This is a genomic window from Aliivibrio wodanis, from assembly GCF_052920805.1.
The window spans coordinates 1,672,468-1,730,138 of the sequence record NZ_JBREXA010000002.1; the positions used below are offsets into that span (position 1 = coordinate 1,672,468).

Genomic DNA, 57,671 nt, shown 5'->3' on the forward strand with positions numbered 1-57,671 from the left:
CCACTAGTACACCTGAAAGAATAAGTGCGATTCCTGCTACAGCTGGTAAATCCAGTTTTTGCCCATAAGCAAAATATCCGATACCCGCAACCAAGACAATTCCTGCCCCACTCCATATCGCATACACAATTCCCACTGGCATCGTTTTTACTGTTATTGAAAGTAAAAAGAACGCGATAGCATAACCCACACCAACAATAAGGCTTGGTGTTAATTTCGTAAACTGCTCTGTTTTTGGTATATAAGAGGTCGCTATTACTTCAGAAATAATGGCGATAATAAGAGCCATTGCTGGCGGCATTGAAACAAGTAATTTAAACATATAACGGAACAGCCATATTAATACCAACTCTATTAATCATCTAATTAATGATATTGGTAGAAAAAAGATCCGGTATTCCTTCCGAATTTTAGAGGCGCAATTATAAGCATTTATTTCATATTTACTAGAGGTGGAGAAGAAAATGACTATTACATATATGAAATAATACAGCGGCTAATATTTTCTTTATTAACCACTGTATTTATTTAGCTCATCAATGATGCTAATCCACTGTTTCTCTGAGTTTTAATCATGACTCCTCGCGCCACCACTTTCTCTGTTGCGAACAGATCGAGTTTTTTCTTCGCTCGAGTAACACCCGTATAAATCAACTCTCGCGTTAAGATTGGGCTGAACTCAGCAGGTAAAGCTAAAACTGTATGTTCAAACTCAGACCCTTGAGATTTATGAATCGTCATTGCATACACGGTTTCATGCTCTGGTAATTGGCTTGGTAATACTCCACGAATCGAACCATCCGGCATATCAAAATAAACACGTAAGCGTTGATCAACAGGATCTGGCATCGCAATACCAATATCACCATTATAAAGACCTACGCCATAATCATTTTGAGTCACCATGACAGGACGACCTGAATACCACACTTCATCACCATGAGGAATTAAATCAGATTTTCTTAATCCTTTTTCAATGCGTTGATTAAGCCCTACAACCCCAAAGTCGCCTTCGCGCATTGCACACAATAATTGAATCTGGCTAAAGGCTTTTAATGCCACTTCTGGTTTATCGCCCGCATGGATATGGCCTAAATAACTGCGATAGCCATTTACCATCATGGTGATCATTGCGTTATAACTATCATTGCTTAAATCATGAAAACGAATATCTGAGAACCCTTTAGCCCATACCGCTTCTACTTTAAATTTGCTGCCTTCATTAATGGCTTTGGCAAGCTGCCCTATACCTGATCGAGCATCAAAACGGTAACTCTTTTGCAGCATACACAAGCTATCAGCTACCGCGTTATTGTGCGATTGCACAGGCAAAGCATAGCCTGTTAATTGAGATAATTGTTGTGCTTGATTCTGGCTGTAACCCATTTTGGTAAACTGACAGATATCACCTAACACCGCTCCCGCTTCAACTGAGGCTAACTGATCTTTATCGCCCAATAAAATAACACGCGCGTGTTCTGGTACCGCATCGAGCAGTCGGGCCATCATAGCTAAATCGACCATCGAGGCTTCATCCACCACCAATACATCAAGGTGCAATGGATTGCTTTTGTTATGACGAAAATCTACTTGGTTTGGAATATAACCAAGCAAGCGATGCAGCGTACTTGCGTCTGTCGGGATCGCTTCTTTTACTTCTGGTGCTAAACCAATAGATTGCACCGCTTGACCAATAGATTCAGTCAAACGCGCTGCGGCTTTACCAGTAGGAGCCACTAACTTAATTGCGATGCTTTTATTGTCTTGCTGAGCTTGAGTCACTAGGGAAGCCAAAAGCTTGGTAACCGTGGTTGTTTTACCCGTTCCTGGGCCACCAGAGATCACCGAGAATCGACGAGTTAACGCCACAGCTGCCGCGACTTTTTGCCAATTCACACAATGGTTATTTGGAATTAATTGATCTAACGTTTCTAATTCTGAAGATTTAGTCGCGGCTAATAAAACCGCATCAATTGCCTGCCAATCCAGATCATCAGACTGAACAACATCAAGCATATCGCACACCAATTGTTGGCGAGAAACTTGGTTATTATTCTCTAACTTTTTCAATGCTGAAAATACAAAATGATACTGACGGGCAAACAACTCATCCAATGTATTCGATAGCTGAGGATTTACCGCCACACTTTGCGCCGCTTTAGTTATACGGTTAGACACTCGTTGCTCAAACGCCCAATAGCGTTGTAAATACAAGCGAGTACCATCAAAAGCTAAAGGTTTGGCTTCTGTACCATTCGATACCGTAGAGGCATTGGTTAACTCAGAAATCCAGCTACTTTTTTCTGGAACTAATTCCAATAGCGCATCACGATACTTTGCAGGCAACGTAAACAAATCACCTTGTTCTATTTGCTCAATATCAATACAGACGTGACCTTTTCCTAACTCATGACTGGTAATAGCAGACAGCAACATAATGAGATTTTTATCGCTGTATTTTTCTTGCTGAGCTATAAATTTGGCAAATTGAAGATCCAATGGGCGAAGTACACCATGAGCCATTAAGTATTGTAATTGCTTAAGCATCGACTGTTTCTCCATCTACCAATAACTCTAATTCTTCTAATAACACTTCACTTGGTTTTGAATAAAAGACCCCATTTGAATTGCTATCATGCCCCTCATGACTATTTTCAATACCACGCAAGAAAATATAATACGCACCACCAAAATGGGTATCGTAATCATAATCGGCAATACGGCTTTTCAAGAATCGATGCAACGCTAAAGCATACAACTGATATTGGAAGTCATAACGATGATCTCGCATTGCTTCAATTAAAGCGTCACCGCCGTAGCATTCTGGGGAATCTCCCAAATGATTTGATTTCCAATCGAGAACGTAATATTTTCCTTCATGCTCAAACACTAAATCGATAAAGCCTTTTAGCATGCCGCTAACGGTCGAGAAGCCAAGTTCTCCTGCACGAGCAGATACTTCATCGTGTTTGGCGATGGTTTTATTAACTAAACTCGAATTCAATAACGTTATCGGTAGTAAAAATTCCATTTCAACCAAACGTTGAGCTGGATCTTTGGTTGCCAAGCGTAAATCGTGACCATCCAACGGACAATCGAGCACGCGTTGCATCATGCTTTGAACGACGTCTAACCACTCTACATCGTAGTTTTCTTTTTCTAATAGCTTGATGATTATTTGTGTATTTTCTTCGCTATTAATTGGTTGAGTAAATTCAACCTCTTCAAACAATGAGTGTAAAAACGTACCCGCTCTCGCACCGCGAGGGAAAGTAAAAATAGTGCGTTCAGGCTCTAAATCTAACTCTTTTTCATCTTTATCTTCAGCTGAATCTAAATCCAAATTAATTAATTCTAACGAGGTGTCATTATGATGATTACCTTGTTTCACCAAACCGGAATAACTGGTCATCCACCAATTACTTTTTACAGGCTGATTCAATTTGTTGGCCGTTAATGCTAACGAGTTATCGTCTGCTTCTTGATAAAGCACATCACTCAAGGTTTGGGGTGATTGGATCACCATAGGCGAATTGCCTGCTATTAATTTTTCAAGACACGCTTGAAGCTCAGCAATATCACATTCATCCGCTTGTTGGATCAAATACCCTAAACCAGAAAGATGTACACCCGTTGGTGGTTTTTTCGACGTGCCTTTACCTATAGGTGCCATGCCAATATAACAAGCATAAACAGCACGAGTCAGCGCAACATAAATCAAACGTAAGTCTTCGGCTAAGCGTTCTTTTTCTGCCTTCTCAACGGAATCATCTTCTTTTAATAAATCCAACACCGAGTAACGATTGTCTTCATCATAAAAGCTAACTTCGCCTTTTTTATCCACGGCTCGATAGGAGCAAACAAAAGGCAAAAAGACGAGATCGTATTCCAACCCTTTTGATTTATGAATTGTCACGATCTGCACCAAGTTACGCTCAGATTCTAAACGTACCGTTTGCTCTTCAGCATCGCCATTAGGTTCAGAAATCGCATCAGATAACCAACGCAACAATCCATAGTCACTGTCGAGGGTTTGGCTTGTTTGTTGTAATAATTCACCAATATGCAATAAATCGGTTAAGTGACGTTCACCGCCATTTTCAGCCAGTAAACGCTCTGAAATACCTTGTTGAGTAATAATTTGATGCAACATAGGCATGATGCCACGTTGTAACCAATGCTTACGGTAGGCGCGGAACTCATTAACGGCTAATTCCCACTGCATTTCATCGACATTAAATTGATGTAGTTGATCGGCCGTATAAGCAAACAAAGACGAGGCTAATGCAGAACGAACCGCTCGTGCATCCGTTGGCGTCATTGCAGCCTGCAATAAACGCAAAATGTCTTTAGCTAAAGGAGAAGAAAATACACTGTCTCGGTTCGACAAATAAACACTGGCAATACCTTGTTTTGATAAGGCTTCACGAACCAATTTACCTTCTTTACCAGTACGAACCAGGACCGCAATATCACCCGCTTTGATGGCTTGTTTTTTCTCGCCATTTTGTAAATACGCCGAGCCCTGTTGCGCTCCAGTCAAAATAGTTTGAATTTGTGCAGCGGTTGATTCTGCCATCACACGCTGATAGGTGGTTTTATTTACCGGATTGCCATCTTTACTCTCTTGCAACCAAAAGGTCATTGCTGGCTGAGTTTGATTATCTAGTGCCCATGATTTTTGCTCGGCACTAACAGGGTTATATTTAACTGGATAAAACGGAATATCGTCATCGTATAAAAAGGGCTGCTTGCCATGTTCAAAAATACGATTCACTGACGACACCATATCTGCGGTTGAACGCCAGTTAGTATCCAAGGTGTAATGATCCGCAACTTGGCGGCGCGCTTGAATATAAGTAAAAATATCCGCGCCACGGAAAGCATAAATCGCTTGTTTTGGATCGCCGATCATAAACAAACCACACTGTGGCTGATCTTGATAAAGCGAACTAAAAATCGAATATTGCAGCGGATCGGTATCTTGGAATTCGTCGATCAAAGCGACTGGATATTGCTCGCGGATTTTATCTAGCAATAAGGCGTTTTCTTTATTTTCTGTGGCTTGAGATAACTGACTTAACAAATCATCAAACGATAACCAGTTCTTCTGCTCTTTTGCTTGCTGTAAGGTGTCTCGACAGCGATGAATGGCTAAAGATAACAATGGCTGTTTTATTTCTAATGGCTGCGCTAAAAAGTCATCAATTAATTTAAATACCGCGTGTTCTGGTGCTTCGCCTTTTTTGGTCTTATCAATTAATAACGATTGAGAAAACTTTTCAAGCTTATCGTGTACTTGCAATGAGGTTGTTGGGTTATTGGCCCACAATGACACTTGCTCTAACCAGTTTGGTAAATTCTTTTTAGTGTAGCTGCGTTTATCAACACCTGAGCCTGAAATTAAGGCTTCAAAATCAGCACAATGTGACGACCATTGCTGCTTTAATTCATCTATTCGTGCAATGCCCTGCTGACAAAACTCTTCCAATGAACTTTCTAGTGGTTCAACCGTTAAATGCTTTGGGACACCAGTAAGACTATTGCCCATATCACCTAATAATGCAGAAGGGCTTGGCCAACAATCATAAACACTTTCAGCCACCATTTTAGGAAGATGATAAAAACTACGGCGCCAAAAATCTGCGGCCACTTGATGCATTAATTTGGCTTGGTCGGTAACAAATTCACTTTCAAACTGAGCGCCAGATTCAAATGCATTTTGCGTTAGCATACGCTGACAAAAGCCATGAATAGTAAAGATTGAGGCTTCATCCATACTGCGCTCAGCATTCAATAATATGTGAGCTGCTGACTTATGATCAGAAATAGCAGCTAATAACGGATCAATAACGGGATCGCCACTCTTATAATCACTTTTATGCACAGCACGAGCAAACGCTAAGCGAGCATCATGGATCTTAGCTCGAATTCGCTCTCTTAATTCTGCGGTTGCCGCTTCCGTAAAAGTCACTACCAGTATTTTATCTACGGTTAATTCTTCACTATGGCGACTGTTCTCATCACCATGCCCTAATAGTAAACGTAGGTATAAACTGGCAATGGTAAAGGTTTTACCTGTACCTGCGGAAGCTTCAATTAAACGTGTCCCATGTAAAGGAAACGTCATTGCATTCAATTGATTTGGAGCTGCGATTGTCGTCATCGAACATCACCATTTTTATTTATCATCAACACTCTGTTTTTACAGACTATTTGTGTGACCCATATCGTAGTTCATTAGGAACAACGATAATAAAATTAATAAAGCGACCAATGTGAGATCTTTCTCACGGTTCACTTTTTATGCTTTGTTACACTCTGCGCACTTACAAAGAGCTCATTAAATGTGCATTTGTATTAAAGGATTCGGTCAACCTCTGACCTGTGGCCGTACAGCGAACGCCCTACACTAAAAATGATTTACTGGCGGCCACCCTACTCTTTTCTTCCGTGCTTTTTCTTCAATACCTTTTTCTTAAGCATTACTTTGTTTTAAACTACAGCTTTTCTTTCTCACTGTGTAACAAGGCATCATGTAATACGTTTTTCGCGTTATCAAAAATAGTCTGACCTAATTCGTCATTCCACTCGGGCCACATACGCATAACATAATCATTGCTGTTTTCACCCGCGTAACGAGTTCCATTGTATTCATCTGCCATTTTTTTTAGTGCTTTTTCATGAGTTTCTTCATCGTCATTCCACACACCTTTTTTATCTATGTGTGCTTCTAGCCCAGCTAATGCCGCTTTTGGTAAATAAGGCAATGGTGCACAGTTACCAGAAATATAAAGACTTAATATAACTTCTAAATGTTGATACGCTTTTTCTGTTTCGATTGGCTCAAAATGATAAATCGCATCGGTGCCAAAGAGATGAGTAAATTGCTGTTGCTTCATCGCACACAAACAAAGATGATCAATCCACGTTGCTAAGATTTCATGTGAACGAATTTTACCCCCACGATAACGCAGCATTCCCGCTTGATAACGCTGTTTTAGCCAGCCTTGTAATTCCATTTCACCATGAGGAAAAGTAAAGTGTAAACGCACTTCTTGATCCTCTAATAGTGATGTCGTTAATGGCTGAATATGAGCCACTAACTCTTTTACCGTGTTCACTTCTTTGTCTGCCGCGATCTCACCAAAGCTACCAATAGGTAATTTTCCTTGCGCTTTTTGTTGCTGATAAAACTCACGACTTAGTTGAGATACTTGGTTAGGATCATCATAGGCCAATAACTCTTCTAGCAATTCTGATTTCATTCCATAACCAGTACGACCATCAATAGAAAACGGTTCATCATCTTCAACTCGACTCTCTACCGTTTCAAAAAATACTTTTAAACCACGGTTAAAGAAATAGGCGACAGGTAAGCGCCAAAAGCGTTGTAGTTCGGTTAATTCAAGCTCTTTTGATTCTGGTGCAAATACTAAAGGTTCAGTTTGGAATTCTGGCGCGGCTTGGCCTTCGAGTTTTGCGGTTGGCAGCCATTCACTGGCATAACTGGTGTTATCACCCACAAAACTCTGTTGGCTATAAGGAACCAAAGGATGTTCTATTGTTAATTTTTTAACTAAGCGTTTAGCTGACTCTTCAGGGTTCAGCTCACTATCGCCATCTAGACAATAACTTTGCTGACAATACTCAAGCAGTTCACTCACCAAAACAGAAGGGGCTTTTTCTGTATTATCTCGAATAGAGCGACCTATATAGCTGAGATAAAACGCTTTATTCGCCGATTGCAGTGCTTCTAAAAACAGATATCTATCATCATCTCGACGTGAACGGTCACCCGGCTTCATGCGTTTCTGCATTAAATCGAAACCTTCAACTGGCATGGTTCTCGGATAAGACCCATCTGTCATCCCAAGTAAACACACCACATCAAATGGAATTGAACGCATCGGCATCAAGGTACAGAAATTTACTTGTCCTGCTAAGAAACGCTGACTTGCTTTGCCACCTGATAAGTTGTTTTTCAGGTAATTATTAATGATCGCTGCTGAAATTGGCGCTTCAAAGCCCGCATCTTCTAAATTTTCTTCCAGTTTTTGCAATTGATCTCGAATGCTTTTAACGACCAGCTCACCTTCTAATTCGACATCTAAAAAATCGTCCATTAGTTGGTTAATAATGGTGCGCCATGCATTAATGGTTTGCGCTTGGCCTAGGGTGATCTGATAAGTCAAAAGCTGATCAATAAAGTGCGCTAAGTTACCTGCTATTTCGGCATTCATGCCTTGCACTTGTTCGTAGCTCGCCATGCCTTCAAATAAACCCGCGTCTTGCTCCATCGCATAACCAAGCAACATTCTCTGAATACCAAATAACCATGAATTTTGATTATGTTCAGGAAGATCAAAATGCGCAGAGGTGCTGTTATCCAATCCCCAGCGAATACCGGTTTCTTCTGCCCATCGTTTTACTATTTCAAACTGCTCGGCATTAAATTTAAAACGTGACATGACCGCAGGAACTTCCAACAAACTTAATAGCTCTGATAAACCACAACGATTCTCAGGTAACGCCATTAAGTTCATGAAGGCCAATAACACTGGATTTTCTTGCTCAGCACTTTGATCGGAAATAGCAAAAGGAATGTAGCGATCGAATGCTGCGTTACCAAAGACGGCTTGGATCGCCGCACTGTACACATTGATATCTGCCACCATCACAATAATATCGCGAGGTTTTAATTCTGGATCATTTGCGAACATATCCAATAATTGATCGTGTAAAACTTCTACTTCACGCATTGGGCTATGACATGAATGTAAAAGAATCGAACGATCATCAGCGCTGATTGGTTGCTTGTGTTCACTGTTATCAAGCACATCATCACGACTGCGTTCTTCTAAATTTAAAATATCAGATTGGATAGAATGTAAGAGGTTGTCATTATTTACACCAACAAAAGCATCAATTTCTTGTGCTTCCATTTCTGATAATAGACAAAGATTATCTCGACCTAATTTCCCCCATGATGCAAGCAGTGAATTACCTACTTCTGAAGTGTGCAGCTCATCTTCAAAATTTGCATCAAGCGATCCTTTTAATTGCTCCGTATCACCGATTTGCTCACTGTGATCATCTAACCATTTTACTTGCAGACGATTACGCGCCTCTAAACGAGCGAGGTACTTTCTGTCTCGAATTTCACCCCAGTAATAACGACAAGGATTGGTAAACATTAAATGCACATCAATGTGTTGCCCAAGAGCCGCTAGCGCATCTAAATAACGAGGAGGTAATGAAGTAATACCCACCACAAATAAACGCTTAGGCATGCCTTTTGGCAAGGTTCCCGTTTGCAAATAATTTTCTAAGGTTTCAATAAAGTGCTCGAACATATTGGCACGATGATAAGGAGAATGACCCAGCGCTAGGGTTTGATCATACAGCGCTTGCCATAAAATAGGCTGCCAAGGATGTTCGCCTTCTAATTCAGTAACCTCTTCACCGGCTTCCCATTTTTGGACCCATTCTGGGCGGAATACTAAATATTGGTCAAAGATATCGGCAATTTTTGCAGCGAGTTGGTAGCACTTCAGTTGTTTGTCATCATTTTCTAAATAGCGTTGCAGTGGCGCAAATTCATCTTGTTTTAATAACTCTGGTAATAATGTCACGATCTTCCACGTCATGGCTTCTTTATTAAAAGCACTGCGCTTTGGCACGTCATCCAGAACCTGAGTAAACAAGTCCCAAATAAAAGTAGCAGGAAGTGGAAAAGTAAGGTTAGCGGCAATGCCTAACTCTTTGGCGAGTTCGATTTTAAGCCATTGCGACATACCCGGGCTTTGAACCAGAATTTGCTCTTGCTCAAATGGGTTATCTAGAGGGTTTAGACGAATTAATTCAACGACAAGAGATTTAAGAACATCAAGTTGATTTGAATGATAAACAGTAAACACACCCAGCTCGCTTATAAAGAAATGAAAGTCTCTATAGCTTAACGTAACTGGATGTGTTTTAAGAGAAAAAGATTACGAATTTAGTGTGCGTGTTTAGGGTTTGCTAAACGATTAGCCATACGTGTTATTGGGCGATAGTGTGCTAGATAATGCGCTGCGACATAACTCACCACACAAGTAGCAACAACTAATTCAACAACCGCTAATGTTCTTACTTGGTAAACATAATCTGCGACTACACCTTGAGATAACATCCAGTTCGCCGTTTTAAATAATGCTGTCGCACCAATCACCATTGGGAAAGTAAATGCTGCATAGCCTGGACTAAATGGAAGTCTCATTAATTTAAAGAAAGCCATATAAATTACGCTTGTCATTAATACGGCAATACCAAACAAAAGTGCAATAATCACTGGTGATGGAGATGCTGTTACAGTTAAATAGCCTGCTAAAGATAAGCTTGCTGGTGCAGCCATAATTGCAATCGTTGGTTTTGCAGCGTCTGGTACTTCATTACAAAACATTAAACGATAAATCATAATTGGTAGCATGATGGCATAAATGATTAATCCAAACATTAATATCCAATGCGCTACTGGTGCTAATGCAGGGTTACCCGAAAAAGACACATCAGCGACCACTAAACCTACTGGTGGGACAAACCAACTAGGTACCATGTGGTGTAGTTCAAAATCTTTTGCTCGATGATAAATAAAAGAGATTAAGAAAATAAGATGAAGTGCAATTGCAGCAAGCCATAAAGCATCACCAGCCGCTGGATAAAAATGCCCAAGACTGCTTGATACAACCATTGTGCCCATCGCAAATGTTGGAGCTACACTGCCGACAACAGGGTGAGCAAGTTCACTCCATAATACCGATGGATGAAATAAAAATTTAATCGCTAATACAAATAATAGTACAGAAGCTATTGCTGCTGAGATCCATTGCGCATAACCATTAAGCGGCAATGCGTTCTCCCAGCACCAACCTAAACTGGCAATCCCAAGAGCTAACCCTGCCATTGGCGTTGGTGCACCTGCTACTTTTTGTTTTGTGTAATTAAGCATGACATTGTTCTCTTTACTATTTAACGATGAAGCTATTTTACCGCTTACTTTTCATTAATAAAATTTGAATAAAATAAATACTACGTTAAAATAAACTTAACGATTGTAATTTAGGACTTCCTGTCATGAGAATTTCACTAAAACAGCTCAATGTATTTACGGCAATCGCTCAAGAAAAAACAATGACAAAAGCGGCTGAAAGACTTTTTATTACAAAGCCAGCGGTTAGTCTTTCATTATCTGAACTTGAAAAAAATTTGGGTTACAAAATATTTGATCGCGTAAATAATCGTTTAGTGCTAAATAGTGAAGGCCGTCAACTTCTTCCTTTAGCTGACGAATTACTAGAACGAGCAGAAGCTATTGAACATCAATTTACTGTAGACAGCCAACTAACTGGTTCATTAAATATTGGTGCCAGTGATACGATAGGCAATCATATAGCACCGGTATTACTTAATAAATTTCAACAACAGCACCCTTGCGATATCCAACAACTGTTTATTTCTAATACTGCACAAATTATAAATAGATTATTGGAATTTCAATTAGATATAGGCTTAGTTGAAGGTAAAGCACATCACCCAAAATTAAATATGATTGAATGGCAATCTGACGATATGTATTTAGTGTGCGCCCCTTCTCATCCGTTGGCAACTAAGAATCAGGTTAGTCTAGATGATTTAGAGCATTCCACTTGGTTATTACGAGAAGAAGGCTCTGGTAGTCGAGAATATTTTATTAATCATATCGCATCTAATTTGAGCGATTGGCATGAATCATTACAACTTCATACCACTGAGGCGATAATTAATTGTTGTTCACAAAATATGGGGTTAGCGTGTTTATCTCAACTTGCTGCTCAAAATGCGATAAATGATGGTCGATTAATAAAACTATCTTATGAGGAATCATTAACTCGCCAATATTGGTTACTACTTCATAAAGAAAAGTACCAAACGCCATTACTAAAACAGTTTCTCACCTATTGTGAAGAGAGTTAACTAGCTCCAATTTTACTGGCTCTAAGTGGACAAAAAACCTCATTTACTGTATAAAACACCAGTTAATTTAATAGGAGAGACGACCATGGCTGTTATCGTCAAATATGTAGTTGAGCGCAACGGAGAAGAGAAGATGACTTTTACCTCTAAGACTGAAGCCGATGCTTATGACAAAATGCTGGATGTTGCAGATGAGCTTTTTACTCTGCTAAATGAAAGTAATTTAATTGAAGATGAAGGGAAACAAGAAGAGTTGTCTCTTTATCTAGCTAAGCACAAAGAAGATGTCTTAGTTGCTTTAGGTGCGAAACGTAAACCAGCACCTAAAAAAGCAAAGATTGAAGCAGTAAAAGACGAAGAATCTGACGCCGCTTAATTCTGATGATAAATATACTTTAAAGACTAATAGCAGCCTAATACGCTGCTATTTTACTTTTTAACTCCTAATCAATGTTTCCTTTTTCTTACACTTTTTCTCTCTTCTTACTAAATATTTCTTACTTTCGCCCTTCTATATCACAGCAACTCTCTTTATGATGTGAAGTAAGATTTATTTTTAAATACTAATATTTATATGGAAATGGAGAATTATTACATGGCTCATTTTGCTCTTGCCTTTGGTACAGCGACAAAAAACCGCGACAATAAAATCATTGAAGCATTTTTCCCACACCCAGTATTGAACCCTTCGGAGTCTTTAGTTGCTGCTATTGCTCAAGCAAGTGGTTATGCTGAAGGCAACCAAGCTATCGAAATTTCTTCTGAAGTTTGCACTGAACTTGCTAACGCATTTGCAGCAAACGGTGATGTTGCTAACGCTGCGTTTGCAGAAAAAGCAGTTCAATCTAAGCAACCTCTTGTTCTTGTTGTTCTAGCAACTGATGAGCAATCTCAATCTGTTGCAGAAGGTTTCTTAAAGCTTCAACTTATCTCTAACCGTTTAGTTAAGCCACACGGCACAGTACTAGACGGCATCTTTGGCCTTCTTCACAATATTGCTTGGACGAACCAAGGTCCTATCGACCTTCCTGAGCTTGCAGAACGTCAAATCGAAGCTCGTCTAGCAGGCGAAACTCTGACTGTAGATTGTGTTGATAAATTCCCTAAAATGGTGGATTACGTTGTTCCTACTGGTATCCGTATTGCTGATACCTCACGTGTTCGTTTAGGCGCACATGTAGGTGAAGGCACTACAGTTATGCATGAAGGCTTCATCAACTTTAACGCTGGTACTACTGGCGTGAGCATGGTTGAAGGTCGTATCTCTGCGGGTGTTGTTGTTGGGAATGGCTCTGATATCGGCGGTGGTGCTTCTATCATGGGTACACTTTCTGGTGGCGGCAAAATGGTTATCTCTATTGGTGAGAACTGTCTACTTGGCGCTAATGCTGGTCTTGGTTTCCCTATGGGTGATCGCTGTACGATTGAATCTGGCTTATACGTTACTGCTGGCACAAAAGTAAGCATGCTAGATAACCAAGGTAAAGAAGTTGAAGTCGCGAAAGCTCGTGATCTTGCTGGCAAAACAGATCTTCTGTTCCGTCGCAACTCTATCACTGGTCAAATCGAATGTTTAACTAATAAATCAGCAGTTGAACTAAACAGCGAATTACACAGCAATAACTAATTTTTCGTTGCATGATTTGAGTATATTCATGCTCCATTCATGAAGACCAAGATAATATTATGGCCAGTAACTAAATAGTTGCTGGCCATTTTTTATTTATATAGGAAACTCAATGAGACTATTACTTGCTTTATTACTGCCTTGGTTACAGTTTTTTACTATAGGTCGTCCATTTAGCGGCATTATTTGTCTTATCTTACAAATAACATTAATCGGTTGGATCCCTGCTGCTATTTGGTCTGTTTATGCTCTAAGCCAATATAGAACAGATGAAAAAATTAAAGATGCTTTTGGGCGATAGATATTAAATCCAAATAATAATCGAACATTACGTTCTATAAGTATTAACGCTTTTTTCAATGGTTTGAATGAGTAACTCTTTGAGCCATTGATAGCGTTTATTTTCTTTATTTCTCGTTTGCCAAATTAATTGAATATCAAACTCACCAACATTAATTGGCGGCTCTGAATGAACTAGTTTTTCAGAAAAAAGATCGAGCTGAGCCATCAACTCTGGCACAACACAAATCAAATCTCTTTTTTTCATTAAGTGCCTAATGGTTAAAAAATGTTTAGAAGCGACACTAACTGAACGGTGAACACCTAATCCTTTTAACTCTTTATCTACCCCTGTTTTTAATGCGCCATCAGGACTCACTAGCGCATGGGGCAAAGAAATGTAATCAGCTAGACTAATTGGTGCTTTAAATTGATGCCTCATGCCATCCCACATACATACGTGTTTTTCTGTATATAACGTTTGATATTGAAACTCTTTTTGCTCTGGCTTCATACTACCAATCACTAAATCAAGTGGCTCTGAATCAAATCTATCTTGATAATTGGCTTTATCTACTGTGGTAAAACATAACTGTGCATTTGGTGCTAACTGATGAATAGCATCAAAAATATCAGCGGCAAAAAGAAGCTCTGCGTAATCTGTCATTCCTATTTTAAACGTACCAGTAAACTCACTCGCTTCAAACGTATCTACTTTTAAAATATCTCCTGAGATTGTCTGTAATACCTGAGTGATCATTGGATACAGCTGATTAGCTTTAGCTGTAGGGATCATTTTATGCCCTTGTCGTTCAAACAAAGGATCATTTAATAATTCACGTAGGCGACCAAGGCTATGGCTCATCGCTGACTGTCCTACAAATAATTTATTCGCCGCTAATGAAACACTTTTTGTTTCCATTAATGCACTAAACACGACCAATAAATTAAGATCCACCGCCTTCCAATTAATTTCATTCATAGTTAGTAGCAATTTAATCGATTTGAATAATTGGATAGTAACTCGTAATCTTACTTCCATCAAAACTGAATATCCAAATTTGGATGACACATCAAAAAGCTGAGTACATTATGTTTGAAATATTTAAACGATTTTTTCTTTTAGGTTGGGTTAGCTTCGGTGGGCCTGCTGCTCATATTGGCTATTTCAGAAATGAGTTTGTTCAAAAGCGTGGTTGGATAAGTGAAGAGGAATACGCTCAACTGATCGCCTTAAGTCAGTTCTTACCAGGACCAGGTTCAAGCCAAGTGGGTTTTGCTTTGGGTTATCACAGAAAGGGACTCTTTGGTGCTCTACTCGCATCAATTGGTTTCACATTACCTTCCATTCTTATCATGGTCTTATTAGCAAACATAAGCCATTCATTCTTTGGCAATGACATCTTTGAAGGCATTATTCATGGATTAAAATTATTAGCAGTTGTTGTCGTTGCTGATGCAATTATGGGAATGTATAAAAGTTTTTGTAAGGGCAAAATCACCGTACTTTTATGTATTATGACAGCAAGCTTATTATTAATACTTCCTTCAATAAGCACTCAATTAATTGCCTTATTAATTGCCGCTATCGTTGGACGAATTTATCTAAAATCAGACCAATCAACTGACGTTAAGAAAGAATCTAAAGGTATTAATTGGATACCGCTAGTTATCTTTGGTCTTTGTTTCTTTGCTTTACCGGCTATTGTTAATCATTCACCTTTGCTTGTGCTTTTTTCTGATTTTTTCCAAGCAGGTAGTTTAGTCTTTGGCGGCGGTCACGTAGTACTTCCATTACTACAAAATATTGTTGGCGACCAAACTAGCACTGATAGTTTTTTAACTGGCTATGCTGCTGCACAAGCCGTTCCCGGCCCAATGTTTACCTTTGCTACTTTCTTAGGCTACGAACTATGGAGTGATCAACCTGTTCTTGGTGCTTTAATTGCAACGGTAGCTATTTTCTTACCGGGATTTTTATTAGTACTTGGTGTATTTAGTCATTGGCAAGTTCTAGCTCAAAAATCAGCATTAGCCGGTGCAATTACAGGGATTAATGCATCTGTAGTCGGCTTACTTATCGCGGCATTATATGACCCTGTATTTACCAGCGCTGTAGGTTCTGGTTTAGATATGGCACTCGTTATTGTTGGCTTTGCACTGTTGAAGGTAGTTAAACTTCCAATTGTTGGGTTAGTGAGTTTCTTTATTGTTACAGGTGGAATCATACCTTTTATTAGCTAATAAGTTATAAATTAGGTTCAGATACGAATGTCTGAGCCTAATTAAATTCACTGTACCTTGATATCATTGTTTGTAAGGTTACTGCTTGGGTTTCACCCCATCGGTCACTCCATTCGGCTTTAACTTTCACTTCTTTTAACGTGTTGGTACTTGCTCCTGAAATAACGGCAGGCAAGCTATCTATAACAATCCAAGTAACTTTATAAGAATTAACCAATTCTGGCGCAGTTTGTGTTTGAATTGTATCAAACTGAATGGTTCCATTTCCTCCGTCAATAGAGCGGGTTCTGAAGTACTCTAATTTCGACTCTGCTGCATATAAAGCTTGAATACTTGATGCTGCATATTCTGCTTTTTTATCCATAAACACTTGTAATTTAATCAAGCCAATAACACCAGTAATTAACAAAATAAATGAAATTAAAACTTCTAATAAACTAAATCCTTTTTGTTTAGAAATCATGCCAAGATCCTTTTACCCACCGAGGTTTAATTAACCCTTCAAACACAGAATCAATAACATCTTTATTATATTTAAAGTTTACAGAATTATAAAACAGTGCTGATTGACCAACAGAATCAAAAATTTGTCCACCACTTAAAGTGAATGCACCATGTTGGTAATAAGAAGAGGCTAACAAGTAATCATTTGGAAATATACTTGGTACATGAGAGAGATAAGTGTAGGCTTCCATCCCTTGCCAACTTGATAGCTCAGCCTCTAAAAAAAATTCAGTATTAAAATGAAATAGCAGACCTTTAATTGGAGAGCTACCAGAAGGAGAACCCATTAATGACAGTACACCATCATGAACTAATATAAATACACCATCCGTCAAATTTGATGCATTAGCAAGATCTGCGTAATCAGATGAGGTAATCTCACAGCTTCCCTCAACCCAAATATGTCGTGTCCCTGAGTTTATAACATTAGTGATCTTGCTTCCACACTGACTTTTATTCTGATTCTTCATATCAACAATTTGGAAAATGCCATTATCACGAATGGTATTATGATCTTCTTTTTTCACCCCAAATAAATTTTCAAATGGATTTACCGTCTCATCTCTTACAAAATCTTTTCCTATACCATTCGTCATATGACTATTATGTGGATCCGTAGGATAAGTCACGCAGTCATAACCTTTATTATCAAATGCTATAAATGGCTTCTCTCCATGAATAACTCCTTGGTTAACTGGAGAAGCTGCAGATTCAAATCTATTTTTATACCGTAGCGCCACACACTCCCAGCCATCGGTTGCTAGGCTACCTGGATCTGGAGTAGAAAATGTTGTACTTGCATAAAAATATATATCGGCAGCTGATTTCATAGCACCTGAATTACCACCACCACCTAAACTAAATGTTTTCTTAATCACCTGATTAGATTTTTCGGCGATGATTTGATAGTTAACTCCTCGATTAATATCTAAGTTACCTAGCCCTAAAGATGCACACTCTAGAATAGGGATGCTAGGTACAATTCCTGTCGTCGAGGCCTTTGTAAAAGCACACTCAACTCCCCCTTCCGCAGCCCAGTGCCCTTTTCTTGCTTCAATTTCATTCTGAGCTCTTTTTATCTGATAAAAAATACTTTTGTAACTTCCTAAAGAAAAGATTAACGTTACGACTAAAATCACACTAGAAACAAGAAGCGTGATAGCTCCTCTTTGCTTATTTATCATTTCCAGTTCCTCTGCTTAATTTTTATCGTTGAAGATAATTCATGCGTCGTATCTACTAAATTTGCCGTCGCTGATAATGATAAATAAGCAGAGCTAACGGAATTTCCAAGTAGTGTTTGATTAATAGTAAAATCTGTTATTTTTATAATATTCTCATCCAATAAAGAATAAAAACGTGTACAGGAATTAATATTAGGTATCGTTGGTAAATTTGATTCCGTGCATATTTTTAAAGCCTCTAACTCATGCTTAATACTAACACTACGCCATTTAACTGGAGACAGGTCACTTTGATAAACATAACTAATCTGCGAACCTGAAATATGAATAACATCAGTTGCTCCTGATAACATAGCTGAATAAATATTATCTCCACTAAAACCAGCTCTCTGAGTTTCTTCCTTAACGAAACGTAGTGCGTCATTGAACTCTTGAATTAATAATAAGTTTTTACTTCTATCTGCATACAGTTGTTGACCTTTTATATAAATATTTCCAACTAACATTAATGTAATTAACCCAATAGTTGATGCTATTAATAATTCAATAAGAGATGTACCAATTTGCTTTTTTCTAGCATGATTTAAAATCATAATATACTCCTCCTTCACCACATACAGTAATTCTTCCTGTAATGTTATGAATTGATAATTTTAATTTTTTATTTGTATTTTTATAAATTAAAAAACTCGCAGGCATATGTGGAGTTGCACGTACTGGATTAAAAGTAAGAGATAAAACACTAGATGAAATAAATAAATTCGGATAATCCTGTGACTGTATGTAGCTAAGAGAAGATAGCTTTATATCAGCGATACTCCCAATAGTACTACCCTCTGGATTTAAAGATATAATCCAATCATTAGATTCTACAATATAAAATACTTTTAATGACTTATTTTGTAATACTGATTCTGATTTAGCCTGAATAAAAAAACCTTCGACCTCTCCACTTAGTCGTTTTATTTCTTGTTGTTCTATCAGACGTGAAAAGTTAGGAGCTGCTGCCATTAACAAAATAGATATTACAGCTGTAGTTAAAACTAATTCAAATAGAGTAAACCCGCGAGGCATTTCGCAATTTCCTTTGCAACATTTCAATATGAAATTTTCATCTTGCTATAAAGAGTAACACTGACTAAAAATAGATATATCCTATTTCAAGTAAGTTATCGAAATGATTCAAAAAAATAATATACTGAATACATACAAGCCTCAAAACGGTGTGACATTAGTCGAAATATTAATAGCACTTTCTATTATTTCAGTATTAAGTGCTATAGCTTATCCAAGCTATACTGCTAATATCTTAAAAAGCCATAGAGCTGAAGCTATTGAAGCAATAACAAAAACTCAACTTCATATTGAAAGCTTATATTCAGAAAGAACCGAATTAACATCAAAAGCCAGATACAAAGCTTTATTAGAACTAGTTATCAATAAAAATAATGGGGCTTGTTTGTTAGAACATGTTTGTAATATTGATAATGACAGATACCATTTATCTTACCGACTTACTGATTCAGGTATGGATATTTATACTTTAATCGCAACACCTCAGGCGAATTTGGGGCAAAACAATGACTCATGTGGGACATTATCACTTAATGCTGCAGGGGTTGGATCAGGAGCAGAAACTAACTGTTGGTAGTATTTTTAACCTTTCGATATAGGCCTTATTTAAGATGGTAGAGCTGAAGACATCCGAACTCCCAACACGCGCGTTCTTATGGTGGAGGGGAATCCGTGGCTCTTTTCTCAAATTACAAATAGCAAAAAGGCCCATATCTTTCGATACGAGCCTTTTTTAATATGGCAAGGGTGGAGAGATTCGAACTCCCAACACGCGCGTTCTTATGGTGGGGGGAATCCGTGGCTCTTTTCTCAAATTACAAATAGCAAAAAGGCCCATATCTTTCGATACGAGCCTTTTTTAATATGGCAGGGGTGGAGAGATTCGAACTCCCAACACGCGGATTTGGAATCCGCTGCTCTGCCAGTTGGAGCTACACCCCTGTAGTTATTTTAAAGACTTAACTCTGTCTATAAATAAGTGGCGGAGTGGACGGGACTCGAACCCGCGACCCCCGGCGTGACAGGCCGGTATTCTAACCAACTGAACTACCACTCCGCAGTGTCTATTCAGCATAATGCTATTACTTAAATAAAACATATTATGTTTTATTCTGTTTTTATCTTTAAAAAGATAAAAACTAATTTAAAGCCTGGCGATGTCCTACTCTCACATGGGGAAACCCCACACTACCATCGGCGCTATTACGTTTCACTTCTGAGTTCGGCATGGGATCAGGTGGGTCCATAACGCTATGGTCGCCAAGCAAATTCTTTCTATCTACCTCACTAAGAGATAAATAATAATCTGGAAAGCCGCTATTGTGTTCTTAATCACATTCAATCTGTTTCTTGTCACTTTAAATCCGTTCAAAACCCCTTGGGTGTTGTATGGTTAAGCCTCACGGGCAATTAGTACAGGTTAGCTCAATGCCTCGCAGCACTTACACACCCTGCCTATCTACGTCGTAGTCTCCAACAACCCTTTAGGATACGTATAGTATCAGGGATGACTCATCTCAAGGCTCGCTTCACGCTTAGATGCTTTCAGCGTTTATCGATCCCGAACTTAGCTACCGGGCAATGCTACTGGCGTAACAACCCGAACACCAGAGGTTCGTCCACTCCGGTCCTCTCGTACTAGGAGCAGCCCCTTTCAATCATCCAACGCCCACGGCAGATAGGGACCGAACTGTCTCACGACGTTCTAAACCCAGCTCGCGTACCACTTTAAATGGCGAACAGCCATACCCTTGGGACCGACTTCAGCCCCAGGATGTGATGAGCCGACATCGAGGTGCCAAACACCGCCGTCGATATGAACTCTTGGGCGGTATCAGCCTGTTATCCCCGGAGTACCTTTTATCCGTTGAGCGATGGCCCTTCCATTCAGAACCACCGGATCACTATGACCTACTTTCGTACCTGCTCGAATTGTCATTCTCGCAGTCAAGCGGGCTTATGCCATTGCACTAACCACACGATGTCCAACCGTGTTTAGCCCACCTTCGTGCTCCTCCGTTACTCTTTGGGAGGAGACCGCCCCAGTCAAACTACCCACCAGGCACTGTCCGCAACCCCGATAAGGGGCCAACGTTAGAACATCAAGCATACAAGGGTGGTATTTCAAGATTGCCTCCACCAATACTAGCGTACTGGTTTCAAAGGCTCCCACCTATCCTACACATGTAGGGTCAATGTTCAGTGCCAAGCTGTAGTAAAGGTTCACGGGGTCTTTCCGTCGAGCCGCGGGTACACTGCATCTTCACAGCGATTTCAATTTCACTGAGTCTCGGGTGGAGACAGCGTGGCCATCATTACGCCATTCGTGCAGGTCGGAACTTACCCGACAAGGAATTTCGCTACCTTAGGACCGTTATAGTTACGGCCGCCGTTTACTTGGGCTTCGATCAAGAGCTTCGACCGAAGTCTAACCCCATCAATTAACCTTCAAGCACCGGGCAGGCGTCACACCGTATACGTCATCTTACGATTTAGCACAGTGCTATGTTTTTAATAAACAGTTGCAGCCACCTGGTATCTGCGACTCCCGGCAGCTTAGAGAGCAAGTCTCATCACCGCTAGGAGCGTACCTTCTCCCGAAGTTACGGTACCATTTTGCCTAGTTCCTTCACCCGAGTTCTCTCAAGCGCCTTAGTATTCTCTACTCGACCACCTGTGTCGGTTTGGGGTACGATTCCTTATAATCTGAAGCTTAGAGGCTTTTCCTGGAAGCATGGCATCAATGGCTTCACATCCGTAGATGCTCGACATCGTGTCTCAGCCTAACAAGAGTCCGGATTTACCTAAACTCTTAGCCTACGCACTTGAACTTGGACGACCGTCGCCAAGCCCACCTAGCCTTCTCCGTCCCCCCATCGCAATTATAAGAAGTACGGGAATATTAACCCGTTTCCCATCGACTACGCTTTTCAGCCTCGCCTTAGGGGTCGACTTACCCTGCCCCGATTAACGTTGGACAGGAACCCTTGGTCTTCCGGCGAGGGGGTTTTTCACCCCCTTTATCGTTACTCATGTCAGCATTCGCACTTCTGATACCTCCAGCATGCCTTACAGCACACCTTCGACGGCTTACAGAACGCTCCCCTACCCAGCACAATAAATTGGCACTGCCGCAGCTTCGGTGTATAGCTTAGCCCCGTTACATCTTCCGCGCAGGCCGACTCGACCAGTGAGCTATTACGCTTTCTTTAAATGATGGCTGCTTCTAAGCCAACATCCTGGCTGTCTGAGCCTTCCCACATCGTTTCCCACTTAGCTATAACTTTGGGACCTTAGCTGGCGGTCTGGGTTGTTTCCCTCTCCACGACGGACGTTAGCACCCGCCGTGTGTCTCCCGGATAGTACTTACTGGTATTCGGAGTTTGCAAAGGGTTGGTAAGTCGGGATGACCCCCTAGCCTTAACAGTGCTCTACCCCCAGTAGTATTCGTCCGAGGCTCTACCTAAATAGATTTCGGGGAGAACCAGCTATCTCCAAGTTTGATTGGCCTTTCACCCCTAGCCACAAGTCATCCGCTAATTTTTCAACATTAGTCGGTTCGGTCCTCCAATTGATGTTACTCAATCTTCAACCTGCCCATGGCTAGATCACTTGGTTTCGGGTCTATATCCAGAGACTGAACGCCCAGTTAAGACTCGGTTTCCCTACGGCTCCCCTAAACGGTTAACCTTGCCACTGAATATAAGTCGCTGACCCATTATACAAAAGGTACGCAGTCACATAACAAGTATGCTCCTACTGCTTGTACGTACACGGTTTCAGGTTCTATTTCACTCCCCTCACAGGGGTTCTTTTCGCCTTTCCCTCACGGTACTGGTTCACTATCGGTCAGTCAGTAGTATTTAGCCTTGGAGGATGGTCCCCCCATATTCAGACAGGATATCACGTGTCCCGCCTTACTCGTTTTCACTGATGATGAGATGTCGGTTACAGGGCTATCACCTTGTATCGCGCCACTTTCCAGAGGCTTCACCTGTCTCATTAAAAGCTTAAGGGCTAACCCAATTTCGCTCGCCGCTACTTTCGGGATCTCGGTTGATTTCTCTTCCTCGGGGTACTTAGATGTTTCAGTTCTCCCGGTTTGCCTCGCTGCGCTATGTATTCACGCAGCGATACTAGCTTATGCTAGTGGGTTTCCCCATTCAGAAATCCCAGACTCAAAAGGTTTTTACTACCTAATCTGGGCTTATCGCAAGTTAATACGTCTTTCATCGCCTCTGACTGCCAAGGCATCCACCGTGTACGCTTAGTCACTTAACCATACAACCCCAAGAGGTTTCGTATGGCATAAACAACCAAGGTTGAACTCGTCATTGCGAGTTCTGGTTTTTCGCCGGATTCAAAATACAAGAACACTTGAATGTGTTTTTAATTTGTTTATCTAAGATAAACAAAAGATATTAAGAACTTTTAAATTTTGATTTAACTTAATTACAGCCTGAGCTGTTTTGTTTTACTTTTTAAAAAGTAAAAATAAATTAAGCTAAATCAGTCAGCTTTCCAAATTGTTAAAGAGCGATTTCACGCTAATGCGTGTAACCATTTTTAAAGACTCTTAAAGGCATCGCCTAAAAGAACGTTTAAAGATGGTATCCCGTAGGGGAGTCGAACCCCTGTTACCGCCGTGAAAGGGCGGTGTCCTAGGCCTCTAGACGAACGGGACACTAAGATACTCTAAATTAAAACCTTATTAATCTGTGTGAACACTCATAAATCGTAATCTATCGTTTAAGGAGGTGATCCAGCCCCAGGTTCCCCTAGGGCTACCTTGTTACGACTTCACCCCAGTCATGAACCACAAAGTGGTGAGCGTCCTCCCGAAGGTTAAACTACCCACTTCTTTTGCAGCCCACTCCCATGGTGTGACGGGCGGTGTGTACAAGGCCCGGGAACGTATTCACCGTGACATTCTGATTCACGATTACTAGCGATTCCGACTTCACGGAGTCGAGTTGCAGACTCCGATCCGGACTACGACGCACTTTTTGGGATTCGCTCACTATCGCTAGCTTGCAGCCCTCTGTATGCGCCATTGTAGCACGTGTGTAGCCCTACTCGTAAGGGCCATGATGACTTGACGTCGTCCCCACCTTCCTCCGGTTTATCACCGGCAGTCTCCCTGGAGTTCCCACCATTACGTGCTGGCAAACAAGGATAAGGGTTGCGCTCGTTGCGGGACTTAACCCAACATTTCACAACACGAGCTGACGACAGCCATGCAGCACCTGTCTCAGAGTTCCCGAAGGCACTAAGCTATCTCTAGCGAATTCTCTGGATGTCAAGAGTAGGTAAGGTTCTTCGCGTTGCATCGAATTAAACCACATGCTCCACCGCTTGTGCGGGCCCCCGTCAATTCATTTGAGTTTTAATCTTGCGACCGTACTCCCCAGGCGGTCTACTTAACGCGTTAGCTCCGAAAGCCACGGCTCAAGGCCACAACCTCCAAGTAGACATCGTTTACGGCGTGGACTACCAGGGTATCTAATCCTGTTTGCTCCCCACGCTTTCGCATCTGAGTGTCAGTGTCTGTCCAGGGGGCCGCCTTCGCCACTGGTATTCCTTCAGATCTCTACGCATTTCACCGCTACACCTGAAATTCTACCCCCCTCTACAGCACTCTAGTTTGCCAGTTTCAAATGCGGTTCCGAGGTTGAGCCCCGGGCTTTCACATCTGACTTAACAAACCACCTGCATGCGCTTTACGCCCAGTAATTCCGATTAACGCTCGCACCCTCCGTATTACCGCGGCTGCTGGCACGGAGTTAGCCGGTGCTTCTTCTGTCGCTAACGTCAAGATATGCAGCTATTAACTACACACCCTTCCTCACGACTGAAAGTACTTTACAACCCGAAGGCCTTCTTCATACACGCGGCATGGCTGCATCAGGCTTTCGCCCATTGTGCAATATTCCCCACTGCTGCCTCCCGTAGGAGTCTGGACCGTGTCTCAGTTCCAGTGTGGCTGATCATCCTCTCAGACCAGCTAGAGATCGTCGCCTTGGTGAGCTCTTACCTCACCAACAAGCTAATCTCACCTGGGCTAATCTTAGCGCGAGAGGTCCGAAGATCCCCCTCTTTGGTCCGAAGACATTATGCGGTATTAGCTATCGTTTCCAATAGTTATCCCCCACACTAAGGCATATTCCCAGGCATTACTCACCCGTCCGCCGCTCGTCAGCAAATTAGCAAGCTAATTTCTGTTACCGCTCGACTTGCATGTGTTAGGCCTGCCGCCAGCGTTCAATCTGAGCCATGATCAAACTCTTCAATTAAAGTTTTTTGGTTTGTTTCAGCAGAAACAAAACCGACTCAATGATTAATACTGATTTCTTACATAAAAGTAATTTTGTGTAGTCACTCAGTTCATTGATTATTTTTGTTTGAATTCACTTCGAAAAGTAAAAGCAAACTAGTGATTATCAACTCACAAGTGCCCACACAGATTAATAGGTTTCAAATTTTTAAAGAGCAAACTTCAAATTTAAAAGCCTTTCGGCTTTCTCTTGAAGCGGATGGTCATAATACTTACTTAATTATTAGTGTCAAGCACTTAATATACTAATATAAATAAAAAAACCTCACTGAATACTTGGCTCTGATTTAACTCATCAGCTCCGTGTCAGTGAGGCGGCATTATAGAGAGTCTTTTATTTCATGCAACTGGTTTTTTAGTAAAAACACCTAAAATCTGTTTGAGTGGTTAAAATTAACTCAACTAGTGCTTTTTAACATCAAAAGTCATCATTTTGAGTGGCAATAAGCTGATTATCTTTTACCTTTAACTTAATCACTTCACCTGTTCTTAATTTACCACTTAAAATATCTTGAGCTAAAGGGTTCTCTATATAAGTCTGAATCGCTCGTTTTAATGGTCTTGCACCATAAACAGGATCAAACCCTGCTTCTGCAATTAAATCTAGAGCTTCATTAGATATTTCTAATTGATAGTCTTTTTCATTTAACCGTTTCTCTAAACGTTGTAACTGAATAGAAGCAATATTCTTAATGTTCTCTTGGCCTAACGGGTGGAAAACAACAGTTTCATCGACTCGGTTTAAAAACTCTGGTCTAAAATGTTGACCAACCACTTCCATTACTAATGCTTTAATACCTTCATAATCCAAATCACCAAAATGTTGCTGGATTTTGTCAGAGCCTAAATTCGACGTCATGATAATAACGGTATTTTTGAAATCAACGGTACGACCTTGTCCATCAGTTAATCGTCCGTCATCTAAAACCTGTAATAAAATATTAAATACATCTGGATGCGCTTTTTCTACTTCATCAAGTAATAAAACAGAATAAGGCTTACGTCTAACCGCTTCGGTTAAATAGCCTCCCTCTTCATAACCAACATAACCGGGAGGAGCACCAACTAATCTAGCGACTGAATGTTTCTCCATAAACTCAGACATATCAATTCGAACCATCGCATCTTCACTATCAAACATAAAGTTTGCTAAAGATTTGCATAATTCCGTTTTACCAACACCTGTTGGCCCCAAAAATAAAAAAGAACCAATTGGACGGTTAGGATCAGAAAGCCCAGCTCTACTACGTCGAATGGCATTCGATACCGCTTCAACCGCTTCTGCTTGTCCTATAACTCGGTGGTGAAGCTCTTCTTCCATCTTTAATAGCTTATCCCTTTCACCTTCTAGCATTTTATTGACAGGAATACCGGTTTGACGAGACAGTACTTCAGCGATTTCACTGTCGGTTACTTTATTCTTTAATAAACTCATCTCTTGCATTTCAGCTTGAGCTGCAAGATCCAATTGTTTTTCTAATTCTGGAATACGCCCATATTGCAATTCTGACATACGACTTAAATCACCAGCACGTCTAGCAATATCCATATTACTTCTTGCTGTATCTAATTCTGTTTTTATATGTTGAGTTCCTGAAAGCGCTGCTTTTTCTGCCTTCCAAACTTCTTCCAGCTCAGAATAATCACGCTCTTTTTCTCTTAATTCAAGATTGAGAGAATCTAAACGCTTTAAGCTAGCATCATCACTCTCTTTAACTAAGGCTTGCTGCTCTATTTTTAATTGAATTATTTTACGCTCAAGCTTATCAAGTGATTCAGGCTTAGAATCGATTTCCATTCGAATACTCGATGCCGCTTCATCGATCAAATCAATAGCCTTATCTGGTAATTGCCTGTCAGATATATAACGATGAGACAACGTTGCTGCTGCTACAATTGCAGGATCAGTAATTTCAACATGATGGTGGATTTCGTAACGTTCTTTTAAACCACGTAATATTGCAATCGTATCTTCTACCGTTGGCTCATCAACAATGACTTTTTGAAAGCGTCTCTCTAATGCAGGATCTTTTTCTATGTATTGACGGTATTCATCCAGTGTCGTAGCACCAACACAATGCAAATCACCACGAGCTAATGCCGGTTTAAGCATATTTCCAGCATCCATTGATCCTTCACCTTTACCAGCGCCGACCATTGTATGAACTTCGTCAATAAAGAGAATGACGTTACCTTCTTCTTTTGCTAATTCATTTAAAACAGCTTTTAAACGCTCTTCAAACTCACCACGAAACTTAGCACCCGCAACCAATGAACCTATATCTAAAGACAGTACTCTTTTATGCTTTAAACCTTCAGGCACTTCACCGTTAATGATTCGTTGAGCTAGCCCTTCTACAATTGCCGTTTTACCGACACCTGGTTGACCAATAATAACAGGGTTATTTTTAGTTCGTCTTTGAAGAACTTGAATTGTTCTGCGAATTTCATCGTCACGTCCAATAACTGGATCCAACTTTCCTTGCTCTGCACGCTCGGTTAGATCTACAGTAAACTTCTCTAATGCTTGACGTTTTTCTTCTGCATTTTGATCATTAACTTTCTCGCCACCACGGATTTCATCAATGGATTTTGAAATTTTAGCTTCTGTCAGTCCAAACTCTCTGAATAAGTGCCCTAGTGGACCTTTATCTTCGATAGCTGCTAGCATGAATATTTCAGAAGATATGTAGGCATCTTTACGCTTTTGCGCAATTTTGTCACATAAATTAAAAATAACACCCATATTAGATGACAATTGTACGTCACCACCAATACCCATAACTTTAGGTGCTTTATCTAAAATCTCTGATAATTTAGAACGAAGTTGGGTTACGTCAATATTGAGTAATGTCAGTAATGGTCTGATAGTACTACCATCTTGATTCAATAAAGCTACCATAAGATGTGTTGGTTCTATGTATTGATGATCTTGACCTAATGCTAGCGATTGAGCATCTGAAATGGCAACTTGAAATTTACTGGTAAATCGGTCTAAACGCATAACCCTCTCCTACAGAAGAAAAGTAACTAATGTACTGTTACTCATTAAATGGGGTGTATTGCGGTAAAAATCAACTAATAGAAGGGAATATAAAGAAGATTATTCAAACCAAATTAAAGTTGCTTGCCGACCTGTTTTTCCTTCTTTTCTATATGAAAAAAATTGGTCTGTATTTGAATAAGTACAAAGATTGGAATAAAAAACATCATTAACCCCAACACAATTTAAACGTTGGGTTGCAAGTAAATCTAAATCAGCGAAGTATTTGCCAGAATGGCCTGTTGGAATAAACGCTTTTTCTGCTTGGGGGTCTTTCTCACAAAACTGTTGCTTAACGTCATCACCGACTTCAAATACCGTAGGACCAATAGCAGGTCCACACCATGCAATAAGATCACTGGAAGAAAAATGCTTAACTGTATTTTCTAAAATACCATCAAGAAGACCACGCCATCCAGCATGAACGGCAGCAACTTCGGTTCCTTCCCTATTACAAATAACAACAGGTAAACAATCAGCAGTCATTACACAACAAACCTGATTTGCTTTATTCGTATAAGCGGCATCGACAGAAGGCGGATTAATTGGATCTATGTAAGGAAGAGTGACTACTTTAGTTGAATGGATCTGATTTAACCACGTTGGTTCAGTGGGTAACTGCGCCAACGTAATCAGTTTTTCACGATTGAGCACAACATCATTATGGTTGTCACCAACATGATCACCTAAATTTAAACTCGAAAATGGTGCTTTAGAAACACCACCTAAACGAGTCGTACTAACTACGTTAATATTTTTAGGCGCAGACCATGTTGGTAACAGCTGTGACATTTAATACTCATCCTCATGCAACAGACGTTCATCGTCACGTAATGCTTGGGCTAGAGCAATAATATCATCAGGAATTGGCGCATGGAATTCCATTACTTCGCCAGTCACTGGATGATCAAAGCGTAGCATCGCAGCGTGCAGGGCTTGGCGGTCAAAACCACGTATCATATCGATCAACTCTTGTGACGCCCCTTTAGGGATACGGGCACGGCCACCATAAGCGGTATCACCCACTAATGGATGTTGAAGATAAGACATGTGCACACGAATTTGGTGAGTACGACCAGTTTCAAGACGTAAACGTAAACGAGTATGAATACGGAAATGCTCAGCTACACGGTAATGCGTTACAGCATCTTTACCTAATTCATGTACTGCCATTAGCGTACGTTTTTGTGGGTGACGGCCGATTGGTTTTTCAATCATTCCGCCAGCCGTCATACGCCCTAATACTATCGCTTCATATTCACGAGTGATCTTACGTTTTTGAAGCGCTCGAACTAAACGAGTTTGAGCCGGTACTGTTTTCGCAACGACCATTAGACCCGTAGTATCTTTATCCAAACGGTGGACAATACCTGCACGAGGTACTTCAGCAATGCTTGGGTAATGGAATAATAAGGCGTTTAATACTGTACCGTCCGGTGTTCCTGCACCAGGATGCACCACGAAGCCACGAGGTTTATTAATAACTAATAAATCATCATCTTCATAAACGATATCAAGAGGGATATCTTGGGCTAACCAACGCTCTTCATCTTCTAATTCCGCTTTAACGATAATCTCTTCACCACCCATCATTTTTAAACGAGCTTTGGTGATCACTTCACCATTAACGGTGATTTTACCCGCCAATAGCCATTCTTTAATGCGTGAACGAGAAAAATCCGAAAATAATTCAGCCGCTGCTTGATCCAAGCGTTGACCCAATTGGCTATCTTTTACTGTGCTTGTTAACTCTATTTGTTGTGCCATACCGAACTTTTTTAAATTTAGTGGTACTAATACCAAACAAATATATCATATTTGGTATCATCAACACTGTAAGTGAAATAAACTATCTACCATTGTATCTGTTAACGAGGCATTTCGTAATGGATAACTTCAGTTTTTTTAGTCAAGGATCATTTTCAAGCATGAAACGCTTAACTCTTTCTTCATTATTAGCCGTATCTTTGCTGGTTGGTTGCTCAAGCAGTGATGATGTTATCCCTGATATCCCACCATCAGAATTATATTCTCAAGCTCAAGTATCTTTACAGGCTGGTAATTGGACAAGTGCGATAGAACGTCTTGAAGCATTAGATTCTCGTTATCCTTTCGGAGCCTATTCCGAACAAGTCCAACTTGATCTTATCTATGTATATTACAAAAGTGATGACTTAGCTTTAGGTTTAGCAACCATTGAACGTTTTAACCGCCTAAACCCCGTACACCCAAAAGCTGACTGGGTACTGTATATGCGTGGATTAACGCATATGGCTCAAGACCGTAGCTTTATGCACGATTTATTTCGAGTAGATCGCTCGGATCGAGACCCAGAACCAGCACGTGCTGCATTTAAAGATTTTAAACGCTTACTCGATCGTTATCCTGATAGCCTTTATGCTGAAGATGCTCAAACTCGCCTATTTTCATTAAAAAATCGTTTAGCTGAATATGAATTAGCTACTGCGGATTTTTATCTACGTCGAGAAGCATGGATTTCCGCGATCAACCGTAGCCAAGATCTACAACGAACTTACCCTGATACAGAAGCTGCCAGAAAATCATTAACAATCATGCTAGCTGCATATAAAGAATTAAAATTAGAAGATGCTATCGCTCGAACAGAAGAGCTTATTGCATTGAATCCTCAATAGAATATATGCCGAAAAGCAAAAAGCCGTGCCTTGAACTGACCCCCAATAATTGGACAACCAATTACTGAGGGTCTTTTTTATGTCCAAATATAGTCGTGAGCTAAAACTAATTATTGCTAAGCAGTGCTTAGTTAGTCGTACATCAATTCAATTATCTAAAGAATATTCGATATCTGCTCGTCAGATACGATATTGGACTCAAGTATTTTCTATCCATGGTAAAAACTCATTTTTACCAACTACACATGCCGATAATGCCAAAACAAAATTACAAGCATTGAAATTAATGTGGACTAACAGTTGGTCTCTCACTCACACTAGTGCAGTATTAAACTTATCCTCCCCTGGCACGCTATCAGTCTGGCTTAAAACATATAATGAAGCGGGGTTTAAGGGACTCAAGAATAGTAATATAGGAAGGCCTTCAATGAAATTATTATCCAATACTACACAAAAATCAGATGACGAAATGACCATTGAAGAGCTAAGAGAAGAGTTAAGTTATTTACGAACAGAGAATGCTGTTCTAAAAAAGTTCGAAGAGCTGAAACAGAAAAAACGCCAACAAACAAAGAAAAAGCGTTAATTGTTTTAGCTCTCAAAGCTAATTACCCTTTAAAATATTTACTTCGTATCACCAGTTTGGCAAAAAGTGTCTTCTATTATCAGGCTCAAATAAGTAGAAGGCCTGATACTTATGAGCATGAGTTAGAGATGATTGAGTCTATCTACCATGAACATAAAGGACGTTATGGCTATCGACGGATCCATTTAGCTATGCGAAGAAAAGGTGTAGAGCTGAATCATAAAACAGTACAAAGGCTGATGGCGCAACTAAACCTAAAATCTATAGTAAGACCCAAAAAATATCGTTCTTATCGAGGAGAGGTGGGTAAATCAGTCCCAAATGTACTTGAAAGGGATTTTAGTGCTACGAAACCAGATGAGAAATGGGTAACCGATGTAACAGAATTTAAAGTTAACGGACAAAAAGTTTACCTATCGCCAGTGGTTGATTTATTCAATCAAGAAGTTATCGCTTATAAAGTGACAAAGAATGCACGTTTACCGCTAGTCACGGATATGCTTAAAGAAGCAATAGGCAAACTAAGTAAGGGCTCGAAGCCAATTTTACACAGTGATCAAGGTTGGCAATATCGACATAAGACTTATCAACAGGAACTTGTAAAGCATAGGCTTCAACAAAGTATGTCTAGAAAAGGAAACTGCTTAGATAATGCAGTAGCTGAAAATTTCTTTGGTTTACTTAAAACTGAAATGTATCATGGATACATCTTCAAGGATGCAGATGAGTTAATAGAAAAGATCGAAGAATATATCGAGTATTACAATACGAAGCGGATTAAGGTAAAACTAAAAGGCCTGACTCCGATAGAATATCGAAACCAGGCCTTACAAGCCGCTTAACTAAAATGTCCAACTTAACGGGGTCACTTCACCTTATCATTAAGGCACGGCTTTTTTATATCTGAGATTTATATAAAGGATGTTCAAACTCACAAAACATGGGAGATTAAAAAATAGCCATTGAAAACAGCAAGTTGAACTTAGTCCCTAAAAACGAATGTTTTCAGTAATCAATCCTTCCAATCTACCTATTTTACCCAATTCATCAAGTTTTTTTTCAAAAAAAATTCTCAGGGTTTGTTTGAGATCACATCAACATATCTAATTACGAACACTATTAAGAATAGTGATGTAGATCACTTTATTTTACTGCTGAATCCGTAATCTGAATACATGCCAAACGGGGCAAGAGAGAGGAAAATCATATGAAAGTAGAAATCACTGGTAACAACATCGACATCACTCCAGGCATCCGTGAACGTATTGAAGGGAAATTTAAAAAACTAGAAGAAAAAAGAAATCTAGACATTATTGGACGTCACGCTAGCGTTACGAAACGCGCAAATGGTAAACACAAGGTAGAAGCACAGGCGACTATCGCTGGTGGTAAAGTTGCAGCATCAGCAGAACAAGAAGACCTATTTGGTGCAATTAGAGAAATGTATCAAAAACTAGAACGCCAACTAGATAAACTGCAACATAAAGGCGAAGCTCGTCGTGCAACACATGCCCAAGCACCTGTAATTGAAGAGCCAGAAGTTGATCTAGAAGAGGAATACGAACAGTAGTCAAATAGTCAACTCAACATTTTCTGAAACAGCGCTCATTTGAGCGCTGTTTTTTCTTGACGCAAACTTAGCTATTCCTTATTGTGAATTAACTCTTAATTTACTAGGTTTGCATATTCATGACTGATACCCGCTATTCTCTTGATGAAATTCGTTTACGCCTCAATGATCTTGATAATGAATTATTAACTCTTTTTTCTGAGCGCCGTAAACTCAGCCTTGAAGTTGCTAAGAGTAAAGTTCAAACCGCAAAACCTGTCCGAGACCCCAAACGTGAACAACAACTACTTGTTAAATTAATCAAGAATGGCAAAGCATTTGATCTTGATGCTTACTATATAACTCAACTATTCCACACAATTATTGAAGATTCGGTTTTATTACAACAAGAATACTTTCAGAACCTAACCAATCCAGAATTAAGCAGAAAACCAGTAGCAAGAGTTGCTTACCTAGGTTCAAAAGGATCGTATTCTAATTTAGCTAGCCGTCGTTACTTCAGTAAGAAAAATACAGAATTAGCAGAATTAGGCTGTAAAAACTTTAGAGAGGTCATAAAAACTGTTGAATCTGGTCATGCTGATTATGGTGTCTTACCAATTGAAAACACCAGTTCAGGTTCCATAAATGAAGTATACGATCTTCTGCAGCACACCAGTTTATACATTGTCGGTGAGCTCACTCAGCAAATTGATCACTGCTTATTAACCACCACAGATACGACTCTAGAATCAATTACGACACTTTATTCTCACCCACAACCTCATGAACAGTGCAGCGAGTTTTTACACCGTCTAGAGAATGTCGAATTAGTTTCATGCTCAAGTACTGCTGATGCCATGATTGCTGTAAAAGACATCAATTCACCACATGTTGCAGCTATCGGTAACTCTGACAGTGGTAAACTTTATGGTCTCCAATCCTTAATTACTAATATTTCAAATCAAACTGATAATCAAACTCGCTTTATTGTTGTCGCAAGAAAGCCCGTTGATGTTTCAGAACAAATTCCAGCGAAAACAACATTAATTATGTCAACATCCCAAGATGCTGGCTCTCTGGTTGAATCCCTATTAGTTCTACGTAAATACGGAATTAATATGAGTAAATTAGAATCTCGCCCTATTATGGGAAATCCTTGGGAAGAGATGTTTTATATTGATTTACAAGCCCATCTAAAATCAGAGGCAATGAGTGCTGCAATTGAAGAGCTAACATCTATAACTCAATATTTAAAAGTGTTAGGCTGCTATCCAATTGAAAATGTAACCCCTACAGATATCCCTCAATTAAACTAACGACACAACGGTTGTTATTGGTTCGTCATTCTGTAAAATAGGCCTGCATTTACTTCTATGTAGGCCCTATATGATAAAAAATACGCTAATTAAACTACTCTACCTATTGACGTTATTTAGCTCTAATTGCTTTGCCCTGCCTACAGAAAAAACATTAACTATATTGAACTGGGAAGATTATTTATCACAACAAGTAATTGATAAATGGTACCTCGAAACTGGTGTGAAAATTGAACAGGTTCTCTTTGATAATGATGAGAAAAGAGATCATATCCTCAATACCGGCGCAGGTATTGATATTGTGATTATTGACGAAGTCAGTGGTCATCACTTCATGAAACAAAAAATGTTGGCTTCTTGGTCTCCTGGGACAATATCAAACAGTAAGTACATAGAAGAACTCTGGCTTAACCAATGTTCAGACAATAGCATTCCTTACTTCTGGGGAGCATTAGGGCTAGCATACCGAAGTTCAAAAATAGCTCCCCCTACCTCTTGGAAAAATATTTTATATCCTAACGACGAATTATACAGCCGTATAATGATGATGGACGATACCTCTGATTTACTGCTTCCATCCCTGTTTATCCGTAATGCCTCCATTTCAACTGTAACGACACATACCCTCAAAGACATTTATAACGAATTAAAACAACAATCAAAATTTGTTCATTCTTACAATTATCCGATAAGCTATTTTATAGGGAATCCTAATGATAATAATATTTATATTACAATGGCTTATAGTGGAGATGAAGAAACGCTGAATAAGAAGTCCTCTTTTTCTGATTGGAAATTCATTACTCCAAAAGAAGGGACCATTGTGTGGGTTGATTGTTTATCTGTGTTAGAAAGCTCAAAAAATAAAGAGCTGGCTTTTCGCTTTATTAATTTTTTACAACGCCCAGACATTGCCTTACTAAATACATTAGATCTAAAAAACAACCCAACAAACGCTAGCGTATCAAAACAATTACTTCTGCTTAACGATAACTGGGGAGCTTCCCTACCAACAAGTAAGGTCATGAATTTAAGCCAAGAATATACCTACGAAGACGTAAATAACAAATACATCCGAAAGCGAATTACAGAGTCGATAATTAAATATCATGAAAAAAATAATTAAGATGCAACTTATAACTCTCAGTACTTTTGCCTTACTGTCTTTAAGCTTAGCATCTAGTGCTATAGCTTCCAGCAAGCAAAACTCATCGCTTACTCTTTTACTTTGGGAGGGCAGTATTGCACCTGAAGTAGAAGAAATTTGGGTAAATAAAACAGGCATTGAACTCGATAAAGTCTTCATTGATAGTGATAATCAACGTGACAAAATCCTATATCAAAGAAAAACAAGTAATATTGATATTGTGGTGATTGATAGTGCTTCACAGCAGGAGCTAAAAGAAAACAATATAATTAGTGACCTATCAACATTAAATCACAGAAGTGATATGGATAAACGCTGGCTAAATGCTTGTGGTACTCATTCCATTCCCTATTTTTGGGGAACAGTAGGATTAGTCTATAGAAAAGATAAATTTCCAACGCCCCCGACATCATGGACAAGTATTACTGAGCCTGCTGACAATATCCGTGGTCATATTGGTTTAACTAACTCATTAATTGAAACCTTCATGCCTTACTTATTGGCAAAAGGATAGCCTATTGATGCAGATGAAAAAGAGGTATTAAAAACAACGTTCACATATATTATCTCGAATATTTCAGATATTTTAACCTTCGAATACCCTTTAACATTTATTGAATCTTCTGCGACGGATAATGAACTTTACATTGCATTATCCTACAGTGGTGATCAGTATTACTTATCTGAAAAGGGAGAGTATGAGTGGGGCTACACGATCCCAAAAGAAGGAACCCAGCTCTGGGTCGATTGCTTAACTGTCATGGAGCACTCTAAACATAAAAAAGAAGCAAGGCAGTTAATTGAGTTTTTAAGTCGTCCAGATATCGCAGCACTGAATACATTGTATGTGGAAGTTGCCACACCAAACTTAAGCGCAATAAAACAAATGCCAAAAGAGTTTACTAACGACAACACTCTTTTTCCACCTCAAGAGATCATTAACAACAGTACATTTAATATCTCATTAGATCATAAACAAAACCAAATTCGCAGTCGAATGTTGCGAACAATTTTAAAGCAGCATGAATCTAAATAAACGCGTCATTACACTTATAATTCCTGTCATCATTGCTATTTATGGCATTGGAACCTATCTGATCTATAAAGGTCAAGTTCAAGATTTAGTTCACTCTGAGCAGCAACAGTTAGAGCGAAACATGTCTGAATTGTCGATAGTCTACGCTAACCGTATTCGCTTTATTGATAGCTATCTATACGCATTAAGCCAAAGCAATTCAATACATAACTATTTTGAAGACCGTAGCGATCAATATAGAGAAGTTGCTCTCGCTGAGTCTTTAGAAGATGCGCTCGATCAGTTAAAGCCGACAGATGCTCAATTTGCCTCTTTCGCTCTGCTCTCTTCAAAGCTAGAGGTTCAGCTTTATTATGAAAACAGCTTAGATCCCTTTGCTGAAATTTCATTAAATCAAACTGATTTCGTTCGCTCTCAGATCCAAAGTGGACATATTCAAGCAACCCAATATATTGAAACTAAAGCCAATACATACAATGCATTACTGGTAAAATATAAGCTATTAGACACCAGAACGTTAACCATACCTTTGAAACACCATTTAAAAAATACTATCGCGATAGTCGTCTCTATTGATGCCAATATTTTTTATAGACAAAAAACATACATTGAACAGTATTTCAACGCTAAAGTTATTCTTTCGACAAACCCCATAGAAAAAAAGCCCCCTTTTTCTATGTCATCGAAATTAGCCCCACAATTATACGCATCAATATCTGCCAATGATGATTTCCTGATTGATAAAAAAAATCAATTATTGTTTTCCTTAGCCAGTACTTTTCTTGCGATGACGTTAGGATCAACTATCCTTCTTATCGTCCTAATTCAACGCTTTCTAATCTCACCAATAACACGACTCGATCGCGAATTAGAAAAGATTGATAGTACAGAAAATTCCAATATAACTTATTTATCAACTAACGATGAAATAGGTCGACTATCTCGAAAATTCCATCATTTATATAAAGAAATTAGTGATAACTATTTAATTACTAAAAAAGTATCTGAAGAAGATCAATTGACTAAATTACCAAATAGGTACAAATTTAATCAGCGGATAAACCATCTCTTATCTTCTCATCGACTTGATAGTCATGAGCTAGCTATCATTTATATTGATTTAGATAATTTTAAATACATTAATGATAAATTTGGTCACTCTACCGGAGATGCTATGCTATGTGCATTTTCTGACCAACTGTCATTACTAATTACTGAACATGATAGAACCCATGGAAGCTCGTCTCTATTCTCACGCTTATCAGGTGATGAATTTGCGATCGTATTGCTAAATGACCAAATTCATCATGACCATGCTCAAATAATCTCCATGCATATCCTTAGTCTATTTAAGGATGGATTTACGTTTGAACAAGGTACTTTCCCTGTAAGTAGTAGTATTGGGATTGCCAAATACCCTCAAGATGGGCATTCCGTAGATGATCTAACAAGCCATGCAGATGCCGCCATGTACCAGTCAAAACAAAATGGAAAAAATCAATATTCTTATTATTCAAAAGAGCTGGATAAAAAAGTTCAACGCCACCGTGCCATAGAAAAAGAACTTCGTAATACTCATTTTTCTAATGAATTCTTTTTAGTATTTATGCCCATTATTTCAGCGAAAAGCCACTCTTTAGTTGGCGTAGAAGTGTTACTGAGATGGATCTCTCCAGAATTGGGATTTATTGGCCCCGATGAGTTTATTCCCATTGCCGAGCAAAATGGGTTATATGATAAAGTCGACCGCTGGGTCATTGAACAAACCTTCATACAATACGCAGAATTAACGGCACTAATAGGGAGTAATATCCAGGTGTAATTGAATCTATCTTCCGCTCAACTAGGATCTAATGAACTATCGGATTTCATTATTGAGCTTACTGATAAATATAAGATCCCCCCAGAGAAAATTGAATTTGAAATCACTGAGACTTTTGAAGGTAATCACACTCAAGATGCACTACTAACAACCTTAAATCAGCATGGATTTCAGCTAGCACTTGATGATTTTGGTTCTGGTTTTACCTCTATAACTCAATTGGTTCAACACCCCGTTCACAAAATAAAATTCGACCGCTGGTTCCTAAAAACCCTAGTCGATTCTAATAAACAGCAAGTGATAAAACCTTTAATTGAATTGTGCTATTCCCAAGATATGTTAGTTACCGCAGAAGGGATTGAAGATGAATCTATGGTAGTATGGCTAAATGAATTTGGATGTGATTATTATCAAGGTTACCATTTTGGTAAGCCAATGAATCTATCTGAATTAGTCAACTGGCATCAGGAGTTTCAATCGTCATATGAAAAGTAAAGTTATCGTATCTTCACTCAATCCTGCCAAAATAAAGGCTGTTGAGGAGGCATTTTCTCAAGTATTTCCTACTGTGAATTTTATTTTTGAAGGCGTATCAGTTGATAGTGGTGTTCCAGACCAACCTATGAGTTGCTTTGAAACAAAACAAGGAGCAATCAACCGTGTTAATAATGCTAAGACACAATATCCAAACGCAAGTTACTATGTTGGCTTAGAGGCAGGAATAGAAAAAGACTCAACGTTCGCTTGGATGATTATCGATAATAACAAGAAAATGGGTGAATCTCGCTCTTCTAGCTTACCCCTCCCACCAACTGTCATCGCTGCCGTAAAACAAGGTAAAGAACTCGGTGATGTAATGGATGAACAATTTAATACTGACAATATAAAACAGAAAGGCGGGGCTATTGGCCTATTAACCAATAACCTTTTAACGAGAAGCTCAGTATATCAACAAGCGTTGATCTTAGCGCTTATTCCTTTTCTTCACCCTGAACGCTTTTAGCACTTTGTTGTAGTAATTCCATAAGCCATTCTTTCTCATCGTGTGAATGGCTTTTCAATTCATTAGAGCCTCGAGTTATAGTGGCGATACCTACACCCAATAACTGACTAATCTGTCTTTGGCTTAGTTCACCTTGCAATAACTCATGACAAATATTTACTCGAGCAATTAATGCCTCACGCTCATCAGGGGTCATCAACATAGTCAATAAAGATTGATGCTTATCTTGCTCTGCTGCATTTGCTATCAATGCCATCACTTGCGACCAATCTGAATATTTTGCTGAACCTGACATAAAATCCTCATTACAATAATAAAAAAAGGGAGCACTAAGCCCCCTACTTTATAGTCAATCCCAAATAATTAATACTCTAAATTCAGCTCTTTCTCAGATAGAAAAGTTCCCTTCTCTCCAAGTAAGCTACGGTAATAAGTTTCAAACATCAGAATGTTTTGCACATAGCCTCGTGTTTCCTTAAAAGGAATAGCTTCAATAAAAGCATAAACATCTAATTTTTCGTCTGATACCGCTCTCCATCGTTTTACTCGATGTGGACCAGCATTGTATCCTGCTAAAGCAAAAATCCGATTTCCTTCATAATCATCTAACAAACCTTTAAGATAATTTGAGCCAATATGAATATTTACATCTACATCATTAAGGCTATCAACACCTTTGTATTTATTATAATCAATTTTCTTCGCAGTATATTTAGCTGTTGCTGGCATAATTTGCATTAGACCACGAGCACCAACTGGTGATTTAGCCTCTGCATATAGCCCACTTTCTTGTCGTGATAAAGACATCAAGGTTATTTTATCTATTCCCAGATTTTTACTGTAATGACTAAACCACCATTGATGTGCAATAGGAAAACGTAAACTTAAATGCCCCCACATTTTCCCTTTAATTGTTGCTAATACAGTAAAATGATGCCACCGATGCTTAGCCGCATAACTCGCTAACTCTTTGACTTCTTGTCTAGATGAACGATTCAGTAAATACGCCCATTCACTTTTTGCAGTAGATATTTCATCTATCACAATCAATTCTTTAATTCTTGCTAATTCCACTTTATACTTAGTCATCACCGCTTTTATATTTGTAGGGGCAGGACTCATTTTATAAGTAATAGGTTTACCTAAAATATTTGCTGCTGCCACACTATAAAAATTACGTTGTCCTAATAATTTATGTAATCTCTGCTCTGCTTTTTTATGCTCACCCTTTTTGCTCTCAATTCGAGCTTGCCAAAATTGCCAACGTAAAGACTGCTTACTTTCCAAACTTAATAAATTAATCCAGAGGCTAACGTCATCCCAATTAGCAGCACGGATCGCCACACGGATACGACGTTCAACAAAAGAATCTTTAGGATATTTAGACAATTCTGAATCACGCCATTTAGCTAAGGTTTCAGATTTTGTTGACATTATCGTACTGATAATTCGGTGCTTTATTTCTACCAGTTCATCTTGTGTATACTTCTGCTGTTTCGCAATACTTGGCAGTAGTTTAATTGCTTTTGTTGGGTTTTTTCTCGCTTCTCTCTTCATCGAAAGAAAAGTGAGTGCTTTAGAGAAGTCTGATACTTTGTTCTTTTTTGCATAGGTGCCTAGTGAATCAGGATTGTTATAAAGTGTAATTAATTGCCTCGCTTTTTCTTTCGATTCATTCCCTTTTAGCATTTTTTCTAAATAAGCAAACAACTCACTATTGCGAGCTTTATAAACTAAAAGCATACGCCTAAGGATTAAATCATCAGTGAGTTTTTCCGCATCAGACCAAGCAGTAAATAAGTCATCACATTCATATGTAACAGAACTTCCTGTTAACCATAGCTTTTCAGCTCCTTTCCATGCTGTAGTTTTATCACCAAGTTCATTTTTTGCTTGATAATAATAGCATTGTAAATTCTGACTACTTGGTTCTTGTGGAAAGTAATCTACAAATTCAGCCCAGCGCTCATTCAAACCCAACATCACTAAATATTGATAATCTAAAGAGTTACCAAAAGCTAATGTATTGTTCTCATGCCGAAACAAACGAATATCATCAGGCGTTTTTGCATTTAAATCCATCCGAAGTTGACGATAATCTAAATAAGGTACTAATGGATAATCAACTAAATTTGCTCTAACTTTTTCATATGCATCAAATTTTTTATCTTTAAGCAACTCCTTTGCTTCTTGATATTGAATTCGTGATTCATCTATCGACAATGCCTCAGCAGAATGTGCACTCATTCCAACGCACAACACCGCGATCATCCCTAATTTTTGTTGTGTGTATTTCATCGACTCTTTAACCACCTAACGTTCCAACCTTTTTATTAACACTCTGATATGAGACAGAGTTAAACAACTCTCTACATTCTTCTTTTAGTTTGCCTATATTACCCTAGTAACTGCAAGAATGAGTGTTAAACTATGTATCATAAATAGTAAAATTATATTTCCGTTAACCTACCTTAATAATAAGTGATTATGGCTGAATACGTATATACAATGTCACGAGTGAGCAAAATTGTTCCTCCTAAAAGACAAATCCTGAAAGACATTTCTCTTAGCTTCTTCCCTGGTGCAAAAATCGGTGTTCTTGGCCTAAATGGTTCAGGTAAATCAACACTACTTCGCATTATGGCAGGTTTAGATACTGATATTGATGGCGAAGCTCGTCCACAAGCTGGATTAAAAGTTGGTTATCTACCACAAGAACCCGTTTTAGACGAATCAAAAACAGTTCGTGAAATCGTTGAAGAAGCTGTTTCTGATGTAGCTGGAGCACTAACTCGATTAGATGCAGTTTATGCCGCTTACGCTGAAGAAGGCGCTGATTTTGATGCACTTGCTAAAGAGCAAGGCGAACTTGAAGCCTTAATTCAAGCAAAAGATGGGCATAACCTTGATAATGCGCTTGAACGTGCTGCTGATGCATTACGTCTTCCTGAGTGGGATGCAAAAGTTGAATTTCTATCAGGTGGTGAACGTCGTCGTGTTGCTATCTGTCGTCTTCTACTTGAAAAACCAGACATGCTACTTCTTGATGAACCAACCAACCACCTTGATGCTGAATCAGTGGCTTGGCTTGAGCATTTCCTTGTTGATTATTCTGGTACTGTTGTGGCGATTACCCATGACCGTTATTTCCTAGATAATGCAGCAGGTTGGATCCTAGAGCTTGACCGTGGTGAAGGTATCCCATGGGAAGGTAACTATACGTCTTGGCTTGAACAGAAAGATGACCGTCTAAAGCAAGAATCATCAAAAGAAAATGCTCGTCAAAAAACGATTGAAAAAGAATTAGAATGGGTTCGTCAAAATCCGAAAGGTCGTCAAGCGAAATCAAAAGCTCGTATGGCTCGTTTTGAAGAGCTTCAGAATACTGATCACCAAAAACGTAATGAAACGAACGAACTTTTCATTCCGCCAGGTGAGCGTTTAGGTGACAAAGTTCTTGAAGTAAATAACCTAACTAAATCGTTTGGTGACCGTGTTCTAATTGATGACTTATCATTCAGCATGCCTAAAGGGGCTATTGTTGGTATTATCGGTGCCAATGGTGCGGGTAAATCAACACTATTCAAAATGCTAAGCGGTACTGAAACCCCTGATTCAGGTACAATTGATTTAGGTGAGACCGTTAAGCTAGCCTCTGTTGACCAGTTCCGTGATTCTATGGATGACACAAAAACTGTTTTCCAAGAAATTTCTGAAGGCGCTGACATCATCAAAATCAATAATTTTGAGATCCCAGCTCGCGCTTACTGTTCTCGCTTTAACTTCCGCGGAAATGACCAACAAAAGATTATTGGTGATCTTTCTGGTGGTGAACGTAACCGTGTTCACTTAGCAAAACTGCTAAAAACAGGCGGCAATGTACTATTACTCGATGAACCGACCAATGACTTAGATGTTGAAACATTACGAGCGTTAGAAGAAGCCCTTCTAGAGTTCCCTGGTTGTGCAATGGTTATCTCGCATGACCGTTGGTTCTTAGACCGTATAGCTACTCATATTCTTGATTACCGTGATGAAGGCCAAGTGAACTTCTTTGAAGGTAACTACACTGAATACAGTGATTGGATTAAGAAGACATTAGGGGCTCAAGCTGCTGAACCTCACCGTATTAAATACAAACGTATAACTAAATAGTAATAACGATTATTTGATACTCATCATAAGGGCCGCATTAAAGCGGCCTTTTTATTAGACTTGCACCAAGCCACCGATCATACTTAATCTTTAAATCTAAAATACAGAAGGATATTGTTATGATTGAGCGCCGTAAATTCTCTCGAGTTGTATATCAAGCCAATGTTGCCTTATTGAAAGGTAATGAGCAATGGAATGGCTCTTTAATGGATTTATCATTACACGGGCTACTTGTTGGTATTGATGACGAATGTACACTCGAATCAAATGAACAATTGACCGTCGATTTTACTTTAAACGAAAGCGACATTCACATTACGACAGAATGCAATATTGTTAAAAGGAAAAATAATACTCTAAGGCTCTGTATTCATCACATAGGTATTGATAGTATTAGCCACCTTAAACGCTTAATTGAGCTGAATGTTGGCAATAGTGATTTACTGTTACGTCAATTATCAGAGTTAACTGAGCCAACTTAACTAAACAATAATGACCTTTTATGCCTGATAACATTCGTATTTCCGTCTCCCAAAACAAGGGAACTCGTTTCTTCGCTATTTCTCCTAAACGGAAAAACTTTGCTATTTTATCCTTATTATTCGGGGTCGGCTTATTCACTTTAAGCGGCTTCGGATTACATTACTTTTATCAGAAACAGAAAGTATCTGAAGTAGAAATTGCAGAGTTACACCTACAAAATAGTAACCTTAATAAGCTTATTGTAGATAATAACAATAACAATCACGAGTTAAATCAACAGCTTGAAAAGAAAGAGAATGAGTTACTTGTTATCAGTCAGCGAATTGAGGATGTCGAATCAGTACTTGGCCTGCAAGAAATATCTGAAGAGGAAAATGCTTTAACTGAAAAAACATTAGACCAACGCTTAGATATTGCAGCTATTGATTCTGCTGTTAGAGCAACTATGTTTCGATTGATCCCAAATGACACACCTCTTGACTTTATTCGAAATTCTTCAAGTTTTGGAAAAAGAACCAATCCTATCTCAGGAAAAAGACAACGACATTTAGGTTTAGATTTAACCTGTAAACGTGGAACGGAAATTTATGCACCAGCAGATGGTGTCGTAGAGTTAGCTCGACCAAGTAAAAAAGGCTATGGTAATTTATTAAAAGTTCAGCATTCCTTTGGCTTTATGACCATGTATGCTCATTTGCAGAAATTTAAAGTGCGTTCGGGACAATTTGTTAAAAAAGGGGAATTAATTGCCACCTGCGGTAATTCAGGAAATTCAACCGGTCCACACTTACATTATGAAGTACGATTTCTAGGTAGGGTTCTAAATCCACAATCCTTTATTGATTGGACACCTGAGCATTTTGAAAGCTTATTTGAAAAAGAGCGTAGCGTAAAATGGACACCATTAGTCGACGTTATTAGCAATGTTGTAAAATTGCAATTAAAGCTAACTCAAAGGCCAACAGTAGAACAGATAGAAGCCATTAATACAGTAAAAACAAATCAAGTATCAATAGAAGTCATTCAGTAAATTAATTTTACTCAAACATAAAAAAGTGAGTATTTGCTCACTTTTTTATGTGCTGTTAATTATGTTCTTTCTCTATGAATCGAATCATTAGCTTGTCTAAGTAATCCCTTACTTTCTATTAGAAATTGCTCTGCATAATCGCCAAACCAATGCTCTACTTCTTTAAAGTTATCAATAAATCCTGCACGGTTATGATTCTCTAATAACGTAATCGCATCACCAAATCGTTGGTGAAAGCGCTTTATCATTTCAATATTTTCTTCTGATGAAAGAATAATATCAGCATATAGGTTAGGATCCTGTGCAAACAATCTACCTACCATTAATAACTCTAAACGATAAATTGGCGAGCTTAAATTAAGTAGCTGTTCAATATCTGGATTTTCTTTAGCAAGATGTTGGCCATATGCAAAAGAAGTAAAGTGACGCAAAGCTTGGATCAAAGTCATACCATGATCATGCTCTGTTGCAGAGATATCACGAACAATCGCACCCCAAATTTCAAACTGATTTTTAAGCCAAGCGTAACTTTCTTTATTACGTCCATCACACATGACAATCACTTGTTTCGCTAAACTTGGGATATCGGGACCAAACATTGGGTGTAAACCAACAACAGGACCTTTATGAATCTCCATCATTGCTTGCAGTGGTTTTTTCTTTATCGACGTTAAATCACACAGAATACAATCTTCAGGTAGTCCTGAAAGTTTATTGATTACATCAACGGTTAAATTAATAGGAACAGTTACAACCACCATTCCAGCATCATCTAAAATTGTCTCTGCATTATTCCAATCTTTACTGCCTAGAATTCGTACTTCATAGCCAGATAATCGAAACATTTTGGCAAATAAACCACCAAGTTGTCCATTACCACCAACCACTACAATTGGCCGTAATTCAGGTTTTAAACATTTGAAGCCTGAGTCATTTTCACTGCTATAAGATTCTCGCATTGTTCGACGTAGAATATCTTCAATTAAGGATGGTGGTACTCCTTTCTTTTCAGCTTCTTGTCGTCTTGAAGCAAGCATCGCCGCTTCTCTACTTGGATCATAAATAGGTAATCCATGCGCACTTTTTACTTCACCAACTTGTTCAACTAAATGCAGACGTTGAGACAAAAGATCCAACATTTGTTTATCTACTGCATCAATTTGGTCGCGTAAATGACTCAGTTCTACCGCCATCTGGTTCTATCCTTTTAAACGCTCTTCCAAGACTGGAATTAATTCTTTATGAGTATGGCGTAATAGTGCCTCAGTTGAATCCCAATTGATACATGCGTCCGTGATAGACACCCCATATTTCATTTCTGATAATGGGATATCTGAAGGTTGGTTACCCTCATTTAAATGACTTTCAATCATCAAACCAATAATCGACTTATTCCCTTCACGAATTTGGTGAATAACATCTTCTGCAACCAATGGCTGACGACGGTAATCTTTACGAGAATTCGCATGGCTACAATCGATCATTAATGCCGCTTCAAGATTAGATTTAGCTAACTCTTCTTCACATTCAGTTACTGACACAGAATCATAATTTGTCTGCTTACCACCACGTAAAATCACATGACCATTTGGGTTTCCTTGCGTCGTTAATAGAGCAACTTGACCTTCGTTGTTAATCCCCATAAAACGATGACTTGAAGCCGCTGCTTGCATTGCATTGATTGAGGTCGACAAACTACCATCGGTGCCATTCTTAAAGCCAACAGGAACCGAAAGGCCACTTGCCATTTCACGGTGAGTTTGAGATTCAGTAGTACGAGCACCTATCGCAGCCCAGCTAAAGGTATCGCCAATGTATTGCGGGCTAATTGGGTCTAGAGCTTCTGTTGCTAATGGAATTTCCATCTCAGCAAGGTCAACTAAAAGCTGTCGTGCGGCATGTAAACCATGGTCAATATCAAAAGAGCCATCAAGGTGTGGATCATTAATTAACCCTTTCCAGCCGACCGTTGTTCTTGGTTTTTCAAAATAAACACGCATCACAATGTAGAGTTGATCTTTAAGATCTTCAGAGATCACCTTAAGGCGTTTCGCGTATTCTTTGGCTGCGTCGATATCATGAATTGAGCATGGACCGCAAACAATCAATAAACGGTGATCTTTTTTATGAATGATATTTGAAATAGTTTGGCGAGATTGTTGAATAAACAGACGAGCATTATCGCTTAGTGGGATTTGATTTTTTAACTCTTGGGGCGTGATCAGAACTTGTTCGTCACTAATGTTGATATTGCTTAATTCGCTTTTTTTCATCTTCTACACCTGTAAACTTTTATTTCCATTAATAGTCTTTTAAGACAAGTAGGAATAATTTAACATTTATATAGCGAAAATCAACAGCTGTAATTAATTAAATACGAAAAAATTAATTCGTATACATTTCTTTACATTATTTTATAGAGATAAAAAAAGGTGCGCTGATAACAGCACACCTTCATAGCACATTTGAGAAACGTTCTCGTGTGCGTTACTTTTTAGCCAGCTTCTCTTTGATACGAGCTGATTTACCAGAACGCTCACGAAGGTAGTACAACTTGGCACGACGTACTGCACCGCGACGTTTAACTTCGATGCTGTTAACGATTGGAGAGTGAGTTTGGAACGTACGCTCAACACCTTCACCGTTAGAAATTTTACGTACAGTAAACGCAGAGTGAAGACCACGGTTACGAATAGCGATTACAACGCCTTCGAATGCCTGTAGACGCTCACGCTCACCTTCTTTAACTTTAACTTGAACTATAACAGTATCACCTGGTGCAAACTTAGGTAGATCTTGCTTTAGTTGCGCATCTTCAATTGCTTTAATGATGTTGCTCATTTTTTGTATATCCTAGAATAAACTGATACTAAATTTCTTAATTACTTACTTTGCTGATGTTCTTCACGAACAAACTCAGCCAGCAATAATTCCTGTTCGTCAGTCAGAGCTAGATTTCCCAGGAGCTCTGGTCTTCTTAACCAAGTACGGCCTAACGATTGTTTCATTCGCCAACGAGCGATATCTTTATGATTTCCAGATTTAAGTACACTAGGTACTTCCTTTCCATCCAAAACCTCAGGTCTTGTATAGTGCGGACAATCTAACAAACCGTCTGCAAAAGAATCTTCTTCAGCGGACGCAAAATCTCCTAGCACACCCGGAACAAACCGAGAGACAGAATCAATTAACGTCATAGCAGGGAGTTCCCCACCTGTAAGCACAAAATCGCCAATTGACCATTCTTCGTCAACTTCTGATTGTATTATGCGCTCATCTACACCTTCGTATCGGCCACAAATAAGAATTAAATTCTCACTCGTTGCTAATTCCTCAACACCTGCTTGATTCAGCGTACGGCCTTGAGGTGAAAGGTAAATCACTTTCGTTTTGCCTGGTGCTGCTTCTCTGGCTGAAGTAATGGCGTCGCGCAAAGGCTGAACCATCATTAACATACCAGGACCACCACCATAAGGTCGGTCATCAACAGTGCGATGTTTATCTTGAGTGAAATCTCTAGGATTCCATGTCTCTATAGATAAAAGACCTTTTTTAATTGCTTGGCTAGTTACCCCAAAATCGGTAACCGAACGGAACATTTCAGGAAATAGGCTTATAACCCCAACCCACATGTGCCCTCGCTTTACCTAGGGTTTAGAACCCAGGATCCCAGTCAACTTCGATCCGTTGAGCTTCACGATCAATTAATTTGATCACTTGCTCATCAATAAAAGGAATCAAACGTTCCTTTTTACCAAAAGCATCTTTCAGGTTTGCTTTGACTACAAGAACATCGTTTGATCCGGTTTCAAAAATGTCGTCAACAATACCTAGGCCGTAACCTTGGCTTGTAACCACTTCCATACCAAACAATTCACGCCAGTAGAATTCATCTTCTGACAGCTCAGGTAGTGCATCTGCTTTAACTGCAATTTCTAGGTTAGTATAAGTTTGAGCTTCTTCTCTAACTTCTAACCCTTCCAGTTTGCACACCAAACCTTTATGACGTTTCCAGCTTTCGACTGAAAACTCGATCCACTCACCTTTTACTTTTACAAGTAATGGTTTGTAATCGAAAATGCTTTCAGGTTGATCAGTAAAAGAAACTACTTTCAACCATCCACGAATACCATAGGAAGCACCGAACTTACCTACAACAATTACTTCGTCTTGCTTACTCATAAAATCTTTACCTTTAACCAACTAAATTAAGCCGCTTTGTTAGCGTCTTTAACTAGCTTAGCTACACGATCAGAAAGACCAGCGCCTAAACCAACCCAATGGTTAACGCGATCAAGATCTAAACGAAGACCTTCTTCTTGACCTTGTGCTGTAGGGTTAAAGAAACCTACTTTCTCAATGTAACGACCAGTTGATTTAAAACGGCTGTCCGCTACTACGATTTGATAAAATGGACGCTTCTTAGCGCCGTGACGTGCCAAACGAATGGTAACCATATCGTCCTCTATTTGCTTCGTACAAAAATTAAATTGGCTCAAAAAAAATAATTTTATTGAGCCCTCGTGCCAAAATAAAGCCCCGGAATTTTACTCTTATGAGCTTTCAATGCAAGGGCTTTAGCTACTTTTTCGCCAATTATTTATGTAATTGGTGAAAAAATCAGGTAAAAAAGGTGCGCTAGGTTAAATTTATCAATAAATTAGCTTGTCGCACCTTAATATCTTGTTAATACGTTTTTGGGAGAGTGAGCAACAGTTAGCGACCAAAGCCACCCATACCACCCATGCCACCACCACCCATCATACCTTGCATATTACGCATCATGCCTTTCATTCCACCCTTTTGCATTTTTTTCATCATTTTCTGCATTTGAGTAAATTGTTTCAACATTCGGTTCACATCTTGTACCTGAGTACCAGAACCTGCTGCAATACGTTTTTTACGTGAGCCCTTGATTAGTTCTGGACGTTCACGTTCTTTTAATGTCATTGAGTTAATAATAGCTTCCATTTGATGGAACATTTTATCATCAACTTTATCTTTAACATTATCAGGTAGCTGAGACATGCCTGGAAGTTTATCCATCATGCCCATCATTCCGCCCATGTTTTTCATTTGGCCTAGTTGTTCACGAAAATCTTCAAGATCAAAGCCTTTTTTCTCTTTGAATTTTTTCGCTAACTTTTCTGCCTTCTCTTTATCTACGTTCTTTTCAAGATCTTCAATTAAAGAGAGAACATCACCCATACCTAAAATACGTGAAGCGATACGTTCTGGGTGGAAAGGTTCTAAGGCATCTGTTTTCTCACCGACACCTAAAAATTTAACCGGTTTACCAGTAACATGACGAACAGATAGTGCAGCACCACCACGAGCATCACCATCCACTTTCGTTAGGATAACACCGGTTAATGGTAATGTATCACCAAATGCTTTTGCAGTATTCGCAGCATCTTGCCCCGTCATGGCGTCAACAACAAACAAAGTCTCAATCGGGTTTACATGAGCATGAAGTTGTTTGATTTCATCCATCATTTCGGTATCAACAGCCAAACGACCTGCTGTATCGACAATGACTACATCAAAGAACTTTAATTTTGCGTGGCTGATTGCACCATCAACAATATCAATTGGCTTTTGATCGGCACTTGAGGGGAAGAAATCTACATCAACTTCTGCTGCAAGTGTTTCTAGTTGTTTGATTGCAGCAGGGCGATATACATCGGCAGACACTACAAGTACTTTCTTTTTATCTCTTTCTTTTAATAGCTTAGCTAGTTTACCTGTACTGGTTGTTTTACCAGCACCTTGCAAACCTGCCATTAAGATAACCGCTGGAGGCTGACACGCTAAATTAAGAGCCTCATTAGAGTCCCCCATTATCGCTTCTAATTCAGACTGAACGATTTTTATAAATTCTTGACCTGGCGTTAGGCTTTTTGATACCTCAACACCAACCGCTTTTTCTTTTACTCGCTTAACAAAATCACGAACAACAGGTAAAGCAACATCCGCCTCTAGTAGAGCCATACGTACTTCACGCAGTGTTTCTTTAATGTTGTCTTCTGTTAATCGACCTTTACCACTGATATTTTTCAGTGTCTTGGATAGTCTATCCGTTAAATTATCAAACATATTCTTGCGCCTACTTTGCGACCATTTCTCGATTATACCTAAATCTGAGACGTTATAATTAAAATTTTTTATACTAACTAAATCACACCTACCGAGATGGCCCTCTAAAGGGTATAATCAAATTGTTAATAAATTGGATGAACAGTGAACTATGGATACCATTACAGCAATCAGTGCTGCACTTTTTTACTTTCTTGCATTAGCTTTTATTGTCCCAGGCTTAGCAGGTCAAAATAAAATTCAAACAAATGTTGTATTTATATGCGCATCACTTGCGTTACTTTTGCATGCCTGGCAACTAAAAGGACTGATCTTAAATAGCTTTGGACAGAACCTAAGTATTTTAAATGTTGCGTCTCTGATTAGCTTTATTATCTCTTTGGTAATGAGCGCTGCCATGCTCAAATTTAGAGTCTGGTTTATTCTACCTGTTGTTTATAGTTTTTCTGCAATAAACTTACTAGCTGCAACTTTTTTACCTGGCGCTTTTATCACACACTTAGAAACGCACCCAAGTCTATTAATTCATATATCATTCGCATTATTCGCGTATTCAACTTTAATGATTGCTACGCTGTATGCCCTACAACTTGCTTGGCTTGATCATAAACTAAAAACTAAAAAATCTTTGACCATTAATCCAAACCTCCCACCATTAATGATGGTAGAGCGCCAACTTTTCAAGATCATTCTAGTAGGTTTAAGTCTATTAACCCTCACATTATTGACCGGCTTCACATTCATTCAGGATATGGTAGCTCAAGGAAAGACACATAAAGCGATTCTTTCTTTTATCGCATGGATAATTTACGCCGTATTAACTTGGGGACATTACCGTCAAGGTTGGCGTGGGCAAAAAGCATTGTGGTTTAGCCTTGCTGGGGCTTTTTTACTAACCCTTGCTTATTTTGGAAGTCGCTTTGTTCAAGAGATTATTTTAGCTTAATAACGATAACAAGCTCACTTTTTACGATCAAATTTGACTTCTTTACCGTTAATACTGATAAATACGCTATACCATTTTTTAAAATCGAGGATTAAGACACTTGGACGACATATCAACAGGCGCCCTATTTACTTTACTAGCTATACTCATTGTTATGTCAGGTTACTTCTCAAGCTCTGAAACGGGCATGATGTCGTTAAACCGCTATCGCCTAAAACATCTTTCTAATCAAGGTCACAAAGGGGCGAAACGCGTAGAAAAATTATTGAGCCGCCCCGATCGTCTTATCGGCCTTATTCTTATTGGTAATAACCTCGTAAATATCCTCGCCTCAGCTATTGCTACCATTCTCGGTATGCGCCTTTATGGTGATTATGGTGTAGCTATTGCTACAGGTGTATTAACTCTTGTTATTCTTGTCTTTGCTGAAGTAACACCAAAAACTTTAGCAGCAATGTACCCAGAGCGTGTCTCCTATAGCAGCAGTATTGTACTCAATGTATTAATGAAGGTACTTTCACCACTGGTTATTTTGGTTAACTTTATTACCAATGGCTTTCTTAAGATACTTGGTCTTAACGCTAGTCATAGTGATAAAGATAACTTGAGTTCTGAAGAATTGCGTACTGTTGTACATGAAGCGGGAGGTTTAATCCCTCGTCGACACCAAGACATGTTAATTTCTATTTTAGATTTAGAGCACGTTACAGTAAATGACATCATGGTTCCTCGCAGTGAGATAACCGGTATTGATATCAATGATGATTGGAAATCTATCTCTCGCCAATTAGCTCACTCCCCTCATGGCCGTATCGTATTGTACCGTGACCAAATTGATGAAGTAGTGGGAATGTTACGTTTACGTGAATCATACCGTTTGATGCTTGAAAAAAAAGAAATGACGAAAGAAACCTTATTACGGGGCAGCTGATGAAATTTATTTCATTCCAGAAGCAACACCGCTAAATACTCAATTGCTTAAATTTCAACGTAATAAAGAACGTATTGGACTAGTTGTTGATGAATATGGAGATATTCAAGGTTTAATTACACTTGAAGATATTTTAGAAGAAATTGTTGGTGAATTTACTACATCCATGGCCCCTACACTAGCAGAAGAGATCACGCCCCAGGCTGATGGGAGCTTTATAATTGAAGGCAGTGCTAATATTCGAGACATTAATAAGGGCTTAAAATGGGACTTGCCTACCGATGGTCCTAGAACCTTAAACGGATTAATTTTAGAACATTTAGAAGAGATCCCTGAAACTGAAATTAGTCTTGAAATCGACCAACATAATATGGAAATCGTGGCGGTAGAAGAAAATAAAATTAATTTAGTGAAAGTATTTCCAAGCCCAGAAGACAAATAATACTGACAAAAAAAGCCCGCATTATGAAGTGACCCCGTTAAGTTGGACATTTTAGTTAAGCGGCTTGTAAGGCCTGGTTTCGATATTCTATCGGAGTCAGGCCTTTTAGTTTTACCTTAATCCGCTTCGTATTGTAATACTCGATATATTCTTCGATCTTTTCTATTAACTCATCTGCATCCTTGAAGATGTATCCATGATACATTTCAGTTTTAAGTAAACCAAAGAAATTTTCAGCTACTGCATTATCTAAGCAGTTTCCTTTTCTAGACATACTTTGTTGAAGCCTATGCTTTACAAGTTCCTGTTGATAAGTCTTATGTCGATATTGCCAACCTTGATCACTGTGTAAAATTGGCTTCGAGCCCTTACTTAGTTTGCCTATTGCTTCTTTAAGCATATCTGTGACTAGCGGTAAACGTGCATTCTTTGTCACTTTATAAGCGATAACTTCTTGATTGAATAAATCAACCACTGGCGATAGGTAAACTTTTTGTCCGTTAACTTTAAATTCTGTTACATCGGTTACCCATTTCTCATCTGGTTTCGTAGCACTAAAATCCCTTTCAAGTACATTTGGGACTGATTTACCCACCTCTCCTCGATAAGAACGATATTTTTTGGGTCTTACTATAGATTTTAGGTTTAGTTGCGCCATCAGCCTTTGTACTGTTTTATGATTCAGCTCTACACCTTTTCTTCGCATAGCTAAATGGATCCGTCGATAGCCATAACGTCCTTTATGTTCATGGTAGATAGACTCAATCATCTCTAACTCATGCTCATAAGTATCAGGCCTTCTACTTATTTGAGCCTGATAATAGAAGACACTTTTTGCCAAACTGGTGATACGAAGTAAATATTTTAAAGGGTAATTAGCTTTAAGAGCTAAAACAATTAACGCTTTTTCTTTGTTTGTTGGCGTTTTTTCTGTTTCAGCTCTTCGAACTTTTTTAGAACAGCATTCTCTGTTCGTAAATAACTTAACTCTTCTCTTAGCTCTTCAATGGTCATTTCGTCATCTGATTTTTGTGTAGTATTGGATAATGATTTCATTGAAGGCCTTCCTATATTGCTATTCTTGAGTCCCTTAAACCCCGCTTCATTATATGTTTTAAGCCAGACTGATAGCGTGCCAGGGGAGGATAAGTTTAATACTGCACTAGTGTGAGTGAGAGACCAACTGTTAGTCCACATTAATTTCAATGCTTGTAATTTTGTTTTGGCATTATCGGCATGTGTAGTTGGTAAAAATGAGTTTTTACCATGGATAGAAAATACTTGAGTCCAATATCGTATCTGACGAGCAGATATCGAATATTCTTTAGATAATTGAATTGATGTACGACTATATTTGGACATAAAAAAGACCCTCAGTAATTGGTTGTCCAATTATTGGGGGTCAGTTCATTAGCTAAAACTAATGCGGGCTTTTTTCGTTGTTAATTTTAAAATTAATCAACCGATAACTCTTTTAACATTGAATCTGGCAAGGCTAACTCATCATTTTTATTTACTCGAATACCTGATGCTAAAACAGTACTCGAAATCTCTTTTGCTTCTTCTAAAGAATGCATAGTGTAAGTACCACACTGATATTCATTTAGTTCTGGGATCTTATTTTGCGCTTCTACCTTTAAAACATCTTCCATTGAAGCAATCCAAGCATCAGCTACCGCTTGCTCTGCTGGTGTACCAATTAAGCTCATGTAAAACCCTGTACGGCAGCCCATTGGAGAAATATCAATGATTTCAACCTCTGAGCCATTTAGGTGATTACGCATAAAGCCTGCGTACAAGTGTTCTAGAGTATGAATGCCTTTTTCAGATAAAATATCTTTATTTGGAGCAGTAAAACGTAAATCAAATACTGTGATTGTATCCCCTTTTGGCGTTTGCATTTTTTTTGCAATACGAACTGCTGGTGCTTCCATACGAGTATGATCTACAGTAAAACTATCTAATAGTGGCATATTCTAATCCTTTAATTTATGAATGATGGCTTACCACCACCAACTACTTTGTCGTTCAAGTTCGGCTTTACATTGCTTTAATTGCCAGCCATATGTTTTAGCTTGAGATTCAACCTTACGAGCTATCTTAATCAATTGTGGCTTGCTTTGATAGCTTTTGCGCTTATAACCACCTCGACCTTCATGGTAGGCAAGATATTGATTATATGGATCCCACTTAGAGATCCCTAATTGCTTTTGAGTTCCATCAGTATACCAACCTATAAACATAATCGCATCATCAAAACTACTTCGAGAGCCACCACCTGTAGCATCTTCATATTCACCCCATACAGGATCTTGCGCTTGAGCATAACCATAAGCCGAACTAGGGCGACTCCATGGTATGAACCCTAATAACTTAGTTCTTGGTGGCCGTACATCAGCTCTAAAACTACTCTCTTGTTTCATTATCGCCATTGCTACATTTACTGGCGTACCGTACTCCTCCGTCATGTCTTTAGCATCATCATACCAACCACTTTTTTCACGGAAGATCTCACACAGGTTATCTTGTTTTGTTGGCGGGGCTGTTGCACACCCTGATAGTATTAACAAGAAAAATACTGACATTGGAAACTTATAGTTCATTATATTCACTCAATAAAAAAGCACTGCTACCTATAAAATAACAGTGCTTTATGATTCTTAACGTTCGTTACTTCAAATAACTAAAATAATCGTCTAAATAATCAGAAAATGATAGTGTGTCATTTCCTTCAATCTCTTTCTGAGCAAGAATAGAGCGCTCAACTTCAGTATCTAACTCTTCTTTTGTATAGAAGCTATATTGGTGATTAAGATGAGTTTCACGATGTTGAACCGCTAAATTACAACCAACCGTACCAATACCACCACTTTTTTTTGTCTCCGCAAGTAAACGTCCTGATATTGTTAATTCTGGATCATTTATCATCGCAGTTAAACGTTGGTGTGTTTGCTGGTATTCATCATCACCATTTACCGCGTCCATCTTTTTAGCAATAACAAGTAAGTCATCAAAAACTCGCTCTGCCCATACTTTTTGAGTCAATCGCTCACCTTGACAGCCAATTTTCAGTTCTAAACCTGGCTTACGACCTTGCTCTATGATTTTATGCCAGTTGTCTTTCCAACAGGTCATTTCATCATCGTTCATTGGTGCTGAATCAGTTAATACTGTCCATGTTAAGAACATATCTAAGAAACGAACTTGATCTTTATCCACACCAACAGAGCTAAATGGGTTTACATCTAACGAGCGAACTTCAATGTACTCAACACCATCTCTTTCTAGCGCCTCTGAAGGTCTTTCACCGTTTTTAGCTACACGTTTAGGACGAATTGGTGCATAAAGTTCATTTTCAATTTGTAGTACATTCCCATTTAATTGAGTATGCTTGTTACCTTCTTTTAAGCCAATCTTTGCAAACTCTTCAGAAGGTGTGCGGATCGCTTTATTCAAGCCATCAACATATTCATTTACGCTGTTTAGACTGATTTTTAAGTCGCTTTGAGCATCATTAGTATATCCAAGATCACTTAAACGTAGCGACGTTGCATAAGGTAAATATAAGGTTTTACCTAGCGATTCAAACTCCATTGCCGTTTCTCGGCCTTGAATAAATGAACTACATAGCGCTGGGGATGCCCCAAAGAAATACGGAATTAACCAGCCAAAGCGGTAGTAATTTCGGATTAAACCAAAGTAAGCGTCAGAGACAGAGGCTTTTCTTTCCTCTTCTGATTGCTCACCAAATAACTCATCCCAAAACTCAGTCGAGAAAGAGAAATTAAAATGCACACCAGAGATAACTTGCATCACACTACCGTATCGACGCTTTAAGCCTTCACGATAGGTCGTTTTAAGTTTTCCTACGTTTGATGAACCATATTGTGCAAGTGTAATATCATCATCATGAGTTACAAAACATGGCATAGAAAGCGGCCATAGCTTCTCTTCACCCATATGTGAAACCGTATAGTGATGCACATCTTCAAGCTGTTGTATTACAGTATCGACATCATTGGATACTGGCGTAATAAACTCTAATAAAGACTCAGCAAAGTCTGTTGTTATATATTTATGTGTGAGAGCTGAACCTACGCCTTTTGGATGAGGCTTAGAAGAAAGCGAGCCACCCAGCGTAAATCTCAGTGTCTCTCGCTCAATCCCTCGGCCTGTTTTTGTAAATGCC

Annotated in this window: 42 protein-coding genes, 3 tRNA genes, 3 rRNA genes and 5 pseudogenes (2 of these 53 only partly in view); 20 read left to right on the forward strand and 33 right to left on the reverse strand. The window is 39.0% G+C overall.

Features of this window, described 5'->3' with window-relative positions:
- The 5 genes from ACU5DF_RS15660 to ACU5DF_RS15680 all read right to left on the reverse strand — a co-directional run.
- Positions 1-301 carry the 5' portion of a DMT family transporter gene (locus ACU5DF_RS15660; RefSeq protein ID WP_446714257.1) on the reverse strand. It extends 32 nt beyond the left edge of the window, so only the first 301 of its 333 coding nucleotides appear in the window; it begins with the start codon at positions 299-301; its stop codon lies beyond the left edge, outside the window.
- Positions 302-528: 227 nt separating this feature from the next.
- Positions 529-2,547, reverse strand: a complete 2,019-nt coding sequence (gene recD / locus ACU5DF_RS15665; protein ID WP_446713506.1) for an exodeoxyribonuclease V subunit alpha — start codon at positions 2,545-2,547, stop codon at positions 529-531.
- Positions 2,540-6,166, reverse strand: coding sequence for an exodeoxyribonuclease V subunit beta (gene recB, locus ACU5DF_RS15670; RefSeq protein ID WP_446713507.1), 3,627 nt, complete (start codon positions 6,164-6,166; stop codon positions 2,540-2,542). The genes recD and recB overlap by 8 nt, the downstream gene beginning before the upstream one ends.
- Before the next feature lie 334 nt (positions 6,167-6,500).
- The gene (gene recC / locus ACU5DF_RS15675) at positions 6,501-9,920 is read right to left on the reverse strand and encodes an exodeoxyribonuclease V subunit gamma (RefSeq protein ID WP_446713508.1); all 3,420 of its coding nucleotides are present in this window, start codon (positions 9,918-9,920) and stop codon (positions 6,501-6,503) included.
- Positions 9,921-10,000: 80 nt separating this feature from the next.
- Positions 10,001-10,990 carry a TDT family transporter gene (locus tag ACU5DF_RS15680; protein WP_446713509.1) on the reverse strand — a complete coding sequence of 330 codons (990 nt, stop codon included), beginning with the start codon at positions 10,988-10,990 and terminating at the stop codon, positions 10,001-10,003.
- A gap of 125 nt (positions 10,991-11,115) precedes the next feature.
- Here ACU5DF_RS15680 and ACU5DF_RS15685 point away from each other — a divergent pair, with 125 nt between their 5' ends.
- From ACU5DF_RS15685 to ACU5DF_RS15700, 4 genes are all read left to right on the forward strand, one after another.
- Positions 11,116-11,994 carry a LysR substrate-binding domain-containing protein gene (locus tag ACU5DF_RS15685; RefSeq protein ID WP_446713510.1) on the forward strand — a complete coding sequence of 293 codons (879 nt, stop codon included), beginning with the start codon at positions 11,116-11,118 and terminating at the stop codon, positions 11,992-11,994.
- Positions 11,995-12,079: 85 nt separating this feature from the next.
- On the forward strand, positions 12,080-12,370 hold the full coding sequence (locus ACU5DF_RS15690) for a YebG family protein (RefSeq protein ID WP_060993696.1): 291 nt from the start codon (positions 12,080-12,082) through the stop codon (positions 12,368-12,370).
- A gap of 219 nt (positions 12,371-12,589) precedes the next feature.
- Complete coding sequence (dapD, locus tag ACU5DF_RS15695) at positions 12,590-13,621, forward strand: 2,3,4,5-tetrahydropyridine-2,6-dicarboxylate N-succinyltransferase (protein ID WP_446703259.1); 1,032 nt, start codon at positions 12,590-12,592, stop codon at positions 13,619-13,621.
- Between the two features lie 112 nt (positions 13,622-13,733).
- Positions 13,734-13,922 (forward strand): YqaE/Pmp3 family membrane protein, encoded by a 189-nt coding sequence (locus ACU5DF_RS15700; protein WP_045101342.1) that lies wholly within the window; start codon positions 13,734-13,736, stop codon positions 13,920-13,922.
- Between the two features lie 27 nt (positions 13,923-13,949).
- Here the strand turns inward: ACU5DF_RS15700 and ACU5DF_RS15705 are convergent, their stop codons facing one another.
- On the reverse strand, positions 13,950-14,942 hold the full coding sequence (locus ACU5DF_RS15705; protein ID WP_446713511.1) for a LysR family transcriptional regulator: 993 nt from the start codon (positions 14,940-14,942) through the stop codon (positions 13,950-13,952).
- Positions 14,943-14,992: 50 nt separating this feature from the next.
- On the opposite strand from ACU5DF_RS15705, the gene chrA reads away from it, so the two are divergent.
- Complete coding sequence (gene chrA / locus ACU5DF_RS15710) at positions 14,993-16,144, forward strand: chromate efflux transporter (RefSeq protein ID WP_446713512.1); 1,152 nt, start codon at positions 14,993-14,995, stop codon at positions 16,142-16,144.
- A gap of 37 nt (positions 16,145-16,181) precedes the next feature.
- Here the strand turns inward: chrA and ACU5DF_RS15715 are convergent, their stop codons facing one another.
- From ACU5DF_RS15715 to ACU5DF_RS15730, 4 genes are read right to left on the reverse strand one after another with little or no spacing between them, the layout of a single operon-like run.
- Positions 16,182-16,607: a type IV pilus modification PilV family protein gene (locus ACU5DF_RS15715; protein WP_045101339.1), complete on the reverse strand. Its 426-nt coding sequence runs from the start codon at positions 16,605-16,607 to the stop codon at positions 16,182-16,184.
- Complete coding sequence (locus tag ACU5DF_RS15720) at positions 16,597-17,832, reverse strand: hypothetical protein (RefSeq protein ID WP_446713513.1); 1,236 nt, start codon at positions 17,830-17,832, stop codon at positions 16,597-16,599. Before ACU5DF_RS15720 ends, ACU5DF_RS15715 begins: the two co-directional genes overlap by 11 nt.
- Positions 17,829-18,425 carry a PilW family protein gene (locus ACU5DF_RS15725; protein WP_045101337.1) on the reverse strand — a complete coding sequence of 199 codons (597 nt, stop codon included), beginning with the start codon at positions 18,423-18,425 and terminating at the stop codon, positions 17,829-17,831. Before ACU5DF_RS15725 ends, ACU5DF_RS15720 begins: the two co-directional genes overlap by 4 nt.
- Positions 18,406-18,906: a pilus assembly FimT family protein gene (locus tag ACU5DF_RS15730; protein ID WP_446713514.1), complete on the reverse strand. Its 501-nt coding sequence runs from the start codon at positions 18,904-18,906 to the stop codon at positions 18,406-18,408. The genes ACU5DF_RS15725 and ACU5DF_RS15730 overlap by 20 nt, the downstream gene beginning before the upstream one ends.
- Before the next feature lie 103 nt (positions 18,907-19,009).
- On the opposite strand from ACU5DF_RS15730, the gene ACU5DF_RS15735 reads away from it, so the two are divergent.
- The gene (locus ACU5DF_RS15735; protein WP_446713515.1) at positions 19,010-19,483 is read left to right on the forward strand and encodes a type IV pilin protein; all 474 of its coding nucleotides are present in this window, start codon (positions 19,010-19,012) and stop codon (positions 19,481-19,483) included.
- Positions 19,484-19,771: 288 nt separating this feature from the next.
- Here ACU5DF_RS15735 and ACU5DF_RS15740 read toward each other — a convergent pair.
- The 9 genes from ACU5DF_RS15740 to rluD all read right to left on the reverse strand — a co-directional run bounded on the left by ACU5DF_RS15740 (position 19,772) and on the right by rluD (position 30,050).
- Positions 19,772-19,848 (reverse strand) — tRNA-Trp (locus ACU5DF_RS15740).
- A gap of 38 nt (positions 19,849-19,886) precedes the next feature.
- Positions 19,887-19,963: transfer RNA gene (locus tag ACU5DF_RS15745), tRNA-Asp, on the reverse strand.
- 92 nt (positions 19,964-20,055) lie between these two features.
- Positions 20,056-20,171: ribosomal RNA gene (gene rrf, locus ACU5DF_RS15750) — 5S ribosomal RNA — on the reverse strand.
- A 124-nt stretch (positions 20,172-20,295) separates the two neighbouring features.
- A 23S ribosomal RNA gene (locus tag ACU5DF_RS15755) occupies positions 20,296-23,187 on the reverse strand.
- Positions 23,188-23,514: 327 nt separating this feature from the next.
- Positions 23,515-23,590 (reverse strand) — tRNA-Glu (locus tag ACU5DF_RS15760).
- 66 nt (positions 23,591-23,656) lie between these two features.
- Positions 23,657-25,199 (reverse strand): 16S ribosomal RNA (locus tag ACU5DF_RS15765).
- The 16S, 23S and 5S rRNA genes sit together here with 3 tRNA genes alongside, the layout of an rRNA operon.
- Before the next feature lie 459 nt (positions 25,200-25,658).
- Positions 25,659-28,244 carry an ATP-dependent chaperone ClpB gene (gene clpB / locus ACU5DF_RS15770; RefSeq protein WP_446713516.1) on the reverse strand — a complete coding sequence of 862 codons (2,586 nt, stop codon included), beginning with the start codon at positions 28,242-28,244 and terminating at the stop codon, positions 25,659-25,661.
- A 99-nt stretch (positions 28,245-28,343) separates the two neighbouring features.
- Complete coding sequence (gene pgeF / locus ACU5DF_RS15775; RefSeq protein WP_446713517.1) at positions 28,344-29,075, reverse strand: peptidoglycan editing factor PgeF; 732 nt, start codon at positions 29,073-29,075, stop codon at positions 28,344-28,346.
- On the reverse strand, positions 29,076-30,050 hold the full coding sequence (gene rluD / locus ACU5DF_RS15780; protein ID WP_045101331.1) for a 23S rRNA pseudouridine(1911/1915/1917) synthase RluD: 975 nt from the start codon (positions 30,048-30,050) through the stop codon (positions 29,076-29,078).
- Between the two features lie 161 nt (positions 30,051-30,211).
- On the opposite strand from rluD, the gene bamD reads away from it, so the two are divergent.
- The 9 genes and pseudogenes from bamD to yjjX all read left to right on the forward strand — a co-directional run bounded on the left by bamD (position 30,212) and on the right by yjjX (position 39,399).
- A complete protein-coding gene (gene bamD / locus ACU5DF_RS15785) occupies positions 30,212-30,937 on the forward strand; it encodes an outer membrane protein assembly factor BamD (RefSeq protein ID WP_045103263.1) in 726 nt (241 codons plus the stop codon).
- A 79-nt stretch (positions 30,938-31,016) separates the two neighbouring features.
- Positions 31,017-31,523, forward strand: a complete 507-nt coding sequence (locus ACU5DF_RS15790; RefSeq protein ID WP_446711479.1) for a helix-turn-helix domain-containing protein — start codon at positions 31,017-31,019, stop codon at positions 31,521-31,523.
- Positions 31,487-32,365: pseudogene (locus ACU5DF_RS15795) on the forward strand (IS3 family transposase); the annotation flags it as partial. The gene ACU5DF_RS15790 and the pseudogene ACU5DF_RS15795, both read left to right, overlap by 37 nt.
- Positions 32,366-32,730: 365 nt before the next feature.
- A complete protein-coding gene (gene hpf / locus ACU5DF_RS15800; protein ID WP_045101330.1) occupies positions 32,731-33,093 on the forward strand; it encodes a ribosome hibernation-promoting factor, HPF/YfiA family in 363 nt (120 codons plus the stop codon).
- Between the two features lie 119 nt (positions 33,094-33,212).
- Complete coding sequence (gene pheA, locus ACU5DF_RS15805) at positions 33,213-34,391, forward strand: prephenate dehydratase (protein ID WP_446713518.1); 1,179 nt, start codon at positions 33,213-33,215, stop codon at positions 34,389-34,391.
- Positions 34,392-34,461: 70 nt separating this feature from the next.
- The gene (locus ACU5DF_RS15810) at positions 34,462-35,517 is read left to right on the forward strand and encodes a polyamine ABC transporter substrate-binding protein (RefSeq protein WP_446713519.1); all 1,056 of its coding nucleotides are present in this window, start codon (positions 34,462-34,464) and stop codon (positions 35,515-35,517) included.
- A 1-nt stretch (position 35,518) separates the two neighbouring features.
- A pseudogene (locus ACU5DF_RS15815) lies at positions 35,519-36,574 on the forward strand (ABC transporter substrate-binding protein).
- 676 nt (positions 36,575-37,250) lie between these two features.
- Positions 37,251-38,891, forward strand: a pseudogene (locus ACU5DF_RS15820) (putative bifunctional diguanylate cyclase/phosphodiesterase).
- The gene (gene yjjX / locus ACU5DF_RS15825) at positions 38,881-39,399 is read left to right on the forward strand and encodes an inosine/xanthosine triphosphatase (RefSeq protein ID WP_446713520.1); all 519 of its coding nucleotides are present in this window, start codon (positions 38,881-38,883) and stop codon (positions 39,397-39,399) included. Before ACU5DF_RS15820 ends, yjjX begins: the two are co-directional and overlap by 11 nt.
- Here yjjX and trpR read toward each other — a convergent pair.
- Positions 39,368-39,694 (reverse strand): trp operon repressor, encoded by a 327-nt coding sequence (gene trpR, locus ACU5DF_RS15830; protein WP_446713521.1) that lies wholly within the window; start codon positions 39,692-39,694, stop codon positions 39,368-39,370. The two genes, yjjX and trpR, sit on opposite strands and share 32 nt — an antisense overlap.
- Before the next feature lie 68 nt (positions 39,695-39,762).
- Positions 39,763-41,697 (reverse strand): murein transglycosylase, encoded by a 1,935-nt coding sequence (gene sltY, locus ACU5DF_RS15835; RefSeq protein ID WP_446713522.1) that lies wholly within the window; start codon positions 41,695-41,697, stop codon positions 39,763-39,765.
- 189 nt (positions 41,698-41,886) lie between these two features.
- On the opposite strand from sltY, the gene ettA reads away from it, so the two are divergent.
- From ettA to ACU5DF_RS15850, 3 genes are all read left to right on the forward strand, one after another.
- Positions 41,887-43,554 (forward strand): energy-dependent translational throttle protein EttA, encoded by a 1,668-nt coding sequence (gene ettA, locus ACU5DF_RS15840; protein WP_446713523.1) that lies wholly within the window; start codon positions 41,887-41,889, stop codon positions 43,552-43,554.
- Positions 43,555-43,673: 119 nt separating this feature from the next.
- Positions 43,674-44,036, forward strand: coding sequence for a PilZ domain-containing protein (locus ACU5DF_RS15845; protein ID WP_446713524.1), 363 nt, complete (start codon positions 43,674-43,676; stop codon positions 44,034-44,036).
- 20 nt (positions 44,037-44,056) lie between these two features.
- On the forward strand, positions 44,057-45,067 hold the full coding sequence (locus tag ACU5DF_RS15850) for a M23 family metallopeptidase (RefSeq protein WP_446713525.1): 1,011 nt from the start codon (positions 44,057-44,059) through the stop codon (positions 45,065-45,067).
- 59 nt (positions 45,068-45,126) lie between these two features.
- Here ACU5DF_RS15850 and tyrA read toward each other — a convergent pair whose 3' ends face one another.
- The 7 genes from tyrA to ffh all read right to left on the reverse strand — a co-directional run bounded on the left by tyrA (position 45,127) and on the right by ffh (position 51,163).
- Positions 45,127-46,260, reverse strand: coding sequence for a bifunctional chorismate mutase/prephenate dehydrogenase (tyrA, locus tag ACU5DF_RS15855; protein ID WP_446713526.1), 1,134 nt, complete (start codon positions 46,258-46,260; stop codon positions 45,127-45,129).
- 6 nt (positions 46,261-46,266) lie between these two features.
- Complete coding sequence (locus ACU5DF_RS15860) at positions 46,267-47,340, reverse strand: 3-deoxy-7-phosphoheptulonate synthase (protein ID WP_045101319.1); 1,074 nt, start codon at positions 47,338-47,340, stop codon at positions 46,267-46,269.
- Positions 47,341-47,554: 214 nt separating this feature from the next.
- Entirely contained in the window at positions 47,555-47,908 is a 354-nt protein-coding gene (gene rplS / locus ACU5DF_RS15865) for a 50S ribosomal protein L19 (protein WP_045101318.1), read from the reverse strand.
- A gap of 41 nt (positions 47,909-47,949) precedes the next feature.
- On the reverse strand, positions 47,950-48,699 hold the full coding sequence (gene trmD, locus ACU5DF_RS15870; RefSeq protein ID WP_045101317.1) for a tRNA (guanosine(37)-N1)-methyltransferase TrmD: 750 nt from the start codon (positions 48,697-48,699) through the stop codon (positions 47,950-47,952).
- A gap of 22 nt (positions 48,700-48,721) precedes the next feature.
- Positions 48,722-49,249 carry a ribosome maturation factor RimM gene (gene rimM / locus ACU5DF_RS15875; RefSeq protein ID WP_446713527.1) on the reverse strand — a complete coding sequence of 176 codons (528 nt, stop codon included), beginning with the start codon at positions 49,247-49,249 and terminating at the stop codon, positions 48,722-48,724.
- 26 nt (positions 49,250-49,275) lie between these two features.
- Positions 49,276-49,524: a 30S ribosomal protein S16 gene (gene rpsP / locus ACU5DF_RS15880; RefSeq protein ID WP_026025303.1), complete on the reverse strand. Its 249-nt coding sequence runs from the start codon at positions 49,522-49,524 to the stop codon at positions 49,276-49,278.
- Positions 49,525-49,783: 259 nt separating this feature from the next.
- Positions 49,784-51,163: a signal recognition particle protein gene (gene ffh / locus ACU5DF_RS15885; RefSeq protein WP_446713528.1), complete on the reverse strand. Its 1,380-nt coding sequence runs from the start codon at positions 51,161-51,163 to the stop codon at positions 49,784-49,786.
- Between the two features lie 151 nt (positions 51,164-51,314).
- On the opposite strand from ffh, the gene ACU5DF_RS15890 reads away from it, so the two are divergent.
- Both ACU5DF_RS15890 and ACU5DF_RS15895 read left to right on the forward strand, forming a co-directional pair.
- Entirely contained in the window at positions 51,315-52,109 is a 795-nt protein-coding gene (locus ACU5DF_RS15890; RefSeq protein WP_045101314.1) for a cytochrome C assembly family protein, read from the forward strand.
- 100 nt (positions 52,110-52,209) lie between these two features.
- Positions 52,210-53,482: pseudogene (locus ACU5DF_RS15895) on the forward strand (HlyC/CorC family transporter).
- Positions 53,483-53,537: 55 nt separating this feature from the next.
- On the opposite strand, the pseudogene ACU5DF_RS15900 reads toward ACU5DF_RS15895, so the two are convergent.
- From ACU5DF_RS15900 to gshA, 5 genes and pseudogenes are all read right to left on the reverse strand, one after another.
- A pseudogene (locus tag ACU5DF_RS15900) lies at positions 53,538-54,416 on the reverse strand (IS3 family transposase); the annotation flags it as partial.
- On the reverse strand, positions 54,380-54,844 hold the full coding sequence (locus ACU5DF_RS15905) for a helix-turn-helix domain-containing protein (protein ID WP_446713529.1): 465 nt from the start codon (positions 54,842-54,844) through the stop codon (positions 54,380-54,382). The pseudogene ACU5DF_RS15900 and the gene ACU5DF_RS15905, both read right to left, overlap by 37 nt.
- A gap of 92 nt (positions 54,845-54,936) precedes the next feature.
- Positions 54,937-55,455, reverse strand: a complete 519-nt coding sequence (gene luxS / locus ACU5DF_RS15910) for an S-ribosylhomocysteine lyase (protein ID WP_446713530.1) — start codon at positions 55,453-55,455, stop codon at positions 54,937-54,939.
- A 30-nt stretch (positions 55,456-55,485) separates the two neighbouring features.
- A complete protein-coding gene (locus tag ACU5DF_RS15915) occupies positions 55,486-56,085 on the reverse strand; it encodes a transglycosylase SLT domain-containing protein (protein ID WP_045101311.1) in 600 nt (199 codons plus the stop codon).
- Positions 56,086-56,152: 67 nt separating this feature from the next.
- Positions 56,153-57,671: the 3' portion of a glutamate--cysteine ligase gene (gene gshA / locus ACU5DF_RS15920; protein ID WP_446713531.1), read on the reverse strand. 47 nt of this gene lie beyond the right edge of the window; 1,519 of the gene's 1,566 nt are visible here — the last part of the coding sequence; its start codon lies beyond the right edge, outside the window — the gene reads right to left on this strand; it ends in the stop codon at positions 56,153-56,155.

Bases quoted from the DNA above. Each gene is read 5' to 3' on its own strand.
- recD (WP_446713506.1), bottom strand. From the start codon at position 2,547: ATGCTTAAGCAATTACAATACTTAATGGCTCATGGTGTACTTCGCCCA.
- recB (WP_446713507.1), bottom strand. From the start codon at position 6,166: ATGACGACAATCGCAGCTCCAAATCAATTGAATGCAATGACGTTTCCT.
- ACU5DF_RS15680 (WP_446713509.1), bottom strand. From the start codon at position 10,990: ATGCTTAATTACACAAAACAAAAAGTAGCAGGTGCACCAACGCCAATG.
- ACU5DF_RS15685 (WP_446713510.1), top strand. From the start codon at position 11,116: ATGAGAATTTCACTAAAACAGCTCAATGTATTTACGGCAATCGCTCAA.
- ACU5DF_RS15690 (WP_060993696.1), top strand. From the start codon at position 12,080: ATGGCTGTTATCGTCAAATATGTAGTTGAGCGCAACGGAGAAGAGAAG.
- dapD (WP_446703259.1), top strand. From the start codon at position 12,590: ATGGCTCATTTTGCTCTTGCCTTTGGTACAGCGACAAAAAACCGCGAC.
- ACU5DF_RS15700 (WP_045101342.1), top strand. From the start codon at position 13,734: ATGAGACTATTACTTGCTTTATTACTGCCTTGGTTACAGTTTTTTACT.
- ACU5DF_RS15705 (WP_446713511.1), bottom strand. From the start codon at position 14,942: ATGGAAGTAAGATTACGAGTTACTATCCAATTATTCAAATCGATTAAA.
- chrA (WP_446713512.1), top strand. From the start codon at position 14,993: ATGTTTGAAATATTTAAACGATTTTTTCTTTTAGGTTGGGTTAGCTTC.
- ACU5DF_RS15715 (WP_045101339.1), bottom strand. From the start codon at position 16,607: ATGATTTCTAAACAAAAAGGATTTAGTTTATTAGAAGTTTTAATTTCA.
- ACU5DF_RS15720 (WP_446713513.1), bottom strand. From the start codon at position 17,832: ATGATAAATAAGCAAAGAGGAGCTATCACGCTTCTTGTTTCTAGTGTG.
- ACU5DF_RS15725 (WP_045101337.1), bottom strand. From the start codon at position 18,425: ATGATTTTAAATCATGCTAGAAAAAAGCAAATTGGTACATCTCTTATT.
- ACU5DF_RS15730 (WP_446713514.1), bottom strand. From the start codon at position 18,906: ATGCCTCGCGGGTTTACTCTATTTGAATTAGTTTTAACTACAGCTGTA.
- ACU5DF_RS15735 (WP_446713515.1), top strand. From the start codon at position 19,010: ATGATTCAAAAAAATAATATACTGAATACATACAAGCCTCAAAACGGT.
- clpB (WP_446713516.1), bottom strand. From the start codon at position 28,244: ATGCGTTTAGACCGATTTACCAGTAAATTTCAAGTTGCCATTTCAGAT.
- pgeF (WP_446713517.1), bottom strand. From the start codon at position 29,075: ATGTCACAGCTGTTACCAACATGGTCTGCGCCTAAAAATATTAACGTA.
- rluD (WP_045101331.1), bottom strand. From the start codon at position 30,050: ATGGCACAACAAATAGAGTTAACAAGCACAGTAAAAGATAGCCAATTG.
- bamD (WP_045103263.1), top strand. From the start codon at position 30,212: ATGAAACGCTTAACTCTTTCTTCATTATTAGCCGTATCTTTGCTGGTT.
- ACU5DF_RS15790 (WP_446711479.1), top strand. From the start codon at position 31,017: ATGTCCAAATATAGTCGTGAGCTAAAACTAATTATTGCTAAGCAGTGC.
- hpf (WP_045101330.1), top strand. From the start codon at position 32,731: ATGAAAGTAGAAATCACTGGTAACAACATCGACATCACTCCAGGCATC.
- pheA (WP_446713518.1), top strand. From the start codon at position 33,213: ATGACTGATACCCGCTATTCTCTTGATGAAATTCGTTTACGCCTCAAT.
- ACU5DF_RS15810 (WP_446713519.1), top strand. From the start codon at position 34,462: ATGATAAAAAATACGCTAATTAAACTACTCTACCTATTGACGTTATTT.
- yjjX (WP_446713520.1), top strand. From the start codon at position 38,881: ATGAAAAGTAAAGTTATCGTATCTTCACTCAATCCTGCCAAAATAAAG.
- trpR (WP_446713521.1), bottom strand. From the start codon at position 39,694: ATGTCAGGTTCAGCAAAATATTCAGATTGGTCGCAAGTGATGGCATTG.
- sltY (WP_446713522.1), bottom strand. From the start codon at position 41,697: ATGAAATACACACAACAAAAATTAGGGATGATCGCGGTGTTGTGCGTT.
- ettA (WP_446713523.1), top strand. From the start codon at position 41,887: ATGGCTGAATACGTATATACAATGTCACGAGTGAGCAAAATTGTTCCT.
- ACU5DF_RS15845 (WP_446713524.1), top strand. From the start codon at position 43,674: ATGATTGAGCGCCGTAAATTCTCTCGAGTTGTATATCAAGCCAATGTT.
- ACU5DF_RS15850 (WP_446713525.1), top strand. From the start codon at position 44,057: ATGCCTGATAACATTCGTATTTCCGTCTCCCAAAACAAGGGAACTCGT.
- tyrA (WP_446713526.1), bottom strand. From the start codon at position 46,260: ATGGCGGTAGAACTGAGTCATTTACGCGACCAAATTGATGCAGTAGAT.
- ACU5DF_RS15860 (WP_045101319.1), bottom strand. From the start codon at position 47,340: ATGAAAAAAAGCGAATTAAGCAATATCAACATTAGTGACGAACAAGTT.
- rplS (WP_045101318.1), bottom strand. From the start codon at position 47,908: ATGAGCAACATCATTAAAGCAATTGAAGATGCGCAACTAAAGCAAGAT.
- trmD (WP_045101317.1), bottom strand. From the start codon at position 48,699: ATGTGGGTTGGGGTTATAAGCCTATTTCCTGAAATGTTCCGTTCGGTT.
- rimM (WP_446713527.1), bottom strand. From the start codon at position 49,249: ATGAGTAAGCAAGACGAAGTAATTGTTGTAGGTAAGTTCGGTGCTTCC.
- rpsP (WP_026025303.1), bottom strand. From the start codon at position 49,524: ATGGTTACCATTCGTTTGGCACGTCACGGCGCTAAGAAGCGTCCATTT.
- ffh (WP_446713528.1), bottom strand. From the start codon at position 51,163: ATGTTTGATAATTTAACGGATAGACTATCCAAGACACTGAAAAATATC.
- ACU5DF_RS15890 (WP_045101314.1), top strand. From the start codon at position 51,315: ATGGATACCATTACAGCAATCAGTGCTGCACTTTTTTACTTTCTTGCA.
- ACU5DF_RS15905 (WP_446713529.1), bottom strand. From the start codon at position 54,844: ATGTCCAAATATAGTCGTACATCAATTCAATTATCTAAAGAATATTCG.
- luxS (WP_446713530.1), bottom strand. From the start codon at position 55,455: ATGCCACTATTAGATAGTTTTACTGTAGATCATACTCGTATGGAAGCA.
- ACU5DF_RS15915 (WP_045101311.1), bottom strand. From the start codon at position 56,085: ATGAACTATAAGTTTCCAATGTCAGTATTTTTCTTGTTAATACTATCA.